Raw genomic sequence first — 46,319 nt, forward strand, 5'->3', positions numbered from 1 at the left:
TCGGGTTCTTGCCGAAGTTGATGAACACGGTGGCGGTGTGACCGTTGAGCACAGGCACGCGAATGCACTGCGACGTGATCTTCAACGGACCGTCGAACGGCACGATTTCGCCCTTTTCCTCATCGACGTGACCGAACACCTTCAGCGGTTCCTTCTCGGACTTCTCCTCTTCGCCAGAGATGAACGGAATGATGTTGCCCAGCATTTCAGGCCAGTCGTTGAACGTCTTGCCAGCGCCGGAGATGGCCTGATAGGTGCTCACGATAACCTCGCGCGGCTCGAATTCCTTCCAAGCGGCGAGCGCCGGAGTGTAGGCCTGGATGGAGCAGTTTGGCTTGACGGCGATGAAGCCGTGCGTGGTGCCGAGACGCTTGCGCTGGTGCTCGATCACCTCATAATGCTCCGGGTTGATTTCTGGCACGACCATCGGCACGTCCGGAGTCCAGCGGTGGGCGCTGTTGTTCGATACGACCGGCGTTTCGGTTTTCGCGTATTCCTCTTCGATGGCGCGGATCTCGGCCTTCGGCATGTTCACTGCGGAGAACACGAAATCGACGTTCTTGACCACGTCTTCCACGTCAGCCACGTTCTTGACGACCATGTTCTTCACGAATTCCGGCATCGGCGTTTCCATCTTCCAGCGACCGCCGATGGCCTCTTCGTAGGTCTTGCCGGCGCTGTGCGCGGACGCGGCAAGGGTGACCAATTCGAACCACGGATGGTTTTCGAGCAGCGTGACGAAGCGCTGTCCGACCATGCCCGTAGCTCCGAGAATGCCGACCTTAATCTTTTCGGACATAACAACCTCTCGCTTATGCTGGAACGGTTTCGTATGATTTCACGCTTGAGGTCGACCAGCCGGCCCAAACGACTCCGTGGGCGGCCACACGCGTTGTTTAATCTTACGAAATCCGCGGAACAAGCAGGTTCTCCTATCCGTATGCTGGTCTGTTTCGCGTTCTATACGTTCTTGTGCTCAGCTCGCGGAACATAGGGGCGAGCCAGGATGCCGTGAAGAGCTCTCTTGCAGTGATTCAGCATTTTTGCTTCCGTGACGTTCCCGGTTCGGGCAGTATGTTTGTCAGATTGGTGTGATGCGGTTGACTGATTGTCCGTGCTGATGCGTCTGTCTGCACAAATTTCGGTGCGCGGTCTGCGAGGCTTTTCGTGCTTTGGACGTATCGCTCGCGTACACTGGAAGCCATGTCGAAGGCATCAGAAGAAGCGCAAAAGCAGTTGGATCGTATCGTGGCGTTGGGCTATCCGGATGTGGCCGATATGTCGGCCGCCGCGTTCCGCGCTTTGGCGCGCCCGCTCATCCGTGCGTTGGAGGATTCCGATTTGGGCACGCAGATTCTGTTGGTGCCTACGCGCGAGTTGGTTTCCCCGGAATCGTTGATCGCGCGTACGTCGATCAATCGCATGGCTGGTTTCACCACGATGCCTCCGCGCGATATTGCCAGTTTTCTTCCGCAGGATGGTTTCGAGCCGCCGGAAGGCCCGTTTTACTTGGTGATCGAGCCGCATACGGGAACTTGCTACATCAATCGCGAGCCCGATGTTGCGCGCAAGCTGATCGATTCCGACGAGCGTTTGCCTCTCACGTTGGAAGAGGGGCTTGCGATTGCCACGCAGCATCCGGAATGGTTGTTGGAGGAGAACGGGTTTAATTTGTTGGGATCGCGTTCCGCGGATGGTCGTGTGCCGAGTATTTGGATGAGTCAGAATGCGCCTCGATTGGGTGCGGTATGGCCGAATTCCCGTCATACTTGGCTTGGCAACGCGTTTTGTGCGTCTCGTCGCGGCGTCAGTCTGTTTCATTGATGTTCCGCTGATATTTCGCAGATTTTCCACAGATTTTCCGCATTCCGCAGATTGGCGATTGTCCGACTGTTGCGACGGCCATGCCTTGCGGCGGTCGCGCCTAGCGCTTGAACAGTTTGGCGATGGCGTGGCCGGCTGCGGCGCACATCACCGATCCGACGCCCAGCAGTGTGGCCGTGACCTGTGGACGGCGCAGTTCGTTGCGGATGCCGACCAGATCGGTCACGCAATGGTCTTCGAAGAACACGCGCAGTTCGTTGCTGGAATAACGTCCGACCAAATCGCCCCACGTGAGCATGCACGTCACGTAGCTGACCGGATTATTCTCACGGAATTCGAACAGGCGAATGCCGCGCAGTCGCGATTTCGGCCCATAGCATTCGAAGCCGCAGGTCGGCGCGTACCCAAGATCGATGTCGTGCACGTGTCCGACGAACGCGTTCTTATGGTCATGCCCGCAGAACAGCGCGAAATAGCCGCCCGCATCGCGCAATGCCTGCACTTCGCCAACGTTCTCATCCGCACAGCCGATCGCCTCGCCAAGCCTCGAGCCAGGTCTGCACACGTCACGATCCAACACATAGCAATGCCCTGCGAACGTTCGCGCACCCTCCACCGCATTCGGCGTGTATGCGGGCACTTCGCGCAGGCAGTCGTAGAATTCCTGCGGCGGAATATGCTGGAATGCGATAGCCGGAACCGCGCGACCATCGCCGTTGCGCCGTCCCAGCTCGCGTTGCACTTGCTTCAGCCATTCGATCGCTTCCGGCGAAGGTGTGCCGTAGCCGTCGGAATCGGCCAAATCCCAGCCGCGTGAATTCGACGCATATTTTGCGTAGGATGTCAGCGATTCTCGTCCGCCGGCAGTATTGCCAACAGTATTGCCGGATTTATCAGTATCTCCAACACGCTCGCAACCGTCAGAAATGCTGCAATCGCCGTCAAACGCATTATCCGCATAATCGCCGGAATTCACCATCATCACGCTCATCGCAATGCGCTTTGAACCATCGGAAGCTTCGATCGGAATCGCAAACGTGCCTGGTTCGAGCGCCAAAGGAGACGACCCGGCAACGGGATTCATGCAACCGGAAAACTCTCGGTAGATGTCATCCTGTTCGTCGGCGAGAATGCCGCACTGGAAATCGTGGTTGCCGTAGGTTGCGGCAAAGGGGATTCGCGCTTCCAATGCAGGTCCAAGGAATGCTGCGAACGTGTCTCGTACTTTCTGCCGTGTGTCATCGAGTATGGTCGCGGCGGTCGCGCGATTGATGGATTGCGCCCATGATTCAAGCTTGTTGGCGGATCCGTTGCGCCCGTCGCGCTTGTTGCGTTTCACGAGTTTCGGCGAGTCGGTGCCGATGCCGTCAATCATCCAACTGTCGTCGGTAGGGGGATATTCGCGTAATGCTTTGGCGAGAGGGTGTCGTTTGATGCCGCGCAGTTTCGCTTCGATTTTAGTGACGATGCGCACGCGCGTGCCCGGCCGTTCGCCGCGTCTGCGCAGAAATGTGTCGATGTACGCGGGGTCGTATCCGCGAATCTGATCGCCGGTGAAGACGATTAGATCGGGATGCGTTTTTTTGATGGCGGCTTCGATGAGACGGATTGTGTCTTCGCGCACGTTCGGTCCGTCCTGAATATCGGCCATCTGCAGCACGCGGAAGGTGCCGTCGCTGTTGAATCGCAAGGTCATGATGCTCACTGTAATGCGGCAAATCTGGATATGGGGTGAAAAGTGTCGGAAGCGCTCTAAAATGGCAGCCGCATCGCGGAATGTCAGCAAAATATGGAGCTAGCTGACGCTAGGATGGACGGCGGTACATGAAAAGTAACATGCATGTAATAAATGGGTCGGCAGATCGTCGACAACTTCACAGATAAGGAGGAGTGATGGGTCAGGATCAATCTTCAGTGTTTGATCTCGCGGCAGTCGCCGCGGCGTCCAACGGAGGGAACAACGACCCGCTGCTGCCTCCGGCGCGTTATATTGGAGCTCCGCAAAAGCCCAGCAAGATGCCGTACAACAAGTACGTCGCATACGATAAGCAGGTGCCGTTTGATTACCCGGAGCGTACGTGGCCGGGCAAGCGACTGCAGCGTGCACCGCGTTGGTGTTCCGTCGATCTTCGCGACGGCAACCAGGCCCTCGTCAACCCGATGGATTCCGAGCGCAAGCTGCGTTTCTGGAATCTGCTGGTGTCGTTGGGCTTCAAGGAGATCGAGGTCGGCTTCCCGTCGGCTTCCGAAACCGATTACGATTTCATCCGTATGCTGATCGAGCGTGAGCTCATTCCTGATGACGTTACGATCGTGGTGCTGACGCAGGCTCGCGAGCACCTGATTCGCAAGACTTACGAGTGCCTGAAGGGTGCCAAGCGTGCCGTCGTGCACTTCTATAACTCCGTGTCCGTGCTGCAGCGCGAGGTCGTGTTCCGCAAGGACAAGGCCGGCATCAAGAAGCTTGCCACCGACGCGGCCACCCTGTGCAAGGAGCTTGAGGGCGAGGCCGAGGGCATCGACCTGTATTACGAGTATTCTCCGGAATCCTTCACCGGCACCGAACCGGAGTACGCCGTCGAGGTGTGCAATGCGGTGATCGACGTGATCAAGCCGACTCCTGAGCATCCGATGATCATCAATCTGCCGGCAACGGTGGAAATGACAACGCCGAACGTGTTTGCCGACCAAGTGGAATACATGTCGAACAATCTGGTGCCGCGCGACGCCGTGGTGCTGTCGCTGCACCCGCACAACGACGAGGGCATGGGCGTTGCCGCCACCGAGCTGGCCGTGCTGGCCGGCGCTGACCGCGTTGAAGGCTGCCTGCTGGGCAACGGCGAGCGTACCGGCAACGTCGATTTGGTCACCCTTGGCCTGAACTTCCTGACCCAGGGCATCGATCCGCAGATCGACTACTCCAACGTTCCGGAAATCCGCAAGACCGTCGAGTACTGCAACCAGCTGAAGATCTCCGAGCGTCACCCGTATGCCGGCAATTTCGTGTTCACCGCCTTCTCCGGCTCTCATCAGGATGCCATTAAGAAGGGTCTTGAGGCTCGTCAGGTGGCCGCCGATCGTGCCGGTGCCGATTTGGACAGCTTCGTGTGGCTAGTGCCGTACCTGCCGATCGATCCGAAGGATATCGGCCGCACGTACGAGGCCATCATCCGCGTGAACTCCCAGTCCGGCAAGGGCGGCATGGCCTACCTGCTGAAGACCAACCACAATCTTGATCTGCCGAAGCGTCTGCAGGTCGAGTTCGACAAGGTTGTGCAGGCGTACGCCGATGAGACCAAGAAGGAAGTCAAGGACGAGGATATTTGGCGTCTGTTCAAGGACGAGTATCTGCCGGTCGAAGAGTCCGGCGCTACTGCGGCTGGTGCCGTGGTCGGCGATAGCAAGGACGACTCCCTCGAGCAGTGGGGCCGCCTGAAGCTGCTGAAGGTGTCGGTGTCTTCCGGTGAAGATGGTTCCGATACCGTGCTGAAGGCCAGGATTCTTGACCGTGGCGTGAACGTCGGCGTTGATGAGCCGGTGGAGCGTGAGGTTTCCGGCATGGGCAACGGCCCGCTTGCCGCTTTCCTGAACGCGCTGAGCAACTTCGGCATCGAGGCTTCCGTGATGGATTACGTGGAGCATACCATGTCCGTCGGCACCGACGCCATGGCCGCCTCCTACGTGGAATGCCAGATCGGTGAGGAAGACAACACGAGCATCGTGTGGGGCGTCGGCATTGACACGTCCATCGTCACCAGCTCGCTGAAGGCCATTATTTCGGCCATCAACCGTTCCGAGCGCTGATTTCCGCGGGTTTCGGTTCTTGTAGCTGAAGGGCTTGTGATGTACTTGCGAGTACGTCACAAGCCCTTTGCTTTTTGATTTCACAGGATTCCCGAGTTTCCGGATTTTCCAGTTTTTCCGGATTATTCGGAAACTCGGAAATTCAGGATTGCGATCCCCAAATGCAGACATTGTTGCCGATTGCGGAGAACGTCATGACCGGCTTGCCGTCGATCTCGCGGGGGAGTGTTGCGAACCGTGCAATGTAGGTCACGTCGTCCAATCGAATTTCCGCGTCGCTTGCGCAACAGTTGAATCCGTTCACGGCGCCGGAAAGCGGTTTCCACGATCCGCAGGTGATCGGCCCGTCCGTCGACCTCGGCAGATTCGCGTCGGGAGTATCGAAGAAACTTACGATTTCACCCCGGGTGATCCGCCCGTCCTCATGGAACGTATATCGTGTCGGACGATTGATGCCAACGTACGTGCCATCATCCTCTTGCTTGCCGTTGAAGAACGTATGCTGATCATGCAGTACAACGTTGTAATCGCCTGTGATATCGGCAATGCCGGTCGGCGCGACGGCAACGGAACCGCGGTATTCGTACGGTGCCGCAACCAGCCAGCCGTCGGAAGTTGGCAGTAATTCGCGTACGTGAGATTCGTAATCTTCATCATCGCCCTCGCTAAAGCGTTCCGCGAAACGAGTGTGGTAGACGAGGAACATGCGACCGTCCTCCGACCGACGAATGGCGGAATTATGCCCCTGCGAGACTTCGACATCGGCAAGTTCTGCCGGACCGCCATCCCACTGTACGGAAGACGTCAATCGAATGCCGGTGCCGCGCTCCTGATTGTCGGGAATCTCACCGTACGAAATCGCGGGATTGCCGTTCTGGTCCACGTACGGGCCAAGCAGCGATTTTGAACGGAACAGACGAATCTGATATCCGCCGGTGCGCCCAAGCCAGCCGTACGACATGAACAGATACCACCATCCGTTTTCACGAATGAAGTACGATCCTTCGCCGGAATTCCAGTAGCCTCCGGCCACTTTCACGCCGTAATAAGGATCGGAGGAATCCTTGACCAGCGGGTATCGCACGGAATAATCGCGCAAGCCGGTTTTCGGATCGAGCTTGAACATCCAGATGCCGCCGAACCATGAACCGAAACTCATCCACATTTCGCCGTGCTCGCACAATGCGGGCGCCGCGTCGATGGCGTTGATACGCGTGTCTTTGAGCGACAGGTAGCGGGTCAGGTCATAGCCGACGGTGCCATCGGTTTTGGGCTCAAGTTCCAGCACTTTCGGCACGTCGGTGTTCCACAGGTTGCTCTCGTCGAAACCGGAATATACCACCGGCCCCACGTACGTCCAGTCGCCGTCCACATGGTCGGCGGTCAACAGCACGATCACCGAGCGGAACTGGTCGCCGTTCACCGACAGGTACATGCACCACTTGCCCATGGTCTCGTTCCAGATCACGTCGGGCGCCCACGTGTTGCCGAGCAGGTCGGGATTGGAATCCTGTTTCGGCCATGCCTGCCAAATATCGCCGAGCAGCGCGTACGGGTCGCGGCTCAGATTGTTATCGAACCGCTCCCAATGCACCATATCCGTGCTGCGCGCGCACCGACGATGCGTGCCGAACAGATAGTAGACACCGTTTTCCTCGACGATTGCGGGATCGTGCACGGCCACCCGCCCGGCATCAAGCGTATGCTCGATGCCGTTGGGTGAGATGGCCTGCGATGCGGGGCCTGCATTGCTTGCGTTGACTGCGCCGGTTGCGTCGGCTGTGGAATGCACGGTTGTTGCGCCGTTTTTGCTCACTTCTGAGACCCCCAAATGCACAGATTGTTCGTGCCCAGGGCGCTGAAGGTCATGACTTCCTTGCGGTCCTTGTCTCGCGGAAGCTTGTCGAACGCGCCGGAGTAGGTGACTTCGCCTTCGTCGCCGGTGAGCTTAAGCGTCATCTGGTTGGTGCCTTCCACGGCCTCCCAAGTGCCTGTCTGGTCGCCGGTCACGGTGCCGTCTTCCTTCAGGGTGATGTTGATGGGCTTGTTCACACCGCGATAGTCGGTGCTCGTCTTATCGGTGACCTTCTTCGGGCCCTTGAAATAGCTGGACTTGTCGTGCGTCACCATCTCGTAATCGCCGGCGATGTCGGCGGTCTTGTAGCCCTTCTTGTCGGCCTTGGTGCCCGTGTATTCGTACGGTGCGGCCGCCAGCCATCCGTCGGCGGTCGGCAGCAGCTCGTGCACGCGCACCTCATGCTTTTCGCCGGAACCGGAGAAACGGGTATGGTACACGAGGTAAGCGGTGCCGTCGTCGTCAACGAACGCGGAATTGTGGCCCTGGGAGACCTCGATGTTCGCGTTGTCGTTGCCGCTCCACTGGATCGAGCTCATCAGGCGCTCGCCGATGTCGCTTTGCCAGTTGTTGCCGATGGCCTTGGTGGAAATCGCGGTGTTGCCGGCTTCGTCAACGTACGGGCCGGTGATGTCCTTGGATCGGAACATGCGGATCTGGTAGCCACCGGTCTGCTGCAGCGCGCCGTAGGAGGCGAATAGATACCAGTAGCCGTTGTCGTGCAGCAGGTAGGAGCCTTCGCCGGAGTTGCCGAAGCCGCCGCCGAGCTTCACGCCATAGTAGGCGTCGGACTTGTTCGCTTCGGTGGGGTAGGTGGAGTTGTAGTCGCGCAGGCCGGTCGTCGGGTCGAGCTTGAACATCCACATGCCGCCGAACCAGGAGCCGAAGGTCATCCACATGTCGCCGTTGTCATCGGTTTTCACGCACGGGTCGATGGCGTTGATGCCGGTGTCGGTCTGCGAGGTGTAACGGGTGATGTCGGCATCCTCGCCAAGCACCTGCGGCACGTCGGTCTTCTTCACGTTCACGCGTTCGAAGCCGGAATAGACCACCGGGCCAACGTACGTCCAATCGCCTTCGATGTCGTCGGCGGTGAGCAGCACGATTACGGAGCGGTAATTATCGCCGTTGATGGACATGTACATGCACCACTTGCCCATCGTTTCGTTCCAGACCACGTCGGGGGCCCACATATTGCCTTTGACGTCCGGATTCGTGGACTGCTTCGCCCAGCCTTCCCAAATGTCTTTGAAGACCTTCTCGTAGTCGGTGCTCAGATTGTTGGTGAAGGTGCTCCAGTTGATCAGATCGTCGCTTTTGAGCCAGGCGCGGTGCGAGCCGAAAATATAGTATTTGCCGTTGGCCTTGACGATGGAGGGGTCGTGGGATTCGCCGCGCTTGATGCTGGCGGTGCTGGTTTCGCTGGTTTCGGACTTTGATGACGCCGATGATTGGTCGGATGATGTGCTGGAGCAGCCTGCTAGCGTTCCGACGAGCACGGCTGCTGCGATCAGGCCTGCTGCGACCTGTTTCACAGTTGTACGGAGTTTCATTTTTCCCCTTCCTTGCGGATGATGCGATTTGTACAACGATGTAATTTCTTGTATAGTGTACAACGTTGTAAAGAAAAGTCGAATCATAAGGGGTTTCTCGATGTCGAGTTCCTACGAATTGCTGTGCTACACGCGCGAAGCCACCGGTCGCGAAGAGGCGAATAACGAGGATATTGCCTACAGCATGCACCTTGCGTTGCGTGCCGACGGGGCCACCGAGTGGGAGCCGCTCAACGAGAATTACGGCGTTTTCTTCGCCGCCGGTGTGCCTATCCAGGCCGCATCCGCCGAATCTCGCCGCGCCTGCGTCGCCGCGGCGCATTTCGTCGCCGATCCGTTCGACGAGGCCCGTCCGGCCACCGATGCCGTCGCGTACGGCGCTGTGATGCCGGGAATCGACATCACGCTCAAATCCTTGAAGGATCCGTATCTGTTCCGCCTCGCGGACGGACGATTCGCTCTCGCGGCCACCCGTACCGCGCGTGGGGGAGCGCCGGACGGGTCCGAGCGGTCGGCGTTTCTGTTGGCGCTCAGCGACGATCTGACGGCTTTCGCGCAGCTTGGATTGGTGATGCTGCGTACCGGCGGCGGCGTCAATCGTCCGTCTGTCGCATTCGACGCGGATGCCTCCCGTTATGTGATTTCCTGGATTTCGGATGATGGCGATGCGCGTTCCGCAAGCGTTGTCGATATTGTCGCCGCGGCCGAGTCCGGCGAGCCGATCGATGTTGTGGAAGCTGCGGTATCGGCGAAATCCTGCCATTCTGGCAACCTTTCCTGCGATTGCAATATTCCCAATGCCGTTCCTGGCAACGTGATTGCCGTCACTGAAGAAGAAGCGTCGAAACTGATCGAACGATTCGGTCGTATTTACAACGTTGAAACATCGGTGGCGACGCAGCATATCGACATGGCGGCAAGTAGGGAAGCGGCCCGTGAAGCCGTGCAGGCACTCGCCAAGGTCCGCGCCGATCTCGTCTACAGCGACGGTTCCGGCGCCACCCGTGTCGTGGATTGGAACAAAGACGAACTTGAGGCGATTGCGCAGGACGCCGCCGAAGGCAAGCTCCAGCCGGGCGACACGCGCACGGTGAGCGGCCGCATCCGCCAAACCGTATACCCGGTGCCATTTGCCGTGGAGCGTGCGGACCCGTCGGTGTTCGCTTGGAATTTCAACGGCAAGCCGATGTTCATGTTCATCGCCACCGACGATACCGACGGCAACTGCGTCGATCCGAACGATGGCGCCACGCATATGCCGTTGCGCATCGCCGACTCCATCGAAGCGCTTTCCGACGCGGCGGGCGGCCGTGCCAAGGAAATCGATCTGCTCAAATGCGGTGATTACAACGCTGAAGGACGCGCCATGACCGGCTGCTTCTGGGCGCCGGAACTGCATGTCATCGATGGAAAACTGTCGGTGCTCTTCATGCCATGCTTCGATGGGCCGGCCACCAATCCAGACGGCACGCCCAACGATCGCGCGGGCAAGCCAGACATGTGGACGGGCAGCTGCCATATCATGCAGCTCAAGCAGCATTCCGACGGCACGGATTTCGATCCGCGCGAACCCGAAAACTGGACGGTGCCGAAGCCGATTCTCACACCGACCGGCGGCGTGCTCAATCCCATCCAACGTATCTCGCTCGACATGACCGTCATCAGCGATTCCGGCCGCTGGTATTACGCTTGGCAGCAGGTCGGCAGCATTTGGATCGCCAGCTTCGATCCGGCCCGTCCGGAACGGCTTACCTGCGAGCCGAAGCAGGTCGTTGTGCCGGAATTCGCGTGGGACAATATGATCGCCGAAGGTCCGAACGCCATCGTGCATGATGGCACGATCTACCTGATTTATTCCGGCTCGCTGGTCGGTATTGACTACACCACCGGTCTGGTCACCGCTCCGGCCGGGCAGGACGCCGATCTGACCGATCCGAACGTGTGGACGAAGCTCGACTATCCGCTGCAGAAATCCGGAGTATACAACGGGCAATGGCAGCTCGGCACCGGCCATGGCATGTGGTCCAACGACGAGGACGGCAATCTCATCTATGTATTTCACAATGCGGAATACGAGAATGGACGGTATGGCGGCCGCGACGCCCAGGTGCGCCGCGTGCACTGGTCCAAGGAGGGTATGCCGATACTGGACATGCAGGCGGCGGAAGAGCTCAATCCGGACTATGCTGATATAACGATGAAAATCGTGGTTTCCGGCAATAAAGGCTGACTTCGTTGGCTTCAGCGCCGCAAGGGGTGAAAGCCGGTGTTGGGGCCGAATGTATGAGACGTTTTTGGTGAAAAGGGGTTGACATGCCGAAGCAGAATGGCGCCAACGGCGAGCACGTGGTGACCATGCGCGAGGTCGCGAAGGCGGCCGGCGTATCGATCAAAACGGTGTCCAATGTGGTCAACGACTACGAGTTCGTGTCGCAGGCCACGCGAGACAAGGTCAACAAGGCCATCGACGAGCTCGGCTACACGTTGAACGTGTCCGCGCGCAATCTGCGCAGGGGGCAGACCGGCATCATCGGCCTCGCCATTCCCGATCTGCAGATGCCGTACTTCGCGCAGCTTTCGTCACTGGTCATCGAAGAGGCCAAGAAGCTGGGCCTGCGCGTGATCGTCGAGCCGACGCAATACTCGCGCGAAGGTGAGATCGAGGCGCTGCACGGCTCCCAGCAGACGATGATCGACGGACTGATCTACAGCCCGCTGGAGCTTGACCAGGACGACGTCGACCAGCTGGACGTGGACTACCCGCTGGTGCTTGTGGGCGAACGCATCTTCACCGACAAGGTGGACCATATCGCCACGGAAAACGTGGAAGGTGCCAAGCGCGCCACGTCGTATCTGCTGCAGACCGGCTGCAAGCGCGTGGCCGTGGTCGGCGTGCATCCGGGCGAGAAGGTCGGTTCCGCCGCGCTGCGTTATCAGGGTTATCTTGAGGCGTTGGAAGAGGCCGGCGTCGAGTTCGACGAGCGTCTGGTGGTCGAATCGGGCATGTGGCATCGTAGCGATGGTGTGCGCGTGATGAACGCGCTGCTCGATTCCGGCGTGGTTCCCGATGGCGTCGTCGCGCTGAACGACATGCTCGCCTCCGGTGTGATGCATGCGATCCAGATGCACAATCTGCGCATTCCCGAAGATATTTCGGTGATCGGTTTCGATAATTCCGACGATTCGCAGTATTTGTCTCCTGCGTTGACGTCGATTGCTCCCGGTCTTGAGGCGGTGGCGCGTCTGTCGGTGAAATTGCTGAAGGATCGTATCGACGGGGTTTCGCCGTCGAAGGATCTCAAGCCGGAGCAGAAGGTGTTCCGCAAGGTTTCGTCGTCGTTGGTGGTGCGTCAGTCCACCAAGCTGCCTACGAATTCCTTGGTGGTGTGATTTTTCTTCCTTCTTTTTCTTCTTCTTTTGGAAGGAAGGAAGTGATTGGTGCCTCGGCGCTTGCGTCCGGTTTTTACGGATTGCCGGTGCCGAGGTTTTTGTTTTCCCTTTCTGACGATTGCCTGTTGCCGGGTACTGCGATTCGATTCTTCCGAGGAGTCGGATGCGAGAAACACGCGGTGCGTTCCTCCGATTTGTTACAACGTTGTAATAGTGATATATTCAACGTTGTAAATTACTGGAACAACGGATTGAAAAGGACTAGACATGGCTGTTTACAACAATCCGATCGTGCTTCAGCGCGCAGATCCTTGGGTCCTCAAAGTTGACGGCGAGTACTACTTCACTGGCTCCGACCCGGAATACAACTGCATCGCCATTCGTCACGCATCGAATATCAACGACCTGCAGAAGGCTCCTGAAACGGTGGTGTGGCGCAAGCATGAATCCGGCCCCGCGAGCATCTACATCTGGGCTCCGGAACTGCACCGCATCAACGGCGCTTGGTACATCTACTTCGCAGGCGCCGCAACGGATTTCGAGGCCTCCGGCCTACCGACCCACCGCATGTTCGTGCTGGAGAACACCGATGACGACCCCACCACCGACAACTGGGTGGAAAAGGGCCAGATCATCACCCCGATCGACTCTTTCGCACTTGACGCCACCACCGAGGTGATCGACGGCGTGCAGTACCTGGTGTGGGCCCAGAAAGATCCCGCGATCGAAGGCAATTCCAACCTGTACATCGCCAAGATGGCAAACCCGTGGACGCTGGAAAGTGAGCCGGTCATGCTCACCAAGCCGGAATATGACTGGGAATGCATCGACTTCCTCGTCAACGAGGGCCCGGCCTTCCTGTTCCACGAGAACAAGATCTACATCACGTATTCCGCCTCCGGAACCGGTGTGCCGTATGCCGTTGGCCTGCTCACCGCCGAGCGCGGCAGCGACCTGCTGAACAAGGATTCCTGGACCAAGAGCCCGGTGCCGGTGTTCAAGACCTGCGCCGAAAACGGCCAGTACGGCCCCGGCCACAACTCGTTCACCAAGTCCGAGGACGATTCCGAAGACCTGATGATCTACCATTGCCGCAACTACACGGAAATCAAGGGCGATCCGCTGTTTGACCCGAATCGTCATGCCCGTGTCGGCGTGGTCAAGTGGACGGAGAACGGCCCCGACTTCGGCGTGCCGGAACCCGACAATCTGTGGACTCCGGACACGACGGACGTGTTGCCGGCCGATGGCGGAGCTCTTGCGGGAACCCCGGTAGCGAACTGACTTGCGTAATCGTAAGAAACGTTGCGATTCCAACGAAAACGAATAATTGAAGATTATAAAGAAACAGCTTTTCCATCGGCGTGTTTCCGATTTGTACAACGATAGAAAAAGCTGTATAATCAAAATTACAACGTTGCAAACGGCAGTGCAGCTGACGAAGCGTGAACGACATCGCAAACAAGGTTGTTGATGAATGTCACTGCAACGGTTGGAGGAAATGTCTTGGGAGACCAAGAGGAAAAGGAGAAATCCATGAGGATCAAGAAGAGCACCAAGGCTCTCGCGGCTGCGGCGTCCTTGGCTATGATGGCCACCGTCGGCCTGTCCGCCTGCGGCGGCAGCAGCAACGACGCCGAGACGACCGCTGACGGCAAGGTCAAGATCACGATGTGGCACGGCTTCTCTGAGGCTGATGGCAAGACCCTCGAGTCCATCGTCAAAGACTTCAACAAGTCCCAAGATAAGTATGAGATCGATGCTCAGCTGCAGCCGTGGAGCACCATCGGCGAGACCATGGTGACCAAGGTCACCTCCGGCGACGGCCCGGACTTCGTGACCACCGGCGCCGACAACGGCCAAGGCTGGTCCATCGACGGCACCTTCCAGTGCGTCACCGATTTCTACGACGACAAGGACAGCGGCACCGATGAGTACATCGAGAACGTCGTTGACCAGATCACCTTCAATATCGACGGTTCCGAAGAGAAGTGCGGCGTCCCGATGGGTTACGCACCGACCGCTGTGTGGTATAACACCGACATGTGGAAGGCTGCCGGCCTGACCGACGCCGACTACCCGCAGACCTGGGATGAGCTGCTCGAAGTTGCCAAGAAGCTCACCAAGTCCGATGGCTCCCAGTACGGCATCGCTCTGCCGGATCTCGGCTGGGCTCCGTTCCTGAAGGGCAATGGCACCGGCATCTACACCACCGATGGCAAGGTCTCCATCAACACCAAGGAGAACAAGGCCTTCCTCGAGAAGATGCGTGACTTCTACAAGGGCGGCTACTCCGTGTCCGGCATGGATGAGACCGCTGCTCGTGAATCCTTCGAATCCGGCCAGTCCGCAATGGTGATCGTCGGACCGTGGGAGGATCAGGCCTCCACCGACAAGGGCATCAACCACGACCTGTTCCCGGTTCCGAACGGCGACGGCACCTATGTGTACCCGGACGGCACCAAGGGCTCCAACACTGGCTCCACCGGTCTGTACTGGTGGGTCACCTCCCAGGTTGGCGACTCCGCTAAGAAGCAGGGCATCTACGACTTCTTCAAGTTCTACAACAACCACGACAACCAAGTGACCTGGTCCCTCGGCTCCGCTTACCCGCCGAACAACACCACCGTCACCGCCGATGAGCTCTCTGAGCGTCCGCTGATCGCCAAGATCGGTGAGAACACCAGCAAGTCCTTCATCGGTATCGCAGGCCTCAAGGGTGGCTTCGGCGACATCGCTGCCTCCGTCGACACCCTGACCTCCAACACCGCCCGCACCGACGACGACATCCAGAGCCTGCTGGACGACGCCGAATCCCAGATCCAGGGCTACCTCGACGAGTACACCGAGTAAGCGAAGCGGGATTCACCTACAATCAACAAGTGAGCGGGGCTAACCCGCTCACCACCCCAGCAAAAGGCCACGGTGCTGGCCCTCACGCCAGCGACGTGGCCTTTGCTGTCTTAAAAAAACACATCCCTGGTGTCATTAAGGAGGAGATAATGGCACAAGCAACTGCCGTCCCAGGATCCGCGCATTCCGCGGTGGCCAAGGAGAACAAGAAGGCGATCCAGGCCCGTAACCTGCGCACCGGCCTGCTGTTCACCGCACCGGCCCTCATCGTTCTCGCAATCTTCGTTTTCTATCCGGCGATCAAGACGTTCATCACGTCCCTGACCTCCGACCGCATCAACCGTGCCGGCAAGTTCGTCGGTTTCGACAACTACATCAAGCTGTTCCAGAGCGCCGACTTCTGGACCGACGTCAAGAACACCCTCGTTTACGCAGTGGCCTACGCTCCGATCGTCGTGGTCGTCGCACTCGCGTTCGCACTGCTGCTCAACCGCAAGGACCTCAAGTTCGTCGGATTCTTCCGTACCTGCATGTTCCTGCCGTTCGTCATCTCCCTGACTGTCGCCGCCATCGCATGGCAGTTCATCCTCTCCCCATCGCTGGGCTTGGTTCCGTACTGGATTCAGCAGTTGACCGGCATCGCGCACGTCGATCTGCTCGGTACCCGTGAAACCGCCATGGCTACCATCGTCTTCATCACCGTGTGGAAGAACTTCGGCTACTTCATGGTCATCTTCCTCGCAGGTTTGCAGGGCATCTCCGCCGAACTGTATGAGGCCGCCTCCCTCGATGGCGCCTCCGCATGGCAGAAGTTCCGCTACATCACTCTTCCGGCACTGCGCCCGACCTTCAATTACGTGGTCATCTTCGGCCTCATCGGTTCCTTCCAGGTTTTCGATCAGGTCTTCATCCTGACCTCCGGCGGCCCGGCACGCGCCACCGAAACCATCGTGTATCGCATCTACACCGAAGCATTCGGCAACGGCAAGCTCGGCTACGCATCCGCACTGTCGTACGTGCTGCTGATCATGACGCTCATCGTGGGCCTCATCCAGCTATATACCAACAACAAGCATGAGAAGGAGGAAATCGCATGAGCACCGCGACTCTTTCCGCACAAGAGCAAGAGAATGCCCGCATCAACACCGAAAACGAGCGTCTTCGCAAGCAGGCGACCCGCAAGCGCCGCATCGGCCTGGGCTTCAGCTACTTCGCTTTGATCCTCATCACCATCCTGATGATCTTCCCGCTGCTGATTGTCGTGCTGGTGTCGTTCACCCCGAACGCCATCACGCAGACTTGGCCGCCAAAGCTCGTCCCGAACCAGTTCACCCTTGAGAACTACCAGTCGCTGTTCGAACGTCTGCCAATCGGTCGAGAAATGCTCAATACCGTCATCTTCGCCGGTGCCGTGACCATCATCTCCGTGTTCTTCGACTCCCTGGCTGCCTACGGCCTGTCCCGCGTGGACTTCAAGGGCCGTGGCCTGCTGCTCGGCGTGCTGATTGCCACCATGATGATCCCGGGCATGGCCCTGCTCATCCCGGTGTACAAGTTGCTCGCCAACATGGGCCTCATCAACAGCTACTGGGGCATCATCATCCCGCGTATGGCCGACGTCGGCGGCATCTTCCTGCTGCGTCAGTTCTTCATCTCCATTCCGAAGGACCTCGACAACGCGGCCCGCATCGACGGCGCAGGCGAATTCCGCATCTTCGCGCAGATCATTCTGCCGAACGCCGTGCCAGCAATCCTCACCGTGGGCATGTTCAACTTCATGGGCAACTGGAACGACCTGCTTTGGCCGTTGATCATGACCTCCAAGCCGGAGACCCGCACCATCACCGCAGGCCTCGCCATGCTGACCGGCCACGGTTCCTCCGTCACCCCGTACGGCGTGGTGATGGCAGGTGCGCTGATTTCCGCGCTGCCGCTGCTTATCGTGTTCTTCTTCGTGCAGAAGCGCTTCGTCGAAGGCATCGCGATGACCGGCATGAAGTAACCATAATTCAATAACTTTCCTTTCATCTCCTCCATCCGCATCTTGATCGGGTGCGGAAAATCCGCCGCGGTGTCTGCGATGCACTGCGGCGGATTTTTTTAAAGTACGTGCGCTACATTGGACACAACGTTTATAACGATAGAAATCATCGTGTTCCCCTACCAATCATGCTGTGCGCAAAGGAACAATCATGAACGATGCCATCACACGCTTTCCCACATCCCGCGTCAGCATTGACGATACCGAATACCTAGCGGCTCAACAAGCAGGGGCGCAGTACCTGCTTCATCTCAATCCCGACAGGCTGCTCTATCCTTTCCGTCGCGAAGCCGGCATCTCCCAGCCGACAGCATCAAACGGTGCAACGATATTGTCATATCCCAACTGGGAGGCAACCGGCCTTGACGGTCATATCGCAGGCCACTATTTGTCAGCATGCGTAGCCTTCGCACAAGCTCTTGCTGGATCCTCGACCAACAACATCGCCGCCGCTGTCAACAGCACTGCTTTCATACAGCGTGCCGCCCACATGGTGCGCGGCATGCGCGAATGCCAGCAGGCCTTCTCCGACGACGAAACAATGCGTGGCTACATCGGCGGTATCCCGAATTCCCGCAGCATCTTCACCCGAATCGCACGCGGCGACGTCGAATCGCAGAACTTCGCCCTCAACGGCGGCTGGGTGCCGATATACAACCTGCACAAAACCTTCGCCGGGCTGCTGGACGCTTGGGAAGGACTGGCATGCATCGATGCGGATACCAGCATCATAGCCCGGCGGTCCGTCATCGAATTGGCCGACTGGTGGTGCCGCATCGCCGAACCGCTCAGCGACGAAATATTCGAACGCATCCTCGTCTCGGAATTCGGCGGCATGTGTGAATCCTTCGCCGAACTATACGCGCGCACAGGCAACGAACGCTACCGGCGCATGGCCTACCGGTTCTGTGACGCCACGATCTTCGAACCGCTGTCACGCGGTGAAGACACTCTTACTGGCATGCACGCCAACACGCAAATCCCCAAAGTGCTGGGCTGGGAGCGATTAGGCGCGCTGTGTGGCGACGACACCTGCAATACGGCGACCAATACGTTCTGGAATTCCGTGGTGCATCACCGTTCCATCAGCATCGGCGCACACTCGGTCAGCGAGCATTTTCACCCTGCCGATGACTTCTCCTCAATGGTCGAATCGCGCGAAGGCCCGGAAACCTGCAACTCCTACAACATGTCGAAACTAGCCGAACGGCTGTGGCTGCGTGAGCCGAAGCCGGAATATCTCGACTTCTATGAGCGCGTGCTGGAAAACCACCTGCTGTCCACGGTGAACCCTGAACATCCCGGATTCGTCTATTTCACGCCGATGCGGCCAGACCACTACCGTGCATACTCTACGTCCGGCCAGTGCTTCTGGTGCTGCGTCGGCTCGGGCTTGGAAAATCATGCACGTTACGGACGCCTTGTTTTTGCACGTCAGCATGTTGACGGCGAGCCGGAGCGACTGCTGTGCAACCTGCTGATTGGCGCGACGCTTGACTGGGCGGAGGAAGGTATTGCCGTTAGGCAGACGGTGACGCGCAGCAATGCTGACGGTGGACGGTACGTTGCACATATCCGCATTCATGCCGATGATGCACGGACGCATCGTCTGATTGTGTGTGTCAGGGATCCGTGGTGGGCTGCCGACTTCAGTATAGAGGTCGTGGCCGGCGGCGTTGCAGGTGATTGCACTGCGGTTGATTGTGTTGTGGACGACTGCGCCGTATTTGATGGCGCTGCGCCGGAGGGAGGGGCTTCGCAGTTGGCTTCGCTGCCGGAAGGCTATCGGGCCATGCGGCTTGAATGGCGAGGCGAGACTGAGATTCGCGTGCTGGTGAAGCCGCGCGTGAGCGTGGAACTGCTGCCAGACGGCTCCGCATGGGCGAGCTTCATGGTCGGTCCGAAGGTGATGGCGTTGCGCGGTGACGATCAGGATCTTATCGGCCAGTTCGCGGATGACAGCCGTATGGGTCATATTGCGGCAGGCCCGTTGCGTGCCTCTGCGGAACTGCCCATTATCGTTGCGGGCGATGCTGATGGCGCTGGTGTCGCCGGCGCTCCCAGCATGCTCGGCCAAGCCAGGCTGGACATGGAGAACAAGCGCCTGTCCGTGCCGGCGCTCGATTCCCGGAATCACCTGGTTTCATTGGAGTTGGAACCGTTTACCAGCATTCATGAATCCCGTTACAGCGTATACCTACCGATTGCGCCCAACGATGATGTGGATGGCCGCCGTCAGGAACTGGCGCAGGCCGATGCGGAACAGATGCGACACGAAAGCAGCACGATTGATGCGATTTCGTGCGGCCAGCAGCAATCGGAAGTCGATCATGAATACTGTGGACAGAGCGATGACATGGGAGCGGATGGCACCATTCATTGGAGGCGTACCGCAGCGGAGGGGTGCTTCGGCTATACGATGAGGAGACCGTCTGACGGTGGCCGTTTGGAAGTGTCGCTGTGCGTTGACGACGCGGATATGCCGTATGCGCTGTCAATCGACGATGTAACGCTGAAACGCGTGGAGCGCCGCGTCATCGACGGTGATCCGTTATGCGCTGACATATATGATTTGGCCACTGCCGGCGACGCCTCACGTATCGCAGTGCGCATTGCCGCTGCCGGTCGGGTTTCAACGCCGCGAATCTCCGTGCTTCGCGTTGTTGCGTGCTGAGTATGATGCCGCTATATTGCAGGAAAGGACGCGGCCGATGAGTGATTGCACCAACGACCCTTACGCTTATCTTCTTGTACATTTCTTAGAGGATCCGGACGGCTACGCCGAACGCATCTATCTGGACGTGTCGGACGGCGACAATCCCCATCGTTGGATTCCGCTCAACGGCGGGCGACCGGTACTGACATCGGATATCGGTACTACCGGTGTGCGCGATCCGCATATCATCCGCAATCCGCAAACCGGCATGTGGTATATCATCGCGACCGATTTGCGCGTATTCGGTGGTGACAACGGCGGATGGTACGAATGGTCTCATCATGCGAGCACGAATCTGATCGTCTGGCAATCGCCAGATCTGCTGCATTGGGAAGGCCCTCGCATGCTGGACGTCTCCCAGCGCGCCGACGGCACGCATATGCAACTTGGCATGGCATGGGCCTGCGAATGCCTGTGGGTGCCGGACTATTATCCGGAGGAATATGAAGGCGATTGCGGCGCATTCGTAATGTACTGGTCCAGCACCGTATTCGACGATGCGGATACGGCGCATGATGATAATTCTGTGACCAGTTCCGTGCTGTGGGGCGCGACCACCGACTTCACACAGGATACGTTCGAATTCGGCGGCGTGCTGATCGACACCGGTGGCGATTCCATCGACACCACCATGGTGCAGCGTCCATTGCCGGACGGCGGACTGCGCACGTATCGCATCACCAAAGACAATTCCTTCGGCAACGGCATTTGGATGGACTACACCGATGCGCGGCGCTGGTGGGAATCCGACACGCAATGGCATGTCATGCAACGTCATATCGGTGCGAATTATGTGGAAGACGGCAATCCCGGCGGTGTGGAAGGTCCCGCGGTATTCGCTAACCATCACAACAACGGTGGGCCGGACGACGAATGGTATCTGTTCGTGGACGTCATACCGTCAATCGGCTACAAGCCCATGAGCACGAAGGATCTTGACGCCGGCTGGCATCCGCTAAACGCCGCGGATTATTTCCTCTCGCCGCACACCAAGCATGGCGGCGTCGCCTCGCTGACTCGCGAGGAATACGAGCGTCTCATCCAAGTTCTCTGATTCGTAAAGCCCCTCTAATTCGTTAAAACCACGCGGTTTTAACGCTTGATGGTCCCTAGACACGCAATCCCCGTACTGCTTCCATTTTCGCCCTTTTTCGGGCCACGAAAATGGAATAGCAGTACGGGGATTACGGTTTTCAGACTTTAGGACTGGGACTCGGAACTCAGCCGAAATCTACTGCGTATTTCCGTTGGTTCCGGTCTGGCCGTTGGATTCGCTGGTGGAGCCTCCGCCGCTAGTATCGCCGCCGGCTCCGCCGGAATTGTCTCCGCTACCGTCTCCGCTGTTGCTGCCGTTGCTGACGGTTCCGCCGGTTCCGGAATTGTCTCCGTCTCCGTTACCGCCGCTGTTCTGATCGCTGTTCTGCGTCGGATCAGGCGTGGTCTGCTCGGTGTTCTCCTCGACCTTCGGCGTCTCCTGATTCTGCCGTGTCTCGGTCTTCTGCGCGCCGGTGCCCCATGTGCCGTCCGGGCCGCCGATTTTGCCGTTGTCGGTTGGCTCGGTGAAGGTCATCACCTCCTGATTCTGCAGGGCGAGTGACATGAACTCCTCGAACAGATGCGACGGATAGCCGGTGGAGGAAACGCCATAGCCTGCGAACGGTGGCACTTCCTGCGCGCTGCCGTCTTCCGCAGGATTCCAAATGGCCCACACATTGAGCAGTTGCGGCGTATAGCCTACGAATGAGGCGGCCTTCTCATCGTTTGCGGTGCCGGACTTGCCGGCCACCTGGCGTCCGAGACGTGCCGAAACACCGGCCGCGGTGCCGTACGTGGTGGTGCCCTGCATGGCCTTCTGCACCAAGTGGCAATCGTTTGCGTCGAATACCTGCTGGTTCTCCTGCGTCGTCTTGTACAGTTCCTTCGAACCGTCGGACGTGAGCACCTTGTCGACGATGTGCAACGTGTTTTTCACACCATCGTTGGCAATGGTGGAGTGGCCCTGAGCCAGATCCCATACGGTAATGCCGTTGATGCCCAGAATGTTGTAGGTGGTGTCTTCGGCAATGTCTCCCTCAATGCCCGCCTGATGCGCTATTTTGGCGAGATTCGCGGCGCCGAGATGCCTGTTGACATCCATGAACACGGTGTTCACCGAATTCGCGGTCGCCTGATAGAGGTTGATATACCCCCAGTTGGTGTTCAGTGCGTTCGGCACCTGCGCGGTGGTTCCCGGAGTCGTCTCAAACGTCAGGCCGGAATTACCGTTGAACAACGTGTTGAAATTCACACCCTCCTGAGCGGCTCCCAGCAAACCGAACGGCTTCATCGTGGAACCCGGCTCGAATGTGGCCTGTGTGGCGTTGTTGAGCTGCTTGGTGAGGTAATCGTTGCCTGCATACATGGCCTTGACGGAACCGGTTTTCGGATCGACCGCAATGCCGCCCACCTGGATGCTTTCCGGCATGCCTTCCGGCCGGGTGTCGCCGACCTGTTGGATCTCGTCCTGCATGCCCTTGTCAAGCGTGGTGACAATCTTGTAGCCGCCGGTTTCCAAATCATCGGCGGTGAACGCTTTGGAATTGACCAGTTCGTTCTTCACTGTGGTCAGCAGATACCCATTGGCGCCCGCCATCTGGTTGTTCTGCTGGATTTCCGACACGGCGGGGAACTGCGCTTCCGTCTTTTCCTTGGCGGTGATGTAGCCATCTTCCTTCATGATGTTGAGCACGCGGTCATATCGTTTTTCAGCCTGCTTAGGGTTGACGGCCGGATCCCATGAGCTCGGCGCCGGAATGATACCGGCCAACATGGCGGATTCCGACAAGGTCAGATCGCTGGCGTTCTTGTTGAAATACGCCTTCGCCGCCGCCTGAATGCCATACGCGCCACGACCAAGGTAAATCGTGTTCATGTAATTGCACAGCACCTGGCTTTTATCTTGTGCCTGCGCGATCTTGATGGCCAGGAACGCTTCTCTCAGCTTGCCGGAATACGACGTGGTCTCGCCCAAATAGTAGCGTTCCGCATACTGTTGGGTGATGGTCGAACCACCTTGCCTGCTGCCGGTGGTCAAGTTCGTATACAGTGCTCGCGCGATGCCATACAGGTCGATGCCCTTGTTGGTGTAGAAGGATCGGTCTTCCGATGCGACGATCGCGTTGCCCACGTAATCAGGCAGTACCGCGCAGTCGATGATTTCGCGGTTTTGCTCCGCGTAGCTGCCGATTTCCGTAGTGCCGTCGGCATAGTAGACGGTTGTTTTTTCGGCGAGGGCAAACTTCTCCGGTTCGGGGATTTCCGTGGTGATATACATGTAGGCGAACAGGCCGATTCCTGCCGCGAGCAGTGCCGCGAAGATGCCGAGTACCCACTTCAGTACGAGATGCTTGCGTTTGTTCTGCTTTTTCTTAGGTCCGTTGGCGCGGTGCGATCCATGGTTCTGCGGCTTGGGCGCGCTATGGAATGCGTTGCTGCGATTGCTGCTGGCGCCGCCGTTGCGGGCGCTTCTTGAGCGTGAGCTTACGCTTCGTGTGTGTGAAACCATAGCTTCCACCGTAGCTGATTGACTTGAGAAATCAGGTGGAAATAGGTGCGTTTGCCTTGGCGGGGGCATTTTTTGCGCAGCTCTTTTACAAATCGACAGTTTGCAGGACGTTGCCTCAATATCGGCTGATTTTCAGGGTTTTGTCAGTTTTTCAGGTGCCTTTTCGCTGTTTCGCAGGTATGCTTGAGAATTGGTACCTGTAACGCATACACATATACAGAGGAGTCGTTTACAGATGAGCATTCGTGTGGCTATCGCCGGCGTTGGCAATTGCGCTTCGTCGCTGGTGCAGGGCGTTGAATACTACAAAGACACGAAGGACGAGGATAAGATTCCCGGTCTGATGCACAACAATTTCGGCGGATACCGCGTGCGTGACATTGAATTCGTCACCGCGTTCGACGTGGATGCGCTGAAGGTCGGCAAGGACTTGTCCGAAGCCATCGAGGCGTCGCAGAACAACACGATCAAGTTTGCCGACGTGCCGAACCTAGGCGTTGAGGTGCTGCGCGGCCCGACCAACGATGGTTTGGGCGAGTACTACCGTCAAATGATCGAAGAGTCTGACGCCGAGCCGGTCGACGTGGCCCAGGTGCTGCGCGACAAGAAGGTAGATGTGCTTGTTTCTTACTTGCCGGTCGGTTCCGAGCGGGCCGACAAGGCGTACGCCCAGGCCGCCATGGATGCCGGATGCGCGTTCGTGAACTGTCTGCCGGTGTTCATCGCCTCCGATCCGGAGTGGGCTCAGAAGTTCCGTGATGCCGGCGTGCCGATCGTCGGTGACGACATCAAGTCCCAGGTCGGCGCCACGATCACGCATCGCGTGCTCGCCCGCCTGTTCGAAGATCGTGGCGTGCGCCTGGACCGCACGTACCAGCTTAATGTGGGCGGCAATATGGACTTCATGAACATGCTGCAGCGTTCGCGCCTGGAATCCAAGAAGATTTCCAAGACTCGCGCCGTCACTTCCGTGGTGCCGCACGATATGGACCCGCACAATGTGCATATCGGTCCGTCCGATTACGTGGCATGGCTGGACGACCGCAAGTTCGCGTTCGTGCGTCTTGAGGGTACCACGTTCGGCGATGTGCCTCTGAGCTTGGAATACAAGCTGCAGGTGTGGGATTCCCCGAATTCCGCCGGTATTGTGATCGATGCCGTGCGTGCCGCCAAGATCGCGCTCGACCGTCATCTGGCCGGCCCGATTCTGGCTCCGAGCTCCTATTTCATGAAGTCGCCGGCCGTGCAGCACGAGGATGGCGAGGCCCGCCGCTTGGTGGAGGAGTTCATCAAGGGCGAGGTTGAAGGCAGCGAAGAGCAGCTTGACGCCGATGTCGCCGCCGCCAAGGCAGCTGGTAAGGATGTGTGGCGTGCCTGATTTTTGGTTCGCCTGATATGAGGAATCCCCAATCTACCGTCGGTGGATTGGGGATTTTTAATTACGATTTGGAAACGATGCGTATTGTCACTTCTTGAGAAGGGGTTCGACCTGTTCCTCGTACGCGGTCAACGCGGTGTCGATCACGTTGTGCATGTCGTAGTACTTGTACGTGCCCAAACGGCCGCCGAACACCGTCTTCGGCTCGGCCTTCGCGAGCTCCTCGTACCTCGCGTACAGCGCCTTGTCGGCCTCGGTGTTGATCGGATAGTACGGCTCGTCGCCGCGCTCGGCGAAACGGCTGTATTCCTCCCACACCACGGTCCTGTCGGGATTCTGCGAGGCGGCGCGTTCCGGATTGAAGTTCTTGAACTCGATCGCGCGCGTGTACGGCACGTCCGCGTCGGAGAAGTTCATCACCGGGCAGCCGAAATGGTCGCCCTCGTCGTAGCGGACCTCCTTGAAGTCGACCGTGCGCCACTTGAGCTCGCCCAGCGAGTAGTCGAAGTAGCGGTCGACCGGACCCGTGTACACCACCGGCACGCCGGCCGCGGCCAAAGCCTTCTTGTTGTACGGCTGGGACTCGTCGAAGAAATCGGTCTCCAGGGTCACGTGGATGCGCGGATCGTCGATCATGCGCTCCATCCAGGCGGTGTAGCCGTCGGCCGGCAGGCCCTCCCACGTGTCCTTGAAATAGCGGTTGTCGTAGTTGAAGCGCACCGGCAGGCGGTTGATGATGCCCGCGGGCAGGTCCTTCGGGTCGGTCTGCCACTGCTTGCCCGTGTAGTTCTTGATGAACGCCTCGTACAGGGGGCGGCCGATCAGCGAGATGCCCTTGTCGTTGAGGTTCTGAGGGTCCTTGCCGGCCAGCTCGCCGGCCTGCTCGGCCACGAGCGCCTTGGCTTCGGCGGGCGTGTAGTGCGCGCGGAAGAACTGGTTGATGGTGCCCAGGTTGATCGGCAGGGGGTAGACCTCGCCGTCGTGCGTGGCATACACGCGGTGCACGTAGTCGGTGAACGAGGTGAACCTGTTCACATAGTCCCACACGCGCTGATTGGACGTGTGGAACAGGTGCGCTCCGTACTTGTGGATCTCCGCGCCGGTCTCCTCGTCCATGTAGCTGTACGCGTTGCCGCCGATGTGGTCGCGCACGTCGATGATCTCCACGCGCACGCCGAGCCTCTCCACGGCCTGCTGGGCCACGGTCAGGCCGAACAGGCCCGCGCCCACGACCACCAGATCGGGATATTCCACCGCTTCAGTCATAAGAACAACCTTCCGAACTTAAAACAAACACACAATATTCGTGTGCGATTCCTCATCAAGCATACCCGTCCATCCTCCTCATCAAGCATACCCGTCCATCCTCCTTAACATGGGGTGCAGCATTTTTGACGTTCGATTTTTTCGTATGGCGAGGCCTGCATGGCGACCTACGGCATGGCCTACGTGGGTTTCCGGCGCGGTTCGGTCCGGGCATGGTGTACACTGGTCTTTGCCTCCGCGTGGCGGTACGTCACCCAACTCCCCCAGGGCAGGAATGCAGCAAGGGTAAGTGGCCTCTTCCGGGTGCGTGGAGGTTTTCTTATATCTTCTTGCCATTCCTGCATACCGTAGAGCCGATGTCGTATTCTCAATGATTATGACCGACGAATTCAAGCCAATCATCCGAGACCCGCATAAGTCCGCGAATATGTTGGAGCAGCCGGTCGCGCCCGTTCCTGCACCGCAGCCGCCATCGTCGCAGACAGCTTCCCAACAATCATCGCCGCAGTCCGCGCCGATTCCCGCGCAACCCGCGTCGGATCAACAATCCTCGCAGTCTTGGCAAAAACTGGAATTTTCCGACACTGCGCAGGTTGCATCAGCCGCACCGGTCTCGCCGATTGCGCAAGCCGGCCAAGTCGATCCGATCGAACAGGTGCTTTCCCCACGTGAAGTGAACGCAGGACTCGCCAAAGTCGATCCGCTGACCCGTCGCCCGCGCGTATCGAGCATCGTGCTCAGCGTGGCGTTCGGTCTGCTGCTGCTTGCCGCCGCAGCGGGCGTCTGGTGGTTGGGCGTGCGCACGATGGAAGGCCAAAGCTATGAGGATATGGTCTGGTCGAAATTCGACGCGGCCCTGCCGGGATGGCTGGAACCGGTCGTGCATGTCTTCACCATTTCCACCGTTGTAGTCGCAACAAGCGTGATTATGTCGATAATCGCCCTCGTCGTGCTCATCGTAAGAAAACGATGGCTGTTGATCGCGCAACTGGCGGCATTCGGCGGAATCTGCTTTGCCGCGGCGGAGTTGCTGAAGCCGCTGCTGCCACGTCCGTACCTGATTAATCTGGAATCAAATCCCAATAATTCCGCGCCTTCCGGGCATGTCATACTCGCTGCGACGGCGGGGGCGATCCTGTTGTGCGCCGTGCCTCGCATGTGCCGTGCATTGGTTGCGGTGATTGGTTGGGCGTACGCGGTGCTTGTCGGATTGTCTGTGATCGCGGGGCAGTGGCACCGCCCGACTGACGTGATCATGGCACTGCTGATCGTCGGCGGAGTGGGCATGCTCATGCTCGCCGCAACGTTTGCGAACGGTATGGATGAGCCCGGATCGCGTGCGTCGTCGCCTTCCGTGCAGATCGTCGGCAGCGTGTTGCTGACGTTCGGTGTGCTTGGCACCCTGTATGGCGCGTACATTATTTGGCAGATTCAGCCGGGACTTGCGATGAGTGCGGAATGGACGAATTCCGGTGCGCATCTTTCCACGGTGATTTTGACTGCTTCCATCGCGTCGCTGGTGTTCGGCCTGGTGCTGGCTATGCGTCAGCTAACCGCCTCGCCACTGACGAAACTTGGGCTGGTGGGGGCTCCTCCGGCACCGCCGAAACGCTGACGTCCATACCTGCGAGTGCACCGAAATTTTACGGTGAAGGCCGCTCGCGCCACACGGGCGGTTTGCCAACTGCATACGATCAGTGAGTATTATTGCGTTGCAAACGCTAGTAATAAGGAGTGGCTATGGCTACCGGCAGCAAGCTCGTGATTGTGGAGTCTCCCACCAAGGCCAAGAAAATCGGTGGGTATTTGGGCTCCGAATATACGGTGATGGCCTCGGTCGGCCATATTCGAGATCTTGCGCAGCCAAGCCAGGTGCCAGCCGCCGACAAAACCAAATTCGGCAAGTTCGGAGTTGACGTGGAAGACGGATTCAAGCCGTACTACATCGTCGACGGCAACAAGAAGAAAACCGTGTCCGAGCTGAAAAGCGCGTTGAAAAAAGCCGACACCCTGTACCTCGCAACCGATGAGGATCGCGAGGGGGAGGCCATCGCCTGGCATTTGGTACAGACGCTCAAGCCGAAAGTGCCGGTCAAGCGCATGGTGTTCCACGAAATCACGAAGGAAGCCATCAAAGCGTCGCTTGACAATACTCGCGACGTTGACGACGACATGGTCGACGCTCAGGAAACCCGCCGTATTTTGGACCGCCTGTACGGCTATGAGCTTTCTCCGGTGCTGTGGCGCAAGGTTGGTCCGGGTCTTTCCGCGGGGCGTGTGCAGTCCGTTGCCACGCGTTTGATCGTGGAGCGCGAACGCGAGCGTATGGCGTTCGTGCGTGCTTCGTATTGGGATGTCACCGCAACGTTGGAAGCGCCGGATGCCGATGGCAACAATGTTGCGTTTGATTCTCGTATGGTGTCGCTTGGTGGGCGTCGTTTGGCGGGTTCCAAGGATTTCGGCGCCGATGGCAAGCTGACTGCGACCGATGCGAAGGATCAGGTCACGCAGTTGGATGAGGCGCAGGCTTCCGCGATTGCGCAGGCGTTGGAATTTGCAACGTTTACCGTCGCGTCGATGGAAACGAAGCCGTACCGTCGCCGTCCGGTTCCACCGTTTACTACGTCTACATTGCAGCAGACCGCCGGCAATCGTCTCGGCATGAGCTCACGTCAGACCATGCGTGCGGCGCAAGGATTGTATGAAAACGGTTATATTACCTACATGCGTACCGATTCGGTGACGCTGTCGCAGGAAGCGATCGCAGCTGCGCGTGAAGCGGTCGTCAAGCATTTCGGCGAAAACTATCTGTCGGATGCGCCGAAACAATATGCCACAAAAACCGCGGGTGCGCAGGAAGCCCACGAATGCATTAGGCCAGCGGGTGCGAAATTCCGTGACCCTGCGGAAATCGCAAGCAAAGTGCCGGCCGACCAGCTCAAGCTGTACACGCTGATCTGGCAGCGCACGCTTGCCTGCCAGATGGCCGACGCAACCGGTTCCACGGCGACCGTGCGACTGTCTGCGCCGACCGAATCGAATGGGGAAGCCATGTTCCAGGCTTCCGGCACTGTCATCGAATTCCCCGGCTTTATGAAGGCGACCGGTGAAGGCCGCCGCGCGTCCGCCGAATCGAAGAAGAGTGATGCTGCTGAAAGCGTTGAACAGGCTGCGCAATCCGGCAAATCCAGCAAAGCGAATAAGAAGTCGGATGACAATGTGTCGCTGCCGCCGATGAATCCGGGCGATGCGCTCGCCGCGGTGGCGGTTGACGCCGACGGACACGAAACTCAGCCTCCGGCGCGTTACACCGAAGCGTCGCTCGTGAAAACGTTGGAACAGAAGGAAATCGGCCGCCCGTCCACGTATGCGAGCATTATTTCCACGATTATCGATCGTGGGTACGTGTATGAGCGTGGTCGTGCGTTGATTCCGTCGTGGCTCGCGTTCTCCGTGGTCAAATTGCTGGAAACGAAGTTTCCGCGGTACGTGGATTACGAGTTCACGGCTGATATGGAAAGCGGTCTTGACCAGATCGCGAGCGGTCAGGAGACCGGTAGGAATTGGCTGACCCGCTTCTATTTCGGTTCCGGTGAGGGTGCTGCGCAATCCGCGGACGAGGCGCATGCCGGTTTGCAGCAGCAGGTCGCGCAGCTGGGTGAAATCGACGCTCGCGAGATCAATACGATTGAGATCGGCGACGGTTTGCATGTGCGCGTCGGCAGGTATGGCCCGTATTTGGAGGATGTGAACCATCTGGATGATGAAGGCAATCCGAAGCGTGCGTCGCTGCCGGATACTCTCGCTCCGGATGAGCTGACGGTGGAAGTCGGTCATGATTTGATTGAGAATCATTCCGGCGGTCCGCGTGCACTTGGTGTTGATCCGGTTTCCGGGGGCACTGTTGAAGTGCGTAATGGTCGTTTTGGCCCGTATGTTGCGTTGGTGATGCCTTCTGCGGATGCTGGTGCTGACGGTGACGTGGCTGGTGATGGCAAGCCGAAGAAGGGCAAGAGCGCTAAGAAGGCTGCCGATCGCCCGAAGATGGCGTCGTTGTTCAAGACGATGAGCCCGGAATCGTTGACGTTGGATGATGCGTTGCGTTTGCTGAGTTTGCCTCGTGAAGTTGGTTCTTATGAGGAAGCGGACTCTCAGACCGGTGAAGTGCAAACGGTTGCTGTGCAAGCCAATAATGGTCGTTACGGCCCGTATTTGACGAAGACCGGTGCCGATGGCAAGTCGGATACGCGCTCGCTCGCTTCGGAAGATGAGATTTTCACGGTTGATTTGGACAAGGCGAAGGAACTGTTCGCCCAGCCGAAGTATGGTCGTGGGCGCGGTCGTGGCGCTGCCAAGCCGCCGCTGCGTGAACTGGGCGTCGATCCGGAAACGCAAAAGCAGGTGACCATCAAGGAAGGTTTCTACGGCGCGTATATCACCGATGGCGAAACGAACCGTACGTTGCCGAAGCAGTATGCTCCCGAGTCGATCGAGCCGGCTGAGGCGTTCCGTCTGTTGGCGGAGAAGCGTGCGCAGGGTCCGTCGAAGAGGCGCGGTCGCAAGGGTGCTGCTGGCAAGGGTAGTGCTAAGAAGACTGCTGCTAAGGCTTCTGCTGATCAAGCTCGTGCCGATCGCCGTGCCAAGGTGCGCGAGTTGGCCGATAAGGGTTGGGCCAACACCCGTATCGCCAAGGAGATCGGTTCCACGCCGACCACGGTGAAGGCCGATGTGGAATGGCTTGCCGCCAACGAAGGATATGCCCGTCCCGCCGTAGTTCCCGCCCGGTGATGAATATGCAAGGCATATTCATCTCCTTTGAAGGCATCGACGGTGTCGGCAAAACCACGCAGGTCGAACGGTTGCGTGCGTATGTTGAGGCGCAGGGGCGCGAATGCGTGGTCACGCGCGAGCCAGGCGGTACCGTGCTTGGCGTGGCGATTCGTAAGCTGCTGCTTGGCGGCGTGGAAGGTTCCGACGTGGATATTGCTCCGCGTGCTGAGGCGTTGCTGTTCGCCGCTGATCGTGCCCAGCATGTTGCCGAGGTGATTCGCCCTGCACTGGAACGCGGTGCCGTGGTGCTTACCGATCGGTACCTTGATTCTTCTCTTGCATACCAAGCTGGCGGCCGCGAATTGACGGCAGATGAAATCCGTAACTTAAGTATGTGGGCAACCAACGGTTTGTTGCCGAATCGCACATATCTGCTGGATCTTGACCCTGTGCAATCGCATGCACGACTGCAGCATGATGAAGATCGCATGGAATCTGCAGGAAACGATTTCCAACGTCGTACACGACAGGCGTTTCTTGACTTGGCAAAGGCGGAATCGCAACGTTTCCGCGTGATTGATGCCAGCCAATCCATTGAAGAAGTATGGGCTCATATCCAATCCGATTTTGCGGGAATCGACCAATTGGAGGCCGCCCAGTGAGCGTGTGGGATTCGATTGTCGGCCAGCAGCAGGTTGTCGAACAACTCAAAGCCATCGCAAGTGGCGATCCGAAAGCCATTGCGCAATCCTGGTTAATTTGCGGTCCTCCGGGATCGGGTCGTTCCAATGTGGCGCGCGCGTTTGCTGCGGCGTTGGAGAGCCCCGATCATGGTCTTGGCGACGAGCCGACCAAAGCCGCGCAGCAGGTGCTTGCCGGCACTCACCCCGACGTGACCGTGCTGGCCACCAACAAAGTGACCATCGGCATCGACGAGGTGCGAAACATCATCACCACTTCCGAGCAGATGCCAAGCACTGCGCCGTGGCGCATCATCATTATCGAAGATGTCGATCGCATGCTGGAACGCACCACCAACGTGTTGCTCAAGGAGATTGAGGAGCCGAGTGAGCATACGATTTGGCTCTTGTGTGCGCCGAGTGCGCAGGACGTGTTGCCGACGATTCGCTCGCGCACTCGCATCGTCAATCTTGCCGTGCCCTCCACGCAGGCGGTGGCTGCATTTCTGGAGCAAAATGGCGGATTCGAGCCGAAAATCGCGGTGCGTGCCGCACGTCTTGCGGAAGGGCATATCGGCATCGCGCGCTTGTATGCGAAGAATGAGCAGGTGATGTCTGACCGCGACGAGCTGATTGTGGGCGTGCTTGGATTGCGTCGCGCGTCGGATGCGGTGTTGCTTGCCGGCAATCTTATCGACAATGCGAAGGCGCAGGCCGAAGCGGAGGTGAAGGTCAAAGCGGCAGAGGCGGAAGCTGATTTTCGCAGAGTCAATGGGCTTGGGGCAAAGGATCGTATTCCTCCGAAGCTGCGTGGCGCGTACAATGCGATTGCCAAAAAAGACGAGCTGAAGCGCCAGACTACGCGACTTACGCGTGATGTGCTTGACCGTGCGTTGAACTCGATTGCCAGTATTTACCGTGATGTGGCTGTGTTGCAGAACAATGCCGAGGATTCGGTGGGGCTGATTAATTTGGAGAATCGTTCGTCGATCACCGAACTGTCGGTGCGGCTTACGCGTGGGGGAGCGGTGCGGCGGCTGGAGGATATTGCCGTTGCGCGTCGCCGTCTGGCCGGCAATGGCAATCCCGTACTGGTCTTTGAAGCTCTCTTCTGCTCCCTCATCGCCAGCTAGGGCTAGCGGCGTTGGCACATACTGTTTTCCGAGGGCAGATTCTTCCAGTCGCTGGAGGTATTGCCCCGCTAGTGGGCGTCTTAGCGTCCTAATTCTTCCAGTTACTGGAGGAATCTTGCCGCTGACAGGGCTTTTGGCGTCCGTATTCCTCCAGTGAGTGGAGGAATTGCCCCGCTGATTGGTTCCTTGGCGTCCTATTTCTTCCACTCACTGGATGAATCTTCCCGCTGATTGGCCTCTGAAGGTCCGTTTTCCTCCACTCACTGGAACAATTCTCCCGCTGGTGGGGCTTCTAGCGTCCTGATTCTTCCACTCACTGGAACAATCTTCCCGCTGGTGGGGCTTTTAGGGTCCTGATTCCTCCAGTGAGTGGGGGAAATGGTTGTTTGGCTGCATGATTTTGGCTTGCTGCCGCGTAATTTCGTTTTTTCGCGATTATTTCGAACCGTGCGATCAGAAACTTGCTATCGTGCGATAACTGCCGGCAAAATTGCAAAAATGCGATTCAGCGCTGGTAGTTGGTGGATTCGCGCACGATCAGTTGCGGCGCAAGTGAGATATGCGCGGGGCTGCCGGGGGCGTCGTTGAGTAGGCGTAGCGCTTCGGAGACGATTTGTTTGAACGGCGGGCGCACGCTGGTCAGCGCCGGCATGGTGGTGCGTGCAATCGGCGAATCGTTGTAGCCAACCACCAGCACATCTTGAGGCACGCGAAGCCCGAGCGAATGCAACGCCACCATCACACCGAATGCGATCGAATCGTCGGCACACACCACTGCCTCCGGCTGCACGAGCGGCTCGGAAAACAGTCGCATGGCGCAGTCGAATCCGCGCTGCACGCTACGGTCTCCGAACTTGTTCCATTCGGTTTCGGTGGCAAGATGGTGCGCTCGCATCTGCGTGTGGAACATGGCGAACAGTTCCGCCGATTCGAAGGAGATTTCCTTGCCGGCCATGTATGCCACGGATGCGATGCCACGTTCGGCCAAATGCCTGATCACGATTTCCATGGCTGTGTTTTCGTCGACGCTCACCATGGATGTGCGGAACGAGCATTGGCGGCCGCCCACCTGCACGATCGGCAGTGTGGAGGCGTAATGTTCAAGCTCCGCGGAAAGATAGGCCGCCCAGGCAGGCAGCACGATCAGACCATCGACATGGCGGTCCACCAACGATTCGATACGTTGAACCTGCGTGGCCTGATCGCCGCCGATGCCCAGCAGCAGTTGCCGCGAATCCACGTCGATGACGGGTTCGATTGCGTCAAGCAGCTGCGCACAGAACGGGTCGGTGGCGGTCGGAATCACCAGGCCGATGGTGTTGGTGACGGTGCTGCGCAACGCGCTCGCCGCATAATTGACCGAATAGTTGAGGTGTGCCGCGGCCGCTCGCACGCGGCGTGCGATGTCGTCGTCTTTGGTGCGTTTGCCGGAGAGGACGCGGGAGACGGTGGCGATGGAGACGTTGGCTAGCGCTGCGACGTTCGTGATCGAACTGTTCGCCGAAGTTGCCGAAGCCGAAGCGTTGTCGGTTGTACGTGCCATGCTCTCCTCACCACAAATATTCGAAATGCTCGAAAAACTCGGATTATTCGAATTACTGCCGTATCTCAATCGCGTATTCAAGAATAAAACAGCCACCCGTCGAAAGCGGCAGGTGGCTGGAAGCAAGTATCGCAATCATGCATGTTGCATTGCGACTTCATAATTGCGATGCAATAACTGAAGATTGTTGAATATCGTGCGAAATTCTGAAATCTTCAGCAAAAGGAAGATCACTCGGCGTTGACGAGGATGTTCAGCAGGTTGTCTGCCACGGTTTCGTCATCGGCGCCCTGCACGTCGATGACCACGGACTCGCCCTGCTTGATGCCCAGGCCCATGACGGACAGGATGGAGTTAGCCGAAACCGGGTTGCCGCCTTCCTTGGCGATGGTGACGGTGCAGCCGGAGGCGGTGACGGCCTGGGTGAACTGTGCGGCCGGACGGGCGTGGATGCCGACGGGATCGTTGATGACGGTGGTGCGGGTTGCCATGATGGACACTCCTTTGAGTCGTGTGTTGATTTTTGGTTGTGTTATTTGAAAGTCGTGCTGCTTGCCGAGCGAAATGCCTCGGTGCGCCGCTAATAATTACTATAGCACCTTTTTTCACGAAACGCAGAAAACGTTTACCGTTTGTGTGTTGCGGCTTAAAGTGTGTATACTGTGTGCAGGCTGAAAATGATTTACCGGCAAAGACGGTGGGAATCATGCAGTAACTCGACGCGCAAAGCAAGCGCGGAAATCACAACAACAAACGTTCGGTTCGCGTTCCTTTCGCGGGCAAACAACAAAACAAGGAAACAGGTCAAAGGAGTTCACATGATTATCAAAGGTGTTGGCATTGGTCGCGGTGTTGCAGTCGGCCCGGTCATCCGTATGGCGCAGCCACTGCCGGAACCGTCGGACGCTCCGCGTGCGGAAGGCATTGCTGCCGAAAGCGAAATCGCCCGCGTTGACAAGTCCCTCGCACTGGTGAACGCCGACCTGAACCGTCGTGCCGAAGAGGCCGCCAATGGTGACGAAGGTGCCAAGCAGGCCGCTCCGATTCTGCAGGCCATCTCCATGTTCGCTTCCGATCCGTCGCTGGCTGAATCCATCAAGGGTCTGATTCAGCAGGGTAAGACCGCCGAACGTGCGGTGCTCGAAGGCTTCGCCGCAGTGGAAGACATGTTCCGTGCCATCGGTGGCTATCAGGCTGAGCGTGCCGCCGATCTGCATGATGTCGGACAGCGCGTGATCGCCGACCTTATGGGCGCTCCCGCTCCGGGCTTGCCGCAGAGCGAAACCCCGTTCGTGCTCGTCGCCGAAGATCTTTCCCCCGCTGATACCGCGGCGCTCGACATGAGCAAGACCCTCGCCATTGTCACCTCGCAGGGCGGCCCGACCTCGCACACCGCCATTCTGGCTCGCGCTCGTGGCATTGTGGCGGTTGTTTCCGCAGCCGAAGCCGAAAACCTGACCGACGGCACTACCGTGGTCGTGAACGCGGCCAAGGGTGAACTTGTCGTTGACCCGACCGAAGAGGAGATCGCCGTTGCCGAAGCCGCCAAGTCCCGCGCGGCCGCAGCCAAGGAACTGCGCGGCAATCCGGGCTCCACCAAGGATGGTCATCTGATTCCGCTGCTCGCCAACGTGGGCAAGCCGGCCGATGCGGCCAAGGCGCTGGAATATGGCGCTGAAGGCGTTGGCCTGTTCCGTACCGAATTCCTGTTCATCGGCAACTCCGAGCCGCCGACCGTCGAAGAGCAGACCCGCGCTTACACCGAGTTGCTGAGCCAGTTCCCAGGCAAGAAGGTCGTGATTCGTATGCTCGACGCCGGCGCCGACAAGCCGCTGCCGTTCCTCACTCCGGAAGACGAGCCGAATCCGGCCCTCGGCCTGCGCGGTCTGCGCACCCTGCGCGCCCACATGGACGTGCTCGAAGGCCAGCTCAAGGCGCTCGCCGCAGCCGATGCCGCCACCGATGCGAACCTGTGGGTTATGGCTCCGATGGTTGCCGACCAGCATGAGGCTGACTATTTCGTGAAGCTTGGCAAGAGCTTCGGTCTGAAGTTCGTGGGTGCGATGGCCGAAGTGCCGTCGATTGCGCTTATGGCTGACAAGGTGGCTGACGTGGCTGACTTCGTGTCGATCGGCACCAATGATCTGACCCAGTACACTCTGGCCGCCGACCGTACGCTCGGTTCCGTTGCCAACTATCAGACCGCCTGGCATCCGGCGGTGCTGCGTGCCATCAAGATGATTTGCGACGCGGGCAACGCCAAGGGCATGCCGGTGGGCGTGTGCGGCGAGGCCGCTGCCGATCCGGACTTGGCCGTAGTGCTGGCCGGTCTTGGCGTGAACTCTCTGTCCATGACTCCGGTGGCACTCGACGACGTGCGTGCCTCCCTTGCCGAAGTCACTTTCGAAGAGGCTCAGGCCCGTGCCGAAGCCGCCCTTAACGGCGACTTCTACCACCCGGCCAACTGAGCCGTACTAGCTGTGCCTATTGCCTGTAACGTCCTGTTTTTCAAGTGATGTGAGGTCTGATAGGCCCTGTTTCCCGGAACGACCCCTGCCCGCGTGCCTCCATGACTCGCTCGCAGGGGTCGTTTCGTTATGCCGTCAATTGAAACCTTGTATGAGTCAGACGCTTGAGGGATACTGGGTGCATGAAGATTTCCGCAGATTTCACCGTCATTCCCGACGCGTTTGCCAAGGCGGCGCCGCCTGAGAACTGCATCGACGGTACACCGATTGTTTCCTTCCCCTTCTACATTGATGCGCTTGATCCCGCAGTGCAGTTCCTGCATTGGGAATTCGTTGATCCGGATTCGATTCCGGTATGCGGTTTCCAGTGGAATCATTGGTCTCTGGCGAACCTGCCCGTGGACGCGCTGATGTACGATTTCAACGATTCTCACGCGCTCGCGATTCCGGCTGATTTCTCGCGCACGGTTTCCGCGATGATTCCTGAAACGATTCAGGGACGCACGTCCGCCGCCTCGCCGTTGCTGCAAGGCCGCAGCAACGATCCCGCAGTGACGATGCGTTACAACGGTCCATATCCGCCGGATCAGGATCACGACTACTACCTGCATGTGTGGGGCACCACGGCTCCGCTCGCCGGCCTCAATCAGGGATTCTGGCTCAACGAAATGGAACGTGCGCTGCGTACTTCCGGCACAATCGTTGATCAGGGCGCTATTTTCCTCACTGGAAAAGCCTGATTTTTGAAAGACAATCTGAAGTAAGATCAGAAATATACCCGACGAAAACGTATTGACAATAATTGAAAGGATTGCTGAATAATTATGGCGTGTACCACGATTTTGGTTGGCAAAGACGCAAGTTATGACGGATCGACCATCATCGCCCGTAATGAAGATAGTGCAAATGGTGAATTTTGCCCGAAGCGCTTCATCGTAGTCAAGCCTGAAGATCAGCCGCGCAAGTACAAGAGCGTGCTTTCGCATGTTGAAATCGACCTTCCTGACAATCCGCTGCAGTATACGGCTGTGCCGAATGCCGATCTGAAGGAAGGCATTTGGGGCGAAGCTGGTGTGAACGAGGCGAACGTTGCCATGAGTGCCACCGAAACGCTCACCACCAACGAGCGTGTGCTTGGCGCCGATCCGTTCGTGGAACTCAAGCCTGCCAAGGGCAAGGAAGGCGAAGAAGGCTTTGAGCCGGAAGTCGCCGGTGGTATTGGCGAAGAGGATTTCCTCACCCTTGTGCTTCCGTACGTCACCACCGCCCGCGAGGGTGTGGAACGTTTGGGCGCGCTGCTTGAGGAATTTGGCACCTATGAGATGAACGGCGTTGCCTTCTCCGACGTTGACGAGATTTGGTGGCTGGAAACCGTTGGCGGCCATCATTGGATCGCCAAGCGTGTGCCGGACGAAGCGTATGTGACCATGCCGAACCAGCTGGGCATTGACGAATTTGATCTTGAAGATGCGTTTGGCGAGCAGGAGGGCCACATGTGCTCCGCCGATCTGGCCGAGTTCATCGAACGCAACCATCTTGACCTGTCGGTGGAGAGCACCACGCCGTTCAACCCGCGTGACGCGTTTGGCTCCCACTCCGATTCCGATCACGTGTACAACACTCCTCGTGCTTGGTACATGCAGCGTTTCCTCAACCCGTACGACGAGCAGTGGGATGGTCAGGATGCCGACCACAGGCCGGTTTCCGACGATATTCCGTGGGCTCGCCAACCAGAACGCAAAATTACCATCGAAGATGTGAAGTATGTGCTGAGCTCCCACTATCAGGGCACCCCGTACGATCCGTATGGAAAGCTTGGCGACCAGCGCACCCGCCATATGTTCCGCCCGATCGGCATCAACCGTCAGAGCCAGCTTGCGGTAATGCAGATCCGCCCGTACCGCCCGCAGGTGAGCCGCGCGATCCAGTGGATCGCCTACGGTTCCAACCCGTTCAACACACTCGTGCCGTTCTTCCCGAACGTCAACTCCACGCCGAAGTATTTGGAAGACACCACCACGCGCGTCACGTCCGAAAACTTCTATTGGGAGAACCGCATTATTGCGGCCCTGTGCGATTCCAGCTTCGCCGACACCGCCAACGCTGTGGAACGCTATCAGGAGAAGACCGGTGCGATGGGCCACCGCATGGTTGCCACTACCGACGAGCAGATTGAACGCTTGGTGGGTGACGTTACCGACGAATTCGATGCGGAAGACGAAATCGGCGATGTGCAGCCGATGGAACCGGATGAAATCATCGAAGCCGTGCGCAACGACGAAGCCCGCGAAATCCTTGCCGCAGCCAACGAGACCATGGCCGCGCAACTCAAGGAGGAAACCGACAAGCTTCTTGATTCCGTGTTGTATACTGCCAGCATGAACATGAAGAACGGCTTCCACATGTCGGACTTCTAGAATCTCACCATTCGGCTCCTGTGACCACGTTGCGGGAGCCGATTATTTTCCGCAATACAACATCGTTAAAATGACGTGCATTCCAAATCGAAGAAAGGAAACCCCCAGTGACCAGCATTGAGGACTTCACCAGCCAGTACGGCCTGGTGCAGAAGATTGACGCGTTCGGTTATCTCGATTATTTGAAGAATAATCCCGACGCTCAGCGCAAGCACGGCAAGGTCGTGCTCGTCACCGCCGATACTCCGCTGAAGGCGTCTCGCGGCGAGGGCAAGACCACCACTACGATCGCGTTGATCGATGCGCTGCGTGAGCGTGGCATCGATGCGGCCGCTGTGCTGCGTCAGCCGAGCATGGGCATCACGGCAGCCGGTTCCAAGGGTGGTGCTTCGGGTGGCGGCAAGGCCTCCCTGACCCACCCTGAGCTGATCGACTGGGGTCTGTGCGGCGAAATGGGTGCTATCGAAGCGGCTCAGAACCTGCTGGTTTCTTTTGCTGAGAAGGCTGTGGACGATGGCAAGCTGGACACCATCCTCGTGCCGCGCGTTTCTGAGGTGCCGTCCCGTTCCCTGCGCCAGATCGCAGTGGACCGTGGCAAGGGCGACGTGGCTGAGCGCGTGGTGCTCACTCCGACCTGCGAGCTTATGCAGATCGTTGTGCTGTCGCGTTCCATGGATGAGATTTCCGAGCGCGTTGCCAAGATGGTCGCCGGCACGAAGGATGGAAAGGCCGTGACCTTCGGTGAATTCGTTGATCTGTGGCGTATCACCGGCATCCTCGGTGACGCCGTGAAGCCAGCCAAGACAGAGACCGTGAACGGCTCTCCGGTGTACGTGCACGGCGGCCCGTTCGCCAACGTGTCCATCGGCATTCCGACGCTGGTTTCCGTGGAAATGGCCTGCGCATTGCATGACGTGGTCATCGTCGAAGCCGGTTATGGTACCGACGCAGGCGCGCAGAAGTGGCTTGACATAGCCTGCCGCGAATACGGCGCGCAGTGGCCGTCCGCAGCCATCGTCGTGACCCGCGCTTCCACATGGCGCGACGATCCGGATCTGGCATGGCGCTACCCGTTCCACGTCCAGCGCCTCGAAGGTCTTGATATTCCTACCTTCCCGCTTATCAACCTGTGGGATGGCGAGGATGATCAGATTCCGGCGCTCAAGGACACTGCCAAGGAACTGGAATTCCGCGACCCGATCATCGGCAACCTGTACCGCGACGGTGGCGACGCGCTCGCCCCGCAGCTCGATGCGTTCGTCGATGCCGTGACGAACGGTTCCATGCCGGCCGAACCGCACAGCCACAAGGGCATGGCTCTGGTGGAGAACGTGCGTTGGGTCGCCGAGAACGCGTATGGCGTTCCATCTGACCGCGTGATTTTGAAGGACGGTTTCGCCGAATCGCTGGCCGCCGCTCAGAACCTATGCGCCAGCGCGGGCATCGATTTCGGTTCGCTTGCTTTGGTCGCTGTGAAGTCCCCGGCCACCATGACCGACAATGACCGCGCTCCGGAAGCCGAGCGTACGGTGACGCTAAAGAAGGTCGAAGTGCATTCCGGTGCCGGCCTGGTGCACGTGAACCTCACCACGTCCCTGACCACGCCGATGCCGAAGATCGTGTGATAAACGAGTCGTATCGTTCTGATCGCAACGTTTTAGGGCGGCCACTTACGTATATGCGTAGGTGGCCGCCCTTTTTGCATCATATTTTTGGCGGTTTCTAGCGAACGTCGCAACGCCATGACCTCGCAGGAACGGTGGTAACTTCGTCAGAAGTTGTCGCCCCGAACCGTGAGGCGGGAAACACGGTGTGTTTCCCGTAGGTGAGGTGAGAGGTTCGCAATATGGGCGAACCTCGCAGGAACGGTGGTAACTTCGTCAGAAGTTGCCACCGTTCCAGCCCCAGTCGGTGGTGGCGGTGTAACGGATGTACGTGCGGTCGGACGGAATGCCCAGTTCCTTCTCTAACGCGGCCATGATCTGCTCGGTCAGCTTCTCCCAGGCGGAACCGGGCACGGAACGACCGAACACGTTCACTTCGACGTATGCGGCTGGCTCGGAATCGTCGCCGCCGAAATAAATCGGCATATTGTCTTCAAATGGGCACATCAGCCAGCCTTCGGACTTGCCGGGAACGGCGGTGATCGCCTTGCCGTATGCGGACTTCAGCGCCTCGCGCTGTTCGGCGGTGGTGGACACGGAAACATGGGTATGAATGACTGGCATGATGCTCTCCTTGAATTGTTGAAATCAGCCTTTGCGGTTCACCTCCAGTCTAGGCGTCGAACGGCGCAGTCGGGGTGGTTGTGTGAGAAATTTTGGGCTTTGCCTGAACGGCTGCCAAGGTGGTCTGCGTGCGCGTGTTAAATATTCGTTGTGAGAAAACTGATTGAACAGCTTATGAAATTTGGCCTCGTTGGCGTGATCGCCTTCATTATCGACTGGGGCATTCTGAATCTTCTCGTCGGCGTATTCCGTATGCACAACGTGCTCGCCGCAACCATCTCGTTCGTTATTTCCCTGATTTTCAACTATGTCGCCAGCATGAAACTGGTATTCAAGCACCGTGACGACATGGCCCGCTGGATGGAAATCCTTATTTTCGTGATTGGCGCGCTGATTGGCCTGTTTATGAACGACGCCATTATTTGGATTTCCACGTATGGCATGAACCATGATGCATACGTGTCGCAGAGCACGGAATATCTGATCCGCACCAATGTCGGCAAGCTCATTGCAACCGCCGTGGTGATGGTGTGGAACTTCCTGACGCGCAAATGGTTGCTCGACGATACGCATACCAACGCTATGAACCGTTTGCGCAAGGCTGACAACCGTCTGACTCCGGAGGAGCTGGAAGCCAAGTGGCAGAACAGCTTCTCGCACAAGCTTGGCATATGGTCGCTGGAACACACTCCCAACGGCTGGCCCAAGTAGTCCTGAATTCAGAAAATCTGTCTGTACAACCCGGAAATTTACCCTGATTTTCGCATTGTGCAGACGGCCGGGCAGCCCTGAATATGAAAAGGCGGTGTCTTATACCTTTGTATAGGTGTAAGGCACCGCCTTTTCATGTGCCTTGCATGCTTTAAGCGCGAAAGATCACACGCTTACGGTGGTGAGCATGGGCTGCTCGGTGGAGTCCTTGATCTGCTTGAAGCCGAACAAGGCAATCACCAACGAGGTAAGCGCCAAAGCCGTCACCACAATGAAACCACCATGCGATCCCATACGGTCAATGAACTGGCCGGCAATCGCCGACCCCACGGAACCACCGATCGAGTTCATCGCACCCATCCACGCCATGCCCTCGGTAAACCGTGTGGGCGGCACCAAATGCAACATCAGCTGATTGCCGTTCACCCAAGTCGGTGCCTGACATACGCCGATCAGCAGGTAGATGATCATGATCACCCACAGGTGCTTGGCAAACATGAACGAGCCGATGCCTAGATTCACCACCGCAAGACAGAAGTAGAAACGCTTCCACAATGGAATCGTCCAGTCCTTCGCACCATATACGAGCGCACCAATCAATGAGCTGAACGAGAAGCAGGCGAACACGAAACCCGTGTACTGCTTCATATTCGCCTCCGTGGCGAACGCGACGATCGAAATGCTGGCAGCCGACTGGAACGCACCCAAGCCAAACCATGTCACGCACACGGCAATCAGACCCGGCCCCCAAATCGACTCCTTGCGCCCGGCCTGCACATCCGCAGCAGCCTGATCCATGGCGGCCTGCACCTCCGCAGCCGTCTTGCCTTCGGAACGTGCGCGGTCGCGAGCATATTCGATTGCCGCTTCAGCCTGCAACGCCTTGGAACGGGCGGCTTCGCGCTCGCGGTATTCCTTGCGGGTCATGCCCGCTTCGCGAGCCAGCTGCGTCTGCGATTTCGGCTCGGTGGAAAGTTCGGTGAGGAACATGAGCGCGCCGACCGCCACGCACATGCCGGTAAACGAGAAAGCCAGCAGGCCGGAGATTACGGCCAGCGTGGAGGCGAGCGGATTGCCGATCACCCACATGCATTCGTCAAACACGCCGGAAAGAGAAAGCGCACGGTTCGTTTTCTCCGTATCGCCTTTAAGCAGCGTCGTCCAGCGCTGACGGCTCATCGCGCCCCACGGCGGAATCGCCGCCATGAAGGGCACGATGCAGAACAGAATCCATGAGGGCACTCGAGCGGTGATGCAGGAAACCAGCGCGGTCGCCGCGATCATCCACACAATGATCGTCGGAATCGACACCTGACGCTGGCCGAACTTATCGACCAGCTTGCCGAGCACTGGGCTTGCAACGGCCAGTGCGATCGCCTGCACGGCCGTCAGCGCGCCTGCCAGCGAATAATTGCCGTAATAGTGCTGTACGGAAATCGTAATCGTCATGCCGACCATCGGGAACGGCATGCATGCGATCACCGAGCCGACCGAAAATCGGGCGGTGTGCGGTATGCGAAGAAGCTCCGCATACCCTCCGAAAAGACGTTGGCCGATGCTTTTGGCGCCGGCGAGGACTGAATTGGTCACGTTTTGCCGCTCCTTTCTGCTCACGGTTGGTGCTTGCGTCCGCCGCTTTGCGTTGCCGTGGACCGCTTGATATGTCCTTGTTCTTCTTTGACTGTTTTTCTGTTGTTGTTCTCCAGCCCCAGTTTCTCACTTCAACCTCGCTTGAACGTCAATCGATTGACGTTTCAGCGTGTTGCATAGGGGAGTGGAGATTGGTTGTGTGTCGTCTTCTTGACCTAGACAACTTTATGCGGAGGTGCTGTCGCAACACGCGGTACATTGAGGTTGGCAGACATAATTCGATTGGTTATTTTGTAAGTACTCACCACACGTTCACTTGGTGGACGAAAAGATGTTCGGCGGGCGAAAGAAGGTTGTCGCAAAATGGTTGCGCAACGCTTCCAGAGCTTGCGATTGCAGGATTTTCGTTCCAGCAGTCAACGTCAGCAGTCCGGCAGCATCTTACGGAAAGGCGGTAGGGATGCCCGCAACAACCATCCATTTCGTACGTCACGGCAAAGTCGAAAATCCGGGGCATTTGCTCTACGAACGACTGCCCGGATTCCACCTGTCGGAAGTGGGTGTGCGCATGGCGCAGGCGACCGCGCACTACATTGCCGTCAGTCCGCAACTCAACACTGTTTCCGCCATCTACTCGTCGCCGCTGGAACGCACGCGCGAAACGGCCGGCGAAATCCTCACCGCACTCAACGAAGTGCGCGAAGCCCGTGGCGAGGAGCCGCTGGAACTCACCACCGACGAGCGCATCATCGAAGCACGCAACGAATTCCGCGGCACGCGCATCGGCTACGGCGAAGGCGCGCTCTGGAAAAACGGCAATTGGAGACTGGTGCGTAACCTGTGGAAGCCAAGCTGGGGCGAAAGCTACCAGTCGATCGCGCATCGTGTGCAAGCGTTCGCCCTTGAAAAAGTGGGGGAGCATCCGGGTGAGCAAATCATTGTAGTCAGCCACGAATCGCCCATCTGGAGCTACAGGCACATGCTGGAAACCGGGCACCCGGAACATAATATGCTGCTACGCCACACGGCGCTCGCCTCCATTACCTCCATTACCTACGATTGCGATACGCGAAAAGTTTTGTCGATCACGTATGTCGACCCCGCTGCCGGCGTGGAATAATGCGTGAAACGCGTGAAACGCGCGGCGGATGGTTGTGATGGCTGATATGCGGCAGGTAACGTGCGTCGGTTGTTGAAAGGAAGGGGATTCCATGTCATTATTGAAGGGCTGGGTCTCCTGATGGGCTTAGCGAAGATATGGACGTCGAGGCTGCAAAGGAGCACGAATGCCTTTTAAGATCAACAACGAAGCGCTTTACCCGCTCTACAATATGCCTCATACGCAGTTGGCTATCGAATATTGCGTCAAAGTGGTGGAGTTGTGGCCGCTGCAAACCGCGCAGGAGATGGAGAACGACGCCAAGTATATGGAAGATCTGCAGGTAGGGTTTTCCTGCATGATGGCAAGGGCGTTGCTGCGCTTGCCGGATGAAGTCGACATATCCGTGGCGGAAGCCGTATATGAGGGAATGGATGAGATTCCGGGCTGCGATCCAGCAGTGGTGCAGGCCCTGAAGAAAGCCAATCAGGCGTATGATGTGATGCGCGATTATTCCGAAACCAACAATGCCGACCTGTTCTTTAAAGCGGCCGACATTCTGGGCATCTCCATCGACGCCCACGTCGAAAAGAGCATCCGCAGTGTGATGAAAAGCGTCACTCACCTCATTCGCGGTAGCTCCGGATTCGAATTCGACGGCGAAGTGTCGAAGAACGTCAGCTTCTGCTACGCCACCACAGTCGATCCGTTGCAGCTCACCGGCCGCTACCTTGCATCTGTTGCGGTGTGCGACGGACTGATGAATCTCATGTGCGACGGCATTGACGATTTGGGCGAGCAGGTCATACGTGTGCTGCCGGTATTGCTGTACGCCAACGAGCTGTGCGAGCAGATGGCCATTCCGCCGACCTGCATGGGCGATGCGGCCCTGCTGCAACTGGTTGAGATGCGCGATTCCATACGCCACATGGATGGAATCGTTCCGGTCGAGGTCAATTCCTTCTGCGAGCGGACCTTCCTCATAACCGCAAACATGATGATTCCGCAGGCGGGCTTGGAATGGTCGTATCATGCGGATTGCCTGCGCTGGGATCCGAAGAAGGCCGAGCGGGAAGCCAAGGATGAAGACGAGCGTAAGAGCAGGGAGGCGCTTGCCGAAAAGTTCAAGTCGAAGAAGGATGATTCGTCTGATTCGAGCGAAGCCTCGGATGCTGCGGAAGCCGAAGATACGGAAGGTGGCACCTCGGAGCGCGATTCGCAATAATCAAAATACTGCAAAACGGGTATTCTGAAAATAAATTTGGAATATGAAATCCTGTCATGACATCGAATGATGGTATTGACGTGACAATATAAAAATCCCGGCACTTGTGATGAACTGCGCCCCGTTTGTTGGACGTTGTTAATTAGGATACAGCCCTAGACCGCGAGGGACATGCTCCGGAACTCCTCCGGGGTGTGTCCCTCGAGTCGTATCTGGCGCCGTCTGGTGTTC

32 protein-coding genes and 1 other RNA gene (1 of these 33 cut by a window edge) are annotated in these 46,319 nt (G+C 58.1%); 23 read left to right on the forward strand and 10 right to left on the reverse strand.

The genetic code is table 11. The annotated features are described in order from the left end of the window. A protein-coding gene (asd, locus tag NBH13_RS07925; RefSeq protein ID WP_099571093.1) for an aspartate-semialdehyde dehydrogenase crosses the window boundary here: on the reverse strand, positions 1 to 799 show its 5' portion. It extends 296 nt beyond the left edge of the window; the window shows 799 of its 1,095 coding nt (coding positions 1–799); its start codon is at positions 797 to 799; its stop codon lies beyond the left edge, outside the window. Between the two features lie 404 nt (positions 800 to 1,203). Here asd and NBH13_RS07930 point away from each other — a divergent pair, with 404 nt between their 5' ends. Then, positions 1,204 to 1,824, forward strand: coding sequence for a DUF5701 family protein (locus NBH13_RS07930; RefSeq protein WP_039196760.1), 621 nt, complete (start codon positions 1,204 to 1,206; stop codon positions 1,822 to 1,824). Between the two features lie 100 nt (positions 1,825 to 1,924). Here NBH13_RS07930 and NBH13_RS07935 read toward each other — a convergent pair whose 3' ends face one another. Next, a complete protein-coding gene (locus NBH13_RS07935) occupies positions 1,925 to 3,520 on the reverse strand; it encodes a metallophosphoesterase family protein (protein WP_250779509.1) in 1,596 nt (531 codons plus the stop codon). A 197-nt stretch (positions 3,521 to 3,717) separates the two neighbouring features. Here NBH13_RS07935 and leuA point away from each other — a divergent pair, with 197 nt between their 5' ends. Then, positions 3,718 to 5,628, forward strand: a complete 1,911-nt coding sequence (gene leuA, locus NBH13_RS07940) for a 2-isopropylmalate synthase (protein WP_099571090.1) — start codon at positions 3,718 to 3,720, stop codon at positions 5,626 to 5,628. Positions 5,629 to 5,770: 142 nt separating this feature from the next. Here the strand turns inward: leuA and NBH13_RS07945 are convergent, their stop codons facing one another. Together NBH13_RS07945 and NBH13_RS07950 are read right to left on the reverse strand one after the other, a co-directional pair. After that, positions 5,771 to 7,459, reverse strand: coding sequence for a glycoside hydrolase family 43 protein (locus tag NBH13_RS07945; protein WP_236824423.1), 1,689 nt, complete (start codon positions 7,457 to 7,459; stop codon positions 5,771 to 5,773). Beyond that, complete coding sequence (locus NBH13_RS07950; protein WP_099571088.1) at positions 7,441 to 9,036, reverse strand: glycoside hydrolase family 43 protein; 1,596 nt, start codon at positions 9,034 to 9,036, stop codon at positions 7,441 to 7,443. The genes NBH13_RS07945 and NBH13_RS07950 overlap by 19 nt, the downstream gene beginning before the upstream one ends. A 100-nt stretch (positions 9,037 to 9,136) precedes the next feature. Here NBH13_RS07950 and NBH13_RS07955 point away from each other — a divergent pair, with 100 nt between their 5' ends. The 8 genes from NBH13_RS07955 to NBH13_RS07990 all read left to right on the forward strand — a co-directional run bounded on the left by NBH13_RS07955 (position 9,137) and on the right by NBH13_RS07990 (position 21,090). Continuing rightward, positions 9,137 to 11,266 carry a family 43 glycosylhydrolase gene (locus tag NBH13_RS07955; protein WP_250779510.1) on the forward strand — a complete coding sequence of 710 codons (2,130 nt, stop codon included), beginning with the start codon at positions 9,137 to 9,139 and terminating at the stop codon, positions 11,264 to 11,266. A gap of 83 nt (positions 11,267 to 11,349) precedes the next feature. Beyond that, positions 11,350 to 12,426, forward strand: coding sequence for a LacI family DNA-binding transcriptional regulator (locus tag NBH13_RS07960; RefSeq protein ID WP_022245262.1), 1,077 nt, complete (start codon positions 11,350 to 11,352; stop codon positions 12,424 to 12,426). 267 nt (positions 12,427 to 12,693) lie between these two features. After that, complete coding sequence (locus NBH13_RS07965) at positions 12,694 to 13,710, forward strand: glycoside hydrolase family 43 protein (RefSeq protein WP_250779511.1); 1,017 nt, start codon at positions 12,694 to 12,696, stop codon at positions 13,708 to 13,710. 252 nt (positions 13,711 to 13,962) lie between these two features. Beyond that, a complete protein-coding gene (locus NBH13_RS07970) occupies positions 13,963 to 15,279 on the forward strand; it encodes an ABC transporter substrate-binding protein (protein WP_099571085.1) in 1,317 nt (438 codons plus the stop codon). A 149-nt stretch (positions 15,280 to 15,428) separates the two neighbouring features. After that, entirely contained in the window at positions 15,429 to 16,376 is a 948-nt protein-coding gene (locus NBH13_RS07975) for a carbohydrate ABC transporter permease (protein WP_039196774.1), read from the forward strand. After that, positions 16,373 to 17,281, forward strand: a complete 909-nt coding sequence (locus tag NBH13_RS07980; protein ID WP_250779512.1) for a carbohydrate ABC transporter permease — start codon at positions 16,373 to 16,375, stop codon at positions 17,279 to 17,281. The genes NBH13_RS07975 and NBH13_RS07980 overlap by 4 nt, the downstream gene beginning before the upstream one ends. Before the next feature lie 190 nt (positions 17,282 to 17,471). Further along, the gene (locus NBH13_RS07985) at positions 17,472 to 19,994 is read left to right on the forward strand and encodes a beta-L-arabinofuranosidase domain-containing protein (protein ID WP_250779513.1); all 2,523 of its coding nucleotides are present in this window, start codon (positions 17,472 to 17,474) and stop codon (positions 19,992 to 19,994) included. 37 nt (positions 19,995 to 20,031) lie between these two features. Further along, positions 20,032 to 21,090, forward strand: coding sequence for a glycoside hydrolase family 43 protein (locus NBH13_RS07990; protein WP_250779514.1), 1,059 nt, complete (start codon positions 20,032 to 20,034; stop codon positions 21,088 to 21,090). 177 nt (positions 21,091 to 21,267) lie between these two features. Here NBH13_RS07990 and NBH13_RS07995 read toward each other — a convergent pair whose 3' ends face one another. Next, positions 21,268 to 23,580 (reverse strand): transglycosylase domain-containing protein, encoded by a 2,313-nt coding sequence (locus NBH13_RS07995; RefSeq protein ID WP_250779515.1) that lies wholly within the window; start codon positions 23,578 to 23,580, stop codon positions 21,268 to 21,270. A 235-nt stretch (positions 23,581 to 23,815) separates the two neighbouring features. Between NBH13_RS07995 and NBH13_RS08000 the strand changes: the two genes are divergently transcribed. Next, entirely contained in the window at positions 23,816 to 24,958 is a 1,143-nt protein-coding gene (locus NBH13_RS08000; RefSeq protein ID WP_144171115.1) for an inositol-3-phosphate synthase, read from the forward strand. Positions 24,959 to 25,045: 87 nt separating this feature from the next. On the opposite strand, the gene glf is transcribed toward NBH13_RS08000, so the two are convergent. Beyond that, entirely contained in the window at positions 25,046 to 26,224 is a 1,179-nt protein-coding gene (gene glf / locus NBH13_RS08005) for a UDP-galactopyranose mutase (RefSeq protein WP_250779516.1), read from the reverse strand. Positions 26,225 to 26,450: 226 nt separating this feature from the next. Here glf and ffs point away from each other — a divergent pair. The 5 genes from ffs (at position 26,451) to NBH13_RS08030 (ending at position 32,807) form a co-directional block, all read left to right on the forward strand. Then, positions 26,451 to 26,547: signal recognition particle sRNA small type (gene ffs / locus NBH13_RS08010), an RNA gene on the forward strand. Positions 26,548 to 26,600: 53 nt separating this feature from the next. After that, positions 26,601 to 27,839, forward strand: coding sequence for a phosphatase PAP2 family protein (locus tag NBH13_RS08015; RefSeq protein ID WP_144164523.1), 1,239 nt, complete (start codon positions 26,601 to 26,603; stop codon positions 27,837 to 27,839). A gap of 125 nt (positions 27,840 to 27,964) precedes the next feature. Beyond that, the gene (gene topA, locus NBH13_RS08020; protein ID WP_144171188.1) at positions 27,965 to 31,012 is read left to right on the forward strand and encodes a type I DNA topoisomerase; all 3,048 of its coding nucleotides are present in this window, start codon (positions 27,965 to 27,967) and stop codon (positions 31,010 to 31,012) included. Between the two features lie 5 nt (positions 31,013 to 31,017). Then, a complete protein-coding gene (tmk, locus tag NBH13_RS08025) occupies positions 31,018 to 31,656 on the forward strand; it encodes a dTMP kinase (RefSeq protein ID WP_144164537.1) in 639 nt (212 codons plus the stop codon). After that, positions 31,653 to 32,807, forward strand: coding sequence for a DNA polymerase III subunit delta' (locus NBH13_RS08030; protein WP_065446837.1), 1,155 nt, complete (start codon positions 31,653 to 31,655; stop codon positions 32,805 to 32,807). The genes tmk and NBH13_RS08030 overlap by 4 nt, the downstream gene beginning before the upstream one ends. Positions 32,808 to 33,312: 505 nt before the next feature. Here the strand turns inward: NBH13_RS08030 and NBH13_RS08035 are convergent. Together NBH13_RS08035 and NBH13_RS08040 are read right to left on the reverse strand one after the other, a co-directional pair. Continuing rightward, positions 33,313 to 34,350 (reverse strand): LacI family DNA-binding transcriptional regulator, encoded by a 1,038-nt coding sequence (locus NBH13_RS08035; RefSeq protein WP_250779517.1) that lies wholly within the window; start codon positions 34,348 to 34,350, stop codon positions 33,313 to 33,315. 230 nt (positions 34,351 to 34,580) lie between these two features. After that, the gene (locus NBH13_RS08040; protein WP_144171192.1) at positions 34,581 to 34,841 is read right to left on the reverse strand and encodes an HPr family phosphocarrier protein; all 261 of its coding nucleotides are present in this window, start codon (positions 34,839 to 34,841) and stop codon (positions 34,581 to 34,583) included. Between the two features lie 327 nt (positions 34,842 to 35,168). On the opposite strand from NBH13_RS08040, the gene ptsP reads away from it, so the two are divergent. The 4 genes from ptsP to NBH13_RS08060 all read left to right on the forward strand — a co-directional run bounded on the left by ptsP (position 35,169) and on the right by NBH13_RS08060 (position 40,860). Further along, positions 35,169 to 36,818, forward strand: a complete 1,650-nt coding sequence (gene ptsP, locus NBH13_RS08045; RefSeq protein WP_250779518.1) for a phosphoenolpyruvate--protein phosphotransferase — start codon at positions 35,169 to 35,171, stop codon at positions 36,816 to 36,818. Between the two features lie 182 nt (positions 36,819 to 37,000). Further along, on the forward strand, positions 37,001 to 37,558 hold the full coding sequence (locus NBH13_RS08050; RefSeq protein ID WP_003836313.1) for a YbhB/YbcL family Raf kinase inhibitor-like protein: 558 nt from the start codon (positions 37,001 to 37,003) through the stop codon (positions 37,556 to 37,558). Positions 37,559 to 37,642: 84 nt separating this feature from the next. Continuing rightward, positions 37,643 to 39,235: a C69 family dipeptidase gene (locus NBH13_RS08055; RefSeq protein WP_250779519.1), complete on the forward strand. Its 1,593-nt coding sequence runs from the start codon at positions 37,643 to 37,645 to the stop codon at positions 39,233 to 39,235. Positions 39,236 to 39,342: 107 nt separating this feature from the next. Beyond that, entirely contained in the window at positions 39,343 to 40,860 is a 1,518-nt protein-coding gene (locus NBH13_RS08060; RefSeq protein ID WP_250779520.1) for a formate--tetrahydrofolate ligase, read from the forward strand. A gap of 255 nt (positions 40,861 to 41,115) precedes the next feature. On the opposite strand, the gene NBH13_RS08065 is transcribed toward NBH13_RS08060, so the two are convergent. Then, complete coding sequence (locus tag NBH13_RS08065) at positions 41,116 to 41,463, reverse strand: phenylpyruvate tautomerase MIF-related protein (protein ID WP_250779521.1); 348 nt, start codon at positions 41,461 to 41,463, stop codon at positions 41,116 to 41,118. Between the two features lie 174 nt (positions 41,464 to 41,637). On the opposite strand from NBH13_RS08065, the gene NBH13_RS08070 reads away from it, so the two are divergent. Then, complete coding sequence (locus tag NBH13_RS08070; protein ID WP_033500693.1) at positions 41,638 to 42,174, forward strand: GtrA family protein; 537 nt, start codon at positions 41,638 to 41,640, stop codon at positions 42,172 to 42,174. A gap of 165 nt (positions 42,175 to 42,339) precedes the next feature. On the opposite strand, the gene NBH13_RS08075 is transcribed toward NBH13_RS08070, so the two are convergent. After that, complete coding sequence (locus NBH13_RS08075) at positions 42,340 to 43,764, reverse strand: MFS transporter (protein ID WP_144164535.1); 1,425 nt, start codon at positions 43,762 to 43,764, stop codon at positions 42,340 to 42,342. Between the two features lie 460 nt (positions 43,765 to 44,224). Between NBH13_RS08075 and NBH13_RS08080 the strand changes: the two genes are divergently transcribed. Continuing rightward, positions 44,225 to 44,884 (forward strand): histidine phosphatase family protein, encoded by a 660-nt coding sequence (locus NBH13_RS08080; RefSeq protein ID WP_250779522.1) that lies wholly within the window; start codon positions 44,225 to 44,227, stop codon positions 44,882 to 44,884. Positions 44,885 to 45,050: 166 nt separating this feature from the next. Beyond that, positions 45,051 to 46,088, forward strand: coding sequence for a hypothetical protein (locus NBH13_RS08085; RefSeq protein WP_144090185.1), 1,038 nt, complete (start codon positions 45,051 to 45,053; stop codon positions 46,086 to 46,088). The last annotated feature ends 231 nt before the right edge of the window (positions 46,089 to 46,319 follow it).

Origin of the sequence: Bifidobacterium intestinale (assembly GCF_023656765.1) — a bacterium.
GTDB classification, from domain to species: domain Bacteria; phylum Actinomycetota; class Actinomycetes; order Actinomycetales; family Bifidobacteriaceae; genus Bifidobacterium; species Bifidobacterium hominis.

Coding starts and splice junctions, on each gene's coding strand:
- NBH13_RS07930 (WP_039196760.1), top strand. CDS start 1,204: ATGTCGAAGGCATCAGAAGAAGCGCAAAAGCAGTTGGATCGTATCGTG.
- NBH13_RS07935 (WP_250779509.1), bottom strand. CDS start 3,520: ATGACCTTGCGATTCAACAGCGACGGCACCTTCCGCGTGCTGCAGATG.
- leuA (WP_099571090.1), top strand. CDS start 3,718: ATGGGTCAGGATCAATCTTCAGTGTTTGATCTCGCGGCAGTCGCCGCG.
- NBH13_RS07950 (WP_099571088.1), bottom strand. CDS start 9,036: ATGAAACTCCGTACAACTGTGAAACAGGTCGCAGCAGGCCTGATCGCA.
- NBH13_RS07955 (WP_250779510.1), top strand. CDS start 9,137: ATGTCGAGTTCCTACGAATTGCTGTGCTACACGCGCGAAGCCACCGGT.
- NBH13_RS07960 (WP_022245262.1), top strand. CDS start 11,350: ATGCCGAAGCAGAATGGCGCCAACGGCGAGCACGTGGTGACCATGCGC.
- NBH13_RS07965 (WP_250779511.1), top strand. CDS start 12,694: ATGGCTGTTTACAACAATCCGATCGTGCTTCAGCGCGCAGATCCTTGG.
- NBH13_RS07970 (WP_099571085.1), top strand. CDS start 13,963: ATGAGGATCAAGAAGAGCACCAAGGCTCTCGCGGCTGCGGCGTCCTTG.
- NBH13_RS07975 (WP_039196774.1), top strand. CDS start 15,429: ATGGCACAAGCAACTGCCGTCCCAGGATCCGCGCATTCCGCGGTGGCC.
- NBH13_RS07980 (WP_250779512.1), top strand. CDS start 16,373: ATGAGCACCGCGACTCTTTCCGCACAAGAGCAAGAGAATGCCCGCATC.
- NBH13_RS07985 (WP_250779513.1), top strand. CDS start 17,472: ATGAACGATGCCATCACACGCTTTCCCACATCCCGCGTCAGCATTGAC.
- NBH13_RS07990 (WP_250779514.1), top strand. CDS start 20,032: ATGAGTGATTGCACCAACGACCCTTACGCTTATCTTCTTGTACATTTC.
- NBH13_RS07995 (WP_250779515.1), bottom strand. CDS start 23,580: ATGGTTTCACACACACGAAGCGTAAGCTCACGCTCAAGAAGCGCCCGC.
- NBH13_RS08000 (WP_144171115.1), top strand. CDS start 23,816: ATGAGCATTCGTGTGGCTATCGCCGGCGTTGGCAATTGCGCTTCGTCG.
- glf (WP_250779516.1), bottom strand. CDS start 26,224: ATGACTGAAGCGGTGGAATATCCCGATCTGGTGGTCGTGGGCGCGGGC.
- NBH13_RS08015 (WP_144164523.1), top strand. CDS start 26,601: ATGACCGACGAATTCAAGCCAATCATCCGAGACCCGCATAAGTCCGCG.
- topA (WP_144171188.1), top strand. CDS start 27,965: ATGGCTACCGGCAGCAAGCTCGTGATTGTGGAGTCTCCCACCAAGGCC.
- tmk (WP_144164537.1), top strand. CDS start 31,018: ATGCAAGGCATATTCATCTCCTTTGAAGGCATCGACGGTGTCGGCAAA.
- NBH13_RS08035 (WP_250779517.1), bottom strand. CDS start 34,350: ATGGCACGTACAACCGACAACGCTTCGGCTTCGGCAACTTCGGCGAAC.
- NBH13_RS08040 (WP_144171192.1), bottom strand. CDS start 34,841: ATGGCAACCCGCACCACCGTCATCAACGATCCCGTCGGCATCCACGCC.
- ptsP (WP_250779518.1), top strand. CDS start 35,169: ATGATTATCAAAGGTGTTGGCATTGGTCGCGGTGTTGCAGTCGGCCCG.
- NBH13_RS08050 (WP_003836313.1), top strand. CDS start 37,001: ATGAAGATTTCCGCAGATTTCACCGTCATTCCCGACGCGTTTGCCAAG.
- NBH13_RS08055 (WP_250779519.1), top strand. CDS start 37,643: ATGGCGTGTACCACGATTTTGGTTGGCAAAGACGCAAGTTATGACGGA.
- NBH13_RS08065 (WP_250779521.1), bottom strand. CDS start 41,463: ATGCCAGTCATTCATACCCATGTTTCCGTGTCCACCACCGCCGAACAG.
- NBH13_RS08070 (WP_033500693.1), top strand. CDS start 41,638: ATGAAATTTGGCCTCGTTGGCGTGATCGCCTTCATTATCGACTGGGGC.
- NBH13_RS08080 (WP_250779522.1), top strand. CDS start 44,225: ATGCCCGCAACAACCATCCATTTCGTACGTCACGGCAAAGTCGAAAAT.
- NBH13_RS08085 (WP_144090185.1), top strand. CDS start 45,051: ATGCCTTTTAAGATCAACAACGAAGCGCTTTACCCGCTCTACAATATG.